This window comes from Sinorhizobium sp. NFACC03, assembly GCF_900103435.1.
Taxonomy (GTDB): domain Bacteria; phylum Pseudomonadota; class Alphaproteobacteria; order Rhizobiales; family Rhizobiaceae; genus Ensifer.
Genome location: NZ_FMXF01000012.1, coordinates 114,538 through 169,575, shown reverse-complemented (window position 1 = coordinate 169,575; position 55,038 = coordinate 114,538). Strand labels below are relative to the sequence as shown.

The following is a 55,038-nucleotide window of genomic DNA, read 5'->3' as shown; positions in this document are numbered from 1 at the left end:
GTCAGCGGCGGGGTCGGGGCGACCATCATGCCACGCGCCATCGCTGAACGGATCATTGCGGAGTCGCCGGAACCTCTCGTCTCGCGTATGGTCACGCCGAAGATCGAAGAGACCCTCTCGCTCTGTGTTTCCGATCAGAGCGAACTGTCGGAGCCGGCACTGGCGGTGAGATCTATCCTCATGGAGCTCACCGCCCGCCTCAAGGTTTAACGGCTGAGCGTTTACTTCATACCGGCGCAGAAATCAGCGATGCGGTCGCAGGCCTCACTCAGCTGTTCCATGCTGGTGGCATAGGAAATGCGGAAGAACGGGCTCATCCCGTAGGCAGCCCCCTGCACGGTCGTCACGTGATGTTCGTCGAGCAGCGCCAATACGAAATCCGTGTCGTTCTCGATCCTGCGACTTTTCTTGCTGGTCCGGCCGATGAGCTCGGCAATGTTCGGGAAAACGTAGAAGGCGCCTTCCGGCTTGTGGCAGCGGATCCCTTCGATCGCGCCCAGCCGCTCAACCACGAAGTCGCGCCGCTTCCTGTAGATCGCCGCCCGCTCCCTAAGGATGTGCTGCGGACCATCGAGCACGGCGGCAACGGCGGCCTGGGTGATCGTCGACGTGCCCCCGCTGTTCTGGCCGTTGACATTGCTGATCGCCTTGATCAGGTCTTTCGGGCCGCCGCAGAAGCCGAGGCGCCAGCCGGTCATAGCATAGGCCTTCGATGCACCGTTGACCGTCAGCACGCGATCCTTAAGGCGCGGTTCGACCTCGGCAATCGTGCAGAACTCGAAGTCGTCATAGATCAGGTGTTCGTACATGTCGTCGGTCATGATCCAGACATCCGGGTGCCTGAGCATCACCTCGGCAATCTCTTTCATCTCGGCGCGTGAGCAGGCAGCACCGGTCGGGTTGTTCGGGAAGTTCAGAAACAGCCACTTGGTGCGCGGCGTGATCGCGGCTTCGAGGTCTTCGGCCCTGAGTTTGAATCCGTTTTGTTGCAGGCAATCGACCGGAGCCGGTATCGCGCCGGCGAATTTCACGATATCCGCATAGCTGATCCATGAGGGCGAAGGGATGACGACCTCGTCGCCGGGATTGCAGGTGGCAAGGACGGCGTTGAAGATGATCTGCTTGCCGCCGCCGGCCACAACGATCTCGGAGGGATCGTAGTCGAGGTTGTTGTCCCGCTTGAACTTGCGGGCGATGGCCTGCCGAAGTGGCGGCGTTCCGTCGAGTGGTGGATACTTCGTGTCGCCTGCAAGAGCTGCGGCATGGGCCGCCTCGACGGCGTTGGCGGGCGTCGGAAAATCCGGCTCGCCGGAGGAGAGGCTGATAACCTTGACGCCGCTTGCCGCAAGGTCGCGGGCGCGCTGGCTCATGGTGGCAGAAGCGGAAACGGAAACGTTCCTCAGGCGGTCGGCAATAGCGGGCATGATCGTTGCTTTCGATAGGGACGGATAAGGTTTTGCAGTGTGCGAGGGCTCAACCCAGAAGCTTGGAGACGGGCGTGACCACGCCGCCAGCCGCCTCGATTTCGTTACGGACGGTACGGGCAAGTTCGAGCGAACCCGGCGTATCGCTGTGCACGAGGATGGAACGAGCCCGCATGGGGATGACGGTCCCGTCGATGGCGGTTACGGTCCCCTCGGTCAGGAACTGCCGCACCCTTGCGCGTAACCGAGGCTCCTCCTTGACGAGGGCACCGGGCTTGCCACGCGGCACGAGTTTGCCTTCGGCGTCATAGGCGCGGTCCGCAAGGAAGAGGGTCAGCGTCTTGAGCCCGGCATCGAGCGCCGCGCGTTCAATGGTGCTGCCGGACGTGCCAAAGACAATCAATTCGGGATCGACCGCACGGATCGCCGCCATCATGGCAGCCGCCAGGGTCGGGTCGCGATTGACCATGTTGCCCATTGCAGCATGAAAACTGACATGGGAGACGCGCACATCTTCCGCGCGGGCGATCGCAATCAGCGCGCCGAGCTGATAGAGCATCTGCTGGCGCAGTTCGTCGGGCCCGAAAGGCAGTTCGCGGCGGCCAAAACCTTGCCGGTCCGGCAAGCCCGGATGCGCACCGACGTCAACTCCCCTCGCCCGTGCGAGACGCACCATCCGGGCCATCGTCTCCGGGTCGCCGGCATGAAAGCCGCAGGCGACGTTGGCAGAGGTCACGACATCCATCATCGCCTCATCATCGCAAAGCGAATAGGGTCCGAAGCCCTCGCCCATGTCGGAATTGAGGTCCACCTTCATGAATGTCTCCTAAGCCATGGCGGCGAGCGCCTTGCTGACGAGGCGCGCGGTATTCCTGATGTCTTCGATATAGGCAGCGAGCGCCTTCTCAGCGGCCTTCGCTTCTGCGTGCGTGGCCGGCACGAAGCGCAGCGTCGAACCGATGCGAGCCTGCCCCATCCGCCAGAGATCCGCCTCGATGACACCGGCGACCTTCGGATAGCCTCCGGCCGTGTTGGCATCGCTCATCTGGACGATCGGTTCGCCTGCAGGCGGCACCTGGATCACACCAGGCACGACGCCGTGCGAACGCATCTCCACCACCTCCACCGGATGGATCGGGTCTCCGCTGAGGCGGTAGCCGGTGCGGTCGCTGCGCGCCGAGATCTTCCACGGCTGGCGCCAGAACCGGTCCGCGTCAGCCCCGAAGAGATCGTGTTCGCCGGCCGGCAGTGCGCGAATGAAAAGCGCACCGCCTTCGTCGACAGGAAACACATCCTTTAAGGCAACCGCCGGCGGCACAACGCCGAAACCGCCTTTCGGCAGGACAGCCGGTTCAACCGGACCGGTTGCAATGCCGTCGCCGACGGCAAGGGTCCTGCCGGAAAGTCCGCCGAAGCTTCCACGCAGCGACGTGCTGCGCGATCCCATCACCTGCGCCACATCGATCCCGCCAGCCAGGCTCACATAGGCCCGTGCATCGCGAAGCGGTGGGAAGAGCTCCAGCATCTGACCGGCCTCAGCTTCCACAGCCCACCAGGGCGGCAAGGCGACGCCGTCGAGCTTCGCCCGGCAATCGGCACCCGTAAGCGCGAATGCGCCACCCTTGGCAAAACATAGCCGGAAGGGGAAAGTCTGGACCTCGATGACGGCGGCACCCTGCGGATTGCTAAGGAGAATGTTGCCTATCTCGAGTGCCAGGGGATCCATTGCTCCCGATGCCGTGACCCCGATATTCCGATAGCCCGGACGCCCCAGGTCCTGGACGGTGTTCAGCGGTCCGGTTTCGACGATCTCGATCACAACTCGATCCTTTCAGGGCGGAAGCGCACGGTATCGCCAGGGGCCATCAAGGCGGGCGCTGCGGCCAGCGGATCGAACATCTGAAGTTCGGCAAAGCCGATCGAATTCCATCCGTTCGGGCCGGTCAGCACGGCGACACCGGTCTGCATGCCGCCGATCGTGACGCAGCCCCGCGCCATTTTGAGCGAGGGCACGGTCTTTCGCGGCATGTGGATGCGTGGATCGAGCCCGTGCAGATACCCGAAGCCCGGCGCACTGCCGAGGGCGAAGACGCGATAGATGCCTTCGTGATGAATACGCACGACTTCCCGGTCGCTGAGACCGCTGAGGTCACAGAGCGCCGGCAGATCCGTGGCATGTTCGCCGCCATAGGTGACGGAGATCTCAATTTGTCGACCGGCCAGATCGATGCCCTGCGAACGCTGCCATTCGTCCCGCAGTTGCCGGACGACCGCTTGCGCATCGTCCGGGGTCTCCTTCAAGATCACGAGCAGGTTGGTCATGCCAGGAACGATCTCGGCGACGTCGTCGTGCGTCTCTAGCGCGCGGGAGAGCGCCCAGATGCGCCTCTGGTTCGGCAGGTCGAAGGCCCCGGGTGCTTCGAGCAGAAAGGCACGCGTGCCGATGAAGGAGATCTTCGCCAGTTCCTCGGTATTCGGGACGGTTAAGGCAGGCGACGGGAACGGGGCCTGTTGCAGGAGGCTCATTGGGCGTGTTCCATGGTCAAAACGGGGTCTCCGTAGCCGATCAACTCTCCGGCACGGGCATGAACGCCAGCGACGATCGCAGTCGCCGGCGCGATCACCGAGAGCAAGATGGGTCCGACCTCCACGAAACCGGCGATGCCGCCCACCTCAAGCGTGCAGCCCTCACCGGCAAGCGGTGAAGCATCCAAGCTACCGGGATGTCGATCACGAAACACCCCGGCGAGCGGCGCCTTGACGGCCCATCCCTCAGTCACCGACGAGGTGGCATCCTGAGCCTCGTCACGACGCTTCACCGGGTTGGCGTCGGGGGCCAGCACAATCTTCAGGGCGTGGCCGTCCTTCGTGCTGATCTCCAACTCGCTCGCGCCCGAAGCGCCAAGCCAGGTGGTCAGAGTGGAGATGAGAGCCGGATCGGAGAAGTCACCGATCCCGGATCTGCCTGACGAGCGGTCACGCCTTGACACCGGCTTCCTCCCTCAAACGTTTTTCAAGATGATGGATATCGACGCAGCCCTGCATGAAGTCAGGATCGGCAAAAATCCTTTCGTGCAGCGGAAGGTTCGTGGAAATGCCCTCGATCCTGGTTTCTGACAGGGCGACCTGCATGCGCCGGATCGCGTCGTCGCGGGTCGGCGCTTGGACGATCAGCTTGGCGATCAGGGAATCATAGTACGGGGAAACCCGGTATCCGGCCGAGACATGGGTATCTACGCGAATGCCCGGTCCGCTTGGAAAACGAACCGCTGAAATGCGACCGGGGGCAGCCACGAAAGTGGTTGGGTCCTCCGCGTTGATACGGCATTCGAAGGCGTGTCCTTGCGCCTCGCCGCGAAAACGGCTCGCGTCGAGCACGTCGCCTTGGGCCGAACGCAGCTGCTCGTGCACGAGATCGACGCCGGCTGTCGCCTCCGTTACGGGATGTTCGACCTGCAGCCGGGTGTTCATTTCGATGAAGTAGAACTCGCCGTGCTCGTAAAGAAACTCGAAGGTCCCGACCCCACGATAGCCGATCTGCCGGCAGGCCTCCGCGCAGCGCGCGCCGATCCTCTCTGCGAGTTCCGGCGCGATACCGGGTGCCGGCGCCTCCTCGACGACCTTCTGGTGCCGTCGCTGAACGGAGCAATCGCGATGACCAATCCACACGGCATTGCCGTGATTGTCGCAGAGCACCTGGAATTCGACATGGCGCGGGTGCTCGAGAAACTTTTCCACGTAGAGCTCGGGCTTGCCGAAGGCCCGGCGCGCCTCCTCGCGCGTGATCGCGACCGCATCGGCCATATCGGCGCCATCGCGCACGACGCGCATGCCCCGCCCGCCGCCGCCGCCGGCCGCCTTGACGATGACCGGGTAACCAATGGCCTCAGCGGTGGCGCGCACGGCATCTATGTTATCAGGTAGAGGCTCGCCCGGTCCCGGCACGCAAGGGACGCCGGCCGCCATCATCGCGCGCTTGGCAGCGATCTTGTCGCCCATGATGCGGATTGCCGAGGCCGGCGGGCCAACGAAAACCAGGCCGGCATTTTCGACCGCTTCGGCGAAATCGGCGTTCTCCGAGAGAAAACCGTAACCGGGATGGATCGCCTCCGCGCCGGTCACACGCGCCGCAAGGAGGATCGCCGCCTGGTTGAGATAGCTCCTTGTTGGTGCCGACGGCCCGATCGAGAGTGGACCACCGTCGCTCGGTGCTGCCGCGCCGGCCCTATCCGCCTCGGATGCAACACGGATCGGGCGAAGGCCGAGTTCCTTGCAGGCCCGTTCGATCCGCACGGCGATTTCTCCGCGATTGGCGATGAGGACGGACTGGAATGGATGGCCGATTTTCCGGGAGGCCTCGAAAAACGCGTCCATCACCCGATCTCCACGAGCGGGTCGCCGAAGGCGACCTCCTGGCCGTCCTCAAAGAAGACGCGCTTGACGATGCCGCCGAACGGAGCCGATATAGTCGTGAAGACCTTCATCGCCTCCACGATGCAAAGAGCTTGCCCCACTTCTACCGGCTCGCCTGCCGCCACCATTGGAGCGGATCCCGGGCTGTTTGACTGATGTACGATGCCTGAAGTCGAAGCACGAACGAGTTGCGTTTGCGGCTGGTCGTCCAACCTTGGCGGCTCGACCGTTGATGGCATTGCCTGCATGGTGGTTGGGATTTCCAGGTTGGCAACACGAGCCGGATTGCGAATGACGACAGTCGTGTCCGCATCGCTGACTGTCAGCTCCGAGACACGCGAACGCCCAACAAAGTCGAGAAGCGTCTTGATCTTTTGCAGATCCATTGTTTTCCCCACGGAACGAAGGTCACCGGGTGCGGTCCTGAGAGCCGTGATCCGTCCGGTGCAGTTGGGGAAATCTTACACAGCATCCTGTTTGATGGGGGCAGACAAACTTTGAATAGAGAGACCATCGCTCCCTCTCCCGCTGCTCCACGAGGACTCTTGGACGAATGGCCGACACGAGTTGGTCTCGAAGATCACAGATAATCCGGGCCGCTGTCACAACATCGTCATGAAACACACGAACAACTCGCTGCGTATAGATGGCGGAGGCTCAGATGGACTACTTCAGGCGCTTCACCTTTTTGTTCGCGACACCCGCCTTCGACAGCGAGGACCTGGAGGGGGCCCGCTACCACCAAATCGTCGAGGAGATCGAACGATCTGGTTTCGAGGTGGTGCGCGCGCGCAATCTCGAAGACGCTGAAATCGCCGTCCAGACGGACGCGGCCATCGGCTGCATGATGGTCGATTGGGGCAAGAAGGGTATGGAGGGCAAGACAGCCTCCCTCATCAATCTGATGCGCCGTCGCGGCCTCGAATTCCCCATCATTCTCTTGATCCGCCGCAAGCGCTTCGAGGATGTACCGGTCGAAGTGCTCGACTTCATCGACGGCTATGTCTTCCTGTCCGAGGAGACCCCTGCCTTCATCGCAAAGAACCTCATCAGCCGCCTCAAGCAGTACGCCGAGACGATGAAGACACCTTTCTTTGGCGCGCTGGTGGATTACGCCGAGGAAGGCAACCAGCTCTGGACATGTCCCGGCCATAATGGCGGCGTGTTCTATAGCCGCAGCCCGGTCGGACGCGTGTTTATGGAGCATCTGGGCGAAGCGGTATTCCGCGACGATCTCGACAATTCCGTGCTCGACCTCGGCGATCTCCTGACCCATGAGGGCCCGGCGCTCGCGGCGCAGAAGGAGGCCGCCAAGATTTTTGGCGCGGAGAAGACTTATTTCGTCCTCAACGGCACCTCGACCTCCAACAAGGTCGCGCTCTCCGCCCTCGTCACCGACGGCGACCTGGTTCTGTTCGACCGCAACAACCACAAGGCAGCGCATCACGGCGCGCTGATGATCTCCGGCGGTATCCCGGTCTATGTGCCGACCGCGCGAAACGCTCATGGCCTCATAGGGCCCATGGATTTTGGCTCTCTGAACGAGGAGACGCTGCGGCAGCGTATCCGCACCCACCCATTGGTCAAAGACCCCAACGCCTGGCAAAAGCCGCGCCCGTTTCGGGTGGCGGTGGTGGAACAGTGCACCTATGACGGCACGATCCACAATGCGGAGATGATCCTGAAGGCCATCGGGCATCTGTGCGACTACATCCTGTTCGATGAGGCCTGGGCGGGCTTCATGAAGTTTCATCCGCTCTATGCCGGACGTTTTGCCATGGGCCTTGCAGAACTCGGACCCGAAGCGCCGGGCATCATCGCCACGCAATCCACGCACAAGCAGCTTGCGAGCTTTTCACAGGCTTCGCAGATCCACATGAAGGATCGGCACATCACCGGCCAGAAGCGGCGGGTCGAACACCGGCGCTTCAATGAGAGCTTCATGCAGCACGCGTCGACATCGCCCTTCTATCCGCTCTTCGCCTCCCTGGACGTCGGTGCGCAGATGATGAAGGGCCGCTCTGGCGAAGTGCTGTGGGACGATACGATCCGCCTCGGCATCGAACTGCGCAAGAAGATACGGGCTGTGCGTCGGGAGTTCGAGGAGAAGGAGCGTCGGCCCGAGCGCCGCTGGTTTTTCGAGCCCTTCGTGCCGGACCGTGTGGCGATGCCGGATGTGGCAAGCCCTGGAGCGGTGCACGACGTGCCCTGGGAGAGTGTTGCCACCGATCAGCTCGCCACCAACCCGGCCTTCTGGCACCTCGCCCCAGGTGCTGCGTGGCACGGCTTTTCCGATATGGCCCCGGGCTTCGCAATGACCGATCCCAACAAACTCACGCTGCTCACGCCCGGGTTCGACAGGGCGACCGGCGCATATGCCGAGCACGGCATTCCGGCGCCGATTGTCGCGCAATACTTGCGTGAAAACCGGATCGTCGCGGAAAAGAACGACCTGAATTCCCTGCTGTTCCTGCTCACGCCCGGCGTCGAGGCAAGCAAGGCGGGCACGTTGATCAGCGGCCTCGTCGCCTTCAAGAGGCTTCATGACGACAATGCGCCCCTGGAAGAGGCAATCCCGGAATTCTATCGCCGCCGACCCGGTCGTTACGCTGGCGCGCGGTTGCGCGACCTGTGCGGCGACATGCATCGCTTCTTCCGCGACGCCAATGTCAGCGCGCTGCAGGCGAAGCAATTTTCCGAAGCGCACCTGCCTGATATTGCCCTATCGCCCCACGACGCGGCGCGCTGCCTCGTGCGCAACGATGTGAACTATCTTCCGATCGACGCCATCGCCGGGCGGATCGCAACGACGCCTTTCGTCGTCTATCCGCCGGGGATCGCCACCATCGTGCCGGGCGAGCGGTTGACCGAGCGAGCGCAGCCGATGATCGACTATCTCAAGATGTTCGAAGCCTGTTTCAACACGTTTCCCGGCTTTGACGTTGAGATCCAAGGTCTCTACCGTGAAACGGACGCATCGGGCCGCGTACGACTTCATACCTACGTCGTCGCCGAATAGGATTTAGGAATTTCGGATCCCTCATGCAGCAGGACAAGTCAATCGTCATTCGCCCGTCGCGGGACGGCGATGTGGACGCGATGCTGGCGATCTATCGCCGCCACATTCGCCGCGGCATCGAGGAGGGTGTGGACGAGGGCGACACGCCGCAGCCGGACGATCTGCGCGAGCGGCGGAAGAACTTGAAGAGCCGCCGCTTCCCGCACCTTGTCGCGATCAAGGAGGGCGCAGTGGTCGGCTACGCCTATGTCGTACTGTTTCGCAAACGACCTGCCTACCGCTACACCGTCAAGCACTCGATTTATGTTCATCACGAGCATCTCGGCCAAGGCATTGGAGGTCTGCTGATGCGCGGCCTGATCGACGCTTGTGTGGCAGCCGGCTTCCGGCAGATGATCGGCTATATCGATGCCGAGAATGTTGCCTCGCTGTCTCTGCACGATCGGTTCAACTTCGTTCGCGTTGGCCTCCTGCAGGGGGTAGCCTATCGCTACGGGCGCTGGGCGGACAGCGTCATGGTCCAACGCTCGCTCGGCACCGGCGCGACGACACCACCGCCTCCCCCGCCCCTCTCGACCCGTTGACGATCGAAGTTCGAAAACCCGGTGGGCTGCGCCCGCTTGAGCCCCCGCCGAGAGGCGGCCGCGACTCCCCGACCTTCATTCAGCACTCGATCTCTGACGCCGGCTAAAAGCCTTTGCGTAAACTGAGGGTGTCTTACCGACATAACCAAAGAACGCACTTGAAAACGCGGAGATCGAAGAGAAACCAACTTCGAAAGCAGTCTCCTTTATGGAACGACCCTCCTTGCGCAGAAGCTCCATCGCCCGGTTCATCCGCTGTTCACGGATGAACTCCCGCCAGCTTTGGCCAAGCTCGGCCTCTAGATGACGACGCAACGTCCGTTCCTACATGCCGGCGTACTCTGCCACTTCAGGCAAGGTAACACCCGTGCGTGACCAGCCTCCGGAGGAGATAGGACTTCATGGTGCGTTGTAACGGATCCGGAAATCGAGAGGACCGCATAGCCGGGTCATGCGCGGCACCGCCCAAACAAGTCTGACTACCGGATTGGCTGTTCCCCGATCGCCAGCTCGCACCTCTCAAAACCTTCGCGTGCGCAAGCTGGTTGGCCTAAGGGGTGCTCAAGGAGGCCGCCCCTTAGTCCCGCCGCTCTGTCGCTCAAAGCATCATATCAAGCCGCTCGCCCTCCGGACCTGGTTCGACGAGTTCGATCAGCACGTTGCCCGGCCCCTCAGATAGACAACCCGCCGCCCGGTCCAGGGGCCCTTCGCCACGACCTGCGGCGCTCCGAAGGCACTCCACCCGTAGGGGGCTGCCCTGCGCAGTATGGCATCGACGTCCCGCACCATGAAACCGACATGCGATCCCCCGCTGTCGCACGCCTGGAAGGCGAGCGCCTTTCGCCCATGCGCCGTCTTGTACTCCAGAAGTTCGATGACATGCGGGCCCCTTGCCAGCATGGCGAGCTCAATGGACCCGTCACGAACTCCCGTCACGTCGCGAACGAAATCACGGTCCTCCAATAAATCCCTTCCGATGAGCTCGAAGCCGAGAATGTTGATCCAGAAGTTCAGCGACGTTTTTAGGGACGAGACCGTAATCCCGAAATGATGGACCGCTATGCCTGATACGTCCTCAGGCATGGCCTCACACTCGCTTGCTTCCCGCAGAAGGCTACACGCCTGAAATTTCGGCAAAAGCGGCAAAGATTCGAGGATTACGGTCGAAGAAATCGAACGGTCGGGCTACCGCATCTCGCGCTATATCGTTCGATTTTCTCGACCGTAACCAATCATTTTATTCGACTATTCCCGCAAGCTATTTGATGCGAGCTTTTTCCCAAGCCGCAAGGGCGACTGCTTCAATCCAACGGAGAACAACAATGGCGAAAGTACTGGTCCTCTATTATTCGACCTACGGACATATCGAGACGATGGCCTATGCCATCGCGGAGGGCGCCCGAAAGGCGGGAGCCCATGTCGACGTCAAGCGCGTTCCGGAGACCGTTCCGGAGGAGATCGCGCGCAACAATCATTTCAAGCTCGATCAGGTAGCTCCGGTCGCCACCATTGCCGAGCTTGCGGGCTATGATGCGATCGTGGTTGGGACCGGCACGCGCTTTGGCCGTATGTCCTCGCAGATGGCTGCGTTTCTCGATCAGGCGGGCGGCCTGTGGGTCAAGGGGGCCTTGCATGGAAAGATTGGTGCGGCCTTTTCTTCCAGCGCAACCCAGCATGGCGGACAGGAAACCACCCTGTTCTCGATCATCACCAACCTCCTACATTTCGGCATGATGATCGTCGGGCTTCCTTACAGCCACCAGGGCCAGATGAGCGTCGACGAAATCGTCGGCGGCGCGCCCTACGGCGCAACCACGGTGGCCGGCGGCGACGGATCGCGCCGGCCGACCGAAATCGACCTCGCCGGTGCCCGCCACCAGGGCGAACTGGTAGCCGCTGCTGCCATCAAGGTCTTCGGCTAGGCCGATCCGTCGGAGGCTAGCGCCTTCGGCTTCCCATCAACCCCGACAATTCCAAGGAAACATCGTCCCGCGCGCGGGCGAGGAGCGAAGCCATGTCAGCGGATTTCGACGGCAAAGTGGTCCTGGTCACTGGCGCAGGCTCGGGGATCGGCCGGGAGGCGGCAAGGCTGTTTGCCGAGCGCGGTGCCCATGTTTTCGCGGCCGACATCAATCAGAGCGGCCTTGAGGAAACGAAGGACATCGCGGCGACGGGAAAGATCGATATCTTCAGCGTAGACGTTTCGAGTGAAGAGGAGGTGAAGGCCTTCCTCGCGCGCGTCGAGAAGGACGCCGGTCGGCTGGATGCGGCGTTCAACAACGCGGGCATCACCGGCGGTACTCACCGGATCGAGGACTACCCGACCGACGATTTCGACCGGGTGCTGACCGTCAACCTGCGCAGCGTGTTCCTTGGCATGAAATACGAGATCCCGCTGATCGCAAAAACAGGTGCGGGCGCGATCACCAACACGGCTTCCGTCGCGGCGCTGACCGGACCGGGCGGCATGAGCGCCTATGCCGCCTCCAAACACGGCATCCATGGTCTGACGCGCGTCGCGGCGATGGAGAACGCCAGCCGCAACATTCGCGTCAACGCGCTTGCCCCCGGCTGGACCGAGACACCGATGGTGGTGGCCAACAGCGCCCAGAACCCGGCTTTTGCCGACCTTGCCCGAAAAGCCATCCCCGCCAAGCGGGGCGGCCAGCCGCGCGAACTCGCCGAAGTGGCCGTGTGGCTCAGTTCCCCGGGCGCAAGCTACGTCTTCGGCCAGATGATCGTCGTCGACGGCGGCATGACCATCGGCGGTTTCGAACTCTAACCCCTGACATCGAAGGATACGACCATGACCAGAAGTGGAGAAAGCGAAGCGGCGATCGCAGTGGTTCGCCGGAACACCGAGGAAGTACAGGGAAAGGGCAATTTCGCCGTCTTCGACGAAGTGTTTTCCGAAGATTTTCTCGACCATACGCCGCAACCGAACATGGTGCCAGACAAGGAGGGTGTGCGCGGCCTCTATGCCGGCCTGCGCAAGGCTTTCCCGGATTTCCATGCGGTCATCCACTGGCAGACGGCCGACGGCAACCTCGTGACGACCTTCAAGACCTATTACGGCACGCATAAGGGAACCTTCCTCGGCATCGAGCCCACCGGCAAGACGATCCAGTTCGAGACGGTCGATGCCATGCGCGTCGTCGACGGCAAGATCACCGAACACTGGGGCGTCGCCAACCTCTATTCGCTTGTCGGCCAACTCGGCCTCCAGCTTCAGCCGAAGAGCTGAGCCATCCCATCTCGCCGAAGGAAACTTGCCATGAGTGACATTCTGAAGAACAAGGTGGTCGTCGTGACCGGCGCTTCGAGCGGCATCGGCCGCGCCATCGCCATCCGCGCCGCCGAACATGGGGCGAAAGCCGTGATCGTCGCCGATATCACCGAGGCGCCGCGCGAAGGCGGCCGACCGACAGTCGCGGAAATCGAGGCAGTCGGATCGGCCGCCCGCTTCGTCAAAACCGACGTCAGCAAACGCGCCGACAATGACGCCCTCATCGAAGCGTCGGCTGAATTCGGCGGCGTCGATGTCATGGTCGCCAATGCCGGGATCACGCTGCGCACCGACGGCGCGGACGTACCTGAGGAAGATTACCACCGGCTGTTGTCGATCAATCTCGATGGCCCGCTGTTCGGCGCGCAGGCCGCCGCCCGCCAGATGAAGGCGAATGGCAAGGGCGGCAGCATCGTGCTGATGGCCAGCATGGGCGGGATATCGGGCGCCGGCATCACGGTTGCCTATTCCACCAGCAAGGGCGGCGTCGTTCTCATGGCGAAATCGCTTGCCGACGCGCTCGGCCCCGACGGCATCCGCGTCAACGCCGTCGCACCGGGGACCATCGACACTGAGCTTTTGCGCACCAGCCCCGGCATTGCCGAGGCATCGGAAGGTTTTCGCAAGCGCACGCCGCTACGCCGCCTCGGCCATCCCTCCGAGGTGGGCGACGCGGTCGCCTATCTCGGCTCGGATCTCTCCAGCTACGTCTCGGGCATCGCGCTGCTCGTGGACGGCGGCCTGCTGGCTGTCCTCTGACCCCTAAAGGAACTCGACAATGAAAGCCCTTCGTTTCGAACAATTCGGCACGCCGGATGTGCTTGTTCACCGGGATATCCCCACCCCCGCCCTCAATGCCGGCGAAGTTCTCGTCAAGATCCACGCTGCGGCGATCAATCCGAGCGACGCCAAGATCGTCAGCGGATTGTTTGGCGGCGCGGTTCCGCGCACACCTGGGCGGGATTTCGCCGGCGTGGTCGTCGAAGGCAACGCACTTGTCGGCAAGCATGTCTGGGGCAGCGGCGCCGGATTCGGGTTTCGGCGCGACGGTGCGCACGCCGACTATGTCGTCCTGCCGGCAAGCTGGTTGTCGGAGAAGCCCGCGAGCCTGTCGATGGCCGAGGCGGCCGCGGTCGGGGCCCCCTTCGTCACCGCCTGGCATGCACTCGTCGATGTCGGCTCGCTGAAGAAGGGCGAGACGCTTCTGATTACCGGCGGTCTCGGAGCCGTCGGTCGGGCCGCCACACAGGTCGCTCGTCATCTTGGCGCCCGCGTCATCGTGGCCGCCAGAAGCGAAGCTCCAAACGACGCCGATGATTTCATCGACCTATCGAAAGCGAACCTGCCAGACGCCGTCCGCAAAGCGACCTGGGGCAAGGGAACCGATCTGGTTCTGGATGCGGTGGGCGGCGCCATGTTCGAGCCGTCGCTCAAATCACTGGCTGTGGGCGGCCGCCATCTCGCCATCACCAGCGTCGGCCAGAAGCGCGTCTCGTTCGATCTCGCCGATTTCTACCACAACCGTTCGGAGCTCTTGGGGGTCGACACCGCAAAGCTGTCGGGTGAAGAGATCGCAGGCATCCTCGACCGGCTAAGGGCCGCGTTCGACGATGGTTCCTTCAAGAAACCAGCCTTGCGGCAATGGGCATTCGACGAGGCGGGCGATGCCTATCGCAGCACCGCTTCGGGTGAAGCCGCAGCCAAGAATGTCCTCATCATGAATTGACCGTGGCGGCCGGTGCGCTCAGCGTAGTCGGTTCGCTTCTCGTCGGCCGATGCCTGACCGCCCGGTTGATTGCCAGGGTCAGCTCTGCGTGAAGAACGCTCGAAGTGCGACGCCTACCAACGGTTGGAATAGACCATGTCGTCGCCTTCGGCTTGGCCTTCGAAATGCGATATCAGGAAGCGGCCGGCGGGACCGGGAGGGACATCCGTGCGGTGGACCGCCTGGAGCCGATAGGGACCGCCCTTGCAGTCCGGTAGGTCGAGATGAACCAGGCGGCCGGTTCGAATGTCTTCTCTGACCATCGGCTCGGGCATGTTTCCCCAACCCATCCCCTCTTTCAAGAGCATATGCTTGGAGCCGAGATCGGCCAGGCGCCAGGTCCTTGCGCCGACAACGCCCAGCTCAAACCCTTCTGTCAATTTCGAACGATCGGTGAGAACGAGCTGGACGTGCTCGCGCCCGGCGCCCGGAAGGTTCCTGCCCGCCTTTGCCAACGGATGGGATGGTGCTGCCACGGGAACAAGCTGGACGAAGCCGGCGCCGATCCGCTCAATGCCATCAATCTCGATATCGAGCGGCCCGCTGACGCCGATCACCGCCTTGCGATCCAGCACCATCTGCGCAACCGCGCCCAACGCTTCCACATAGAGATGGAGCGTGACAGACGGAAACTCTTCGCTGAACGCCTTCAATGCATCGGTAACGCGTGCAGCGGGCAGCATGACGTCCAGCGCCACATGAATCTCGGGCTCAACGCCCTCGAGCATTGCCCTTACCTTCGCCCGCAGACCGCTGACGCCGTTCGACACGATCCTCGCCTCGGCGAGCACCGTGCGTCCTTCGGTCGTCAGCTGCGGCTTCTTCGTCGTGTCGCGATCGAACAGGGAAATTCCGAGCTGTGCCTCAAGGTTCGCGATCGAGTAGCTGATGACCGATGTGGCCCTGCCCAGCTTGCGCGCGGCCCCCGCGAAACTGCCGACATCCACCACGGTGAGAAACACCTTAAGTTGATCAAGGGTCGGCATGCCCGGATTCTGCATATCTATTTCCTCGAACGTTTGCCTTCATTTTATGTCAGTTTTTTCCACAAGCGACCAGCGGTAATTTCGAACTCGACAGCAACGTCCCCCTCGCCTCCCGGCTGAGACTGGATCGTTGAAGGAGCGAAAATGACTTATGCCTCGAATACACGAATAGAACAGATCATCCTCCCGGCGACGCGCGATCTTGGCGGGTTCTCGGTCAAGCGTGCGCTTCCGTCACCGCTGCGACGCACGGTCGGTCCCTTCATATTTCTGGACAGCTTCGGACCCGTGACGTTCGGTCCCGGCGCCGGGATCGACTCGCGACCGCACCCGCATATCGGACTGTCGACGATCAGCTATCTGATCAACGGAGAAATCATCCATCGCGACAGCGAGAATTATGTCCAGAAGATAAGGCCGGGTGAAGTCAACGTGATGACCGCAGGTAGGGGGATTGTCCACTCCGAGCGCAGCAGCGACACGCTACGCCAGAGAGGAGGACGTCTGTTCGGCTTTCAAAGCTGGGTGGCGCTTCCGACCACGCACGAGGAAACGGACCCTGGCTTCCAGCATATTGCGGCGGATGCGCTACCGCGCATCGAGGGGGAAGGCGTCGACATGCGCCTGATCGCAGGCTCGCTTCATGGCGCGCGCGCGCCGGCAAGAATGTTCTCCGACATGTTCAATGCCGACGTGGCCCTGGCGGCCGGCGCGCGCTTCCGCCTCGACGGTGAGCACATCGAGCGGGCCGTCTTCGTCATCAGTGGAACGATCGAAGTCACCGGACAGCAAGAGCGGTTCAGGCAGGATCAACTGGTTGTCTTCAAACCCGGCTCCGAAATCGTCCTCCAGGCGATTGGCCCAGCGCGGCTCATGGTGCTGGGCGGCGAACCGCTCGCCGAGAAACGGCACATTTTCTGGAACTTCGTGTCGAGCCGCCGCGACCGCATCGAGCAGGCGGCCCTCGACTGGCAAGACCGGGTGTTCCCAGGTGTACCGGGAGAAACGGAGTTTACGCCGCTGCCCGACGGGCCCAGAAACATCACCTAGCCCCATCCCAAACAAGGAAACTGAAGGAAATCGAAATGACCTACGCAATCATCGGATCCGGTGCCATTGGCTCGGCGCTCATCGAACATTTCGCGTCAAAGGAAATACCTGTCAAAGTGGCCAACAGCCGAGGGCCCGCATCGCTTGCTGCCGCCAGGAAGTCCGGCGACACGACAATCCCCGTCGAGATCGACGAAGCCGTGGCGCAGGATATCGTCATCCTCGCCCTGCCGTTCACGGCGGTGCCCGACCTGGCAAAGGTTCGCAAGGACTGGACGGGGACGATCGTCATCGACGCCACCAATGCGATCACCTTCCCCGAATTCCGCCCCGCCGACCTTGGCGGCAGGCTATCGAGCGAGATCGTCGCGGAGACGCTTCCAGGCGCAAAAGTGGTCAAGGCCTTCAACACGCTTCCGGCCGCCGTGCTCGCAGCCGACCCCGCCGAGGCGTCGGGACGCCGGGTCGTGTTGTTGTCCGGCGACGATAAAGACGCCAACACCCGCGTCGCAGACCTTGTCGAGAAACTAGGCTTTGCGGCACTCGATCTCGGTGGCCTCAAGGCCGCCGCGCCCATGCAACAGTTCGGCGGTCCGCTGGTGGCGGTCAATCTGATCAAGAAGGGCTGACGGAGCCCTTTCACGGCCCGCCCATACTCAGCGTCAACGCCCTCATCGCGCCAGCGATGGGGGTTTCCGCATGGGAATCCGTGGCTGGAACGCAGCCTAAAACGTTCGAAATTATAGAGCGTTATCGTCTATTTTATTCGGCTTTTGCGATGAGTTCGATCGCGGCATAGTTGTTTCCACAGAGCGGCCATGGTGGCTGCCGATTTCAAAGGAAACCAGCATGTCGCATATCGCAACCGCTCGTCAGATCGAAGACCTGACGTCCTCCGCCGCCGTTCAGGCCGTTCTGCCGGCCATCGGTCGCATCCTCATCAGCCTGATCTTTCTGCTGTCGGGCTTCAGCAAGCTCACCGCCCCGGCGATGACGATCGGCTATATCGAATCCGTCGGGCTGCCGTTCCCGACGCTGGCCTATGGCGCAGCACTCGCTGTGGAACTCATCGGCGGCGCCGCCCTTGTCCTCGGCTACCAGACGCGCCTCGTCGCAGCGGGTCTTGCCGTGTTCTCCGTCGCCACAGCAGTCAGCTTCCACAACGACCTCGCAGACCTGAACCAGTTCGTTCACTTCTTCAAGAACATCGCCATGGCCGGTGGCCTGTTGCATGTCGTCGCTTTCGGCGGCGGCAAGTTCAGCATCGATGGCTGGCGCCGCTAGGCGGAAGGATCGCGCCGGCTTTCGAGCCGGCGCTCCTGTGTCAGCTTCCACTCCAAGCAAGAAAGGCAGATCCCATGCGCGTCCTGAAGATCCTTCCGTTGGTCGCTTCGCTGCTTGCCGGCGGCTGGGCAATGGCAGCACCGCAGAACGAGGAAACGGAAATCGCGGTCAAATGGTACGAAGCCTTCGACAAGAACAAGCCGGAGATCCTTGAAGCCATTCTCGCCGACGGTTGGCGTGACATTCCCGATGCACCCGACGCCCCTCGCGGAGCGCAATCCGCGAAGGGCGTCCTGAGAATGCTTCACACCGCCTTCCCGGACTTTCAGATCACGGTCGAGGACATCATCTCCGACGGAAACAAGGTCGTCGTCCGATCGACAATCTCGGGTACCCACAAGGGTTCATTTGCCGGGTTCCCGGCATCCGGGCGGAAACTGCTCATCCAGGCCGTCGATATTCACCTTGTCGAGGACGGCAGGATCCAAAAGACCTGGCACACCGAGGATTGGATGTCCGGTCTCACCCAGCTCGGTGCGTTCAAGCGCTGACGCTGTAAGCCGAAATACCAGCAAACGCATTTTTGCGATCTCACTCACCCCGAAGTCCGATCAACAGGTCGGCGGGCCCCGCCTGCCCATGGAGAAAGCCATGACCTACGTCGTCAAATACAGCCAGTGGGGCGGTCCATCCGTCCTGCGCGTCGAACAGGAAAATGCCCGCGCACCCGGCGCCGGCGAAGTGGTGATCAGGCAGCAGGCGATCGGCGTGAACTTCGTCGACACCATGTTCCGGGACGGCACGTTCAAGGTCGGTCTGCCCGCTGTGGCCGGCGTGGAGGGCGCCGGTATAGTCGAGACGGTCGGTCCGGGCGTCACGCGCTTCGCCCCCGGCGACCGTGTCGCCTATTTCTTCGCCCCCGGCAGCTACGCCGCAGAGCGCGTTGTGAGCGAGGACGTCCTCGTGAAACTGCCCGACGACGTTTCGGCTGAGACGGCAGCGACCATTCTCACCAAGGGTCTGACCACCTGGATGGCAATCAACGCCATGGCGAAACCCGGCGAAGGCGACCGCGTGCTCGTTCAGGGTGCGACGGGCGGCGTCGGAAACCTGCTTGCCCGCTGGCTGCGGGCGCGCGGGATCACGGTGATCGGAACCGGGTCGCAACGTAAGCTCGCCGGTCTGGAGCAGGCGGTCGACCACGCATTTGCATATGAGACCGTCGCGCTCGACGAGCACATCCGCACCGTCGCCCCCAATGGCGTCGATATCGTCTATGAACTGGTCGGCGCAACGACCTTTGCCACGACGCTCGGCGTGATCCGCGATGGCGGAACGATTGCTGTGATTGGCGCGGCATCGGGTGGCGCCGCCATCGATGAGGCGGGACTCAGCCGTCGCGGCATCCGCCTGGTGCGTGGCAGCACCGGCCAGCATGTGACGAAGGACAACCTTCAGGCCGCCGCCGACGAAGTGTTCGATGCCTGGCGGAGCGGGGTGTTCGGCACGGTCAGCGCCCGGAAATATCCTCTGTCGGAAGCGCAGCGCGCGCATGCCGACATTCTCGAACGCCGCGGCGACGGCCCCATGGTGCTCGTCCCCTGATCGGCTTCGAAGGAAACCGTCATGTCCGGTTGTGACAATCTTCATCCCGCTTTCCGGGATATTGCGGCGGCCGACGATGCCCGCCGCAGGCGCCCCCGCCCGTCGCTGGTCGAAGCTCTCGCCGCAGCGGTCGTCCTGATGCTCGTGTTTGCGGTCAACTTCGATCGATGGATGGGCAATGCCAATGCCGGAGCGCCCTCGGCGCTAACCGCTTTCGACGAGACCAGGCCGGAGCTCGACCATTGCCGAGGGGCTTTCCAGCCCGGCGACTGCTAAGTCGGCGATGGCGTCACCTCGGAAGGTGACGCCATTTCACCATATGCTCGCTGAGATCGAGCACATCGCCATCGGTGGCAAAAAAACCGTCGCCGCGATGATGCAGGGTCCGCCGCTCCTTGCGGTCCGTGTCGATCCACAGCCGCTCGGCCTGCAGGATGAAGAGGTTATAGGCCTCGACGGTATCGACCACCCTGCATTCGATGTTGGCAAGGCACTCGCCGATCAGTGGCGCCGCGACACTGCGTGCCGGCTGCGGCGTCAGGGCGAAACGCTCGAACTTGTGGACCGTGCCGCCCGAGCAATTGCCGATATCGACGACCGCCCTTGCAAGATCGATGGTCGGGACGGCGATGACGCATTCACCGGTCGCTCTCAGAGCGCGGTAGCTATGATCCCAGGGACCGATGACACAGCCGATCAAGGGCGGTGTGTGCTGGATCATCATGTGGAAGCCCATCGTCATGACGTTGGGCGTTCCTTCGTAGCTGGTCGTCACGAGCACAATCGGACCCGGTTCGAGCTGACGAAAGGCCCCGGAGGCTGGTACTTCCTTCATGGGAAAACTCCTTGATCGTCGGCCTCCCCATCTCGGACGGGAAGGCCGATGGTTCACGACTACCAGCCCTGTTCAACCGGCAGGACGAAGAGCTCGGCCACATTGACGTGCGCGGGTGCCTGGGCCGCAAACACGATCGTGTCGGCCACGTCGGCGCTTTGCAGGAAAGTCATCTGCTTGGCGAGATCATCCATCTGCTGGCGGTAGCCCGGATCCGTGATCTGGTCATAAAGTTCGGTCGCGACCGCGCCGGGCTGGATGCAGGTGACGCGGATGTTGTGCTTCTGGCCGACCTCCATGCGCAGACCGTCGGAGAAGGCGGTCACGGCATGCTTCGTGGCGCAATAGACCGACAGTCCCTTGAAGACCTTGCGGCCGGCGATCGAGGAGGTGTTGAAGATGTGGCCGGAATTCTGCTTGATCATCTGCGGCAGCACGGCCGCCGTCGTGTTCAAGAGGCCCTTCACGTTGACGTCGACCATGCGAAGCCATTCGGCCGTCTTGAACTGGTCGATGTCGGAAAGCGGCATCAGGCCGGCATTGTTGAAGAGAATGTCGATCGTGCCATAGGCATCGATCAGCTTCTTCACGCCAGCTTCGACGGAAGCCGGATCGACCACGTCCATCTCGATGACCAGGGCTTCACCACCCTTCTCAGTGATTTCGGCCTTCAGCTCTTCCAGACGATCGGCGCGCCGTGCCGCGATGCCAACCTTTACGCCGGCTCTGGCAAGCGCAAGCGCCGTTGCTGCGCCAATGCCGCTCGAAGCACCGGTGACCAGTGCGACTTTGCCGTTGATATTCGCCATGATGATATCTCCTTGTTGCTTGCAAACCCGCTCCGGAAGCGGAGAGGTGTTTGCTTTCGACAAGGAGAACCCTATGAAATCCGGGATTTTTCCTCTCCCGGTGGCTTGCCGAGGCTATCGGGATTTTGCTCAATTCTGCGCCGAATGAGCCTAGCCCCTGCGATAGTCGCTCGGCGTAAGCCCCGTTTCACGGCGGAAAATCTGGGCGAAGTGGCTGGGACTGGAATAACCGACCGAAAGGCCGATCTCGATGATGCTGGTGTCGGTTTCCTGCAGCAACTGCTGGGCCTTGGCCACCCGCTGCCGGATGAAATAGTGCGAGGGAGGAAGACCCGTCGCCTTCTTGAACAACCGGCTGAAATGGAATTCGCTGATGCCGACCTCCTGTGCCAGGCGGCCGAGATCGAACGGCTCCTCGACATGTTTCTCCATGAAGGCGATCGCTCTCCTGAGTTTTGCGCCGGGCAAGGCGTTCTGCGCACGCATCTCGGTATTGGCGACCGCATAGTGGCGCACGAGATGGACGGCAAGGCTTTGCGCCAACCCTTCGACATAAAGCGGGCTGCCACCGCCATCCGCTGCCAGTTCCTCGTTAAGGAGACTAAGGATATTCGAGAGCGTCGCGTCGCGGCCGCCGGAGACGTCCTTCAAGGTTACGTTCCCGCCGTCCTTGCCGAACATCGCCTCGACCACCCGCTCGAACAGCGGCACGGAAACGTAAAGATGCATGACGCGAAAGGATTGGTTGCCCTCGGCCCGCCAGCGCATTTCATAAGGCACCGGCGAGCATGTCAGGAAGAAATCGCCGACCTCGACGCGGTTTGCCATCCATTCGCCGCCGAGATCCCGCTCCTCGACAACGGCACTGCCAGACATGATCCAGACGATAAGAGGCTCGGCGACGGCGGGCAGCAGGAAGGGATGTTGAGCGCGGTGTCGCGAGAGCACCTGCACGAAGACATCTCTCCACGCCGGTCCGTCGCCGCTTTCCAGCGTGTTTCCGCTGATGTAACTTTCGAGACCGACCGGGGAGGTTCGCTCGGGGATGGGCAGATACGCGGATGGTTCGTCCAAAGCCATGATCGTCTCCCTACCCATGGATCGCTCAAGCAAATGTGGCGCCGGAATCAAGGATATCCGGCGCCAGGGAAAAGGGAAGAACGAAGACTTCGCCGCTTAGTCCGGTTTCTTTCCGTCGCGATAGAGGATCATGCCGGCATGGTGCAGCACTCCGTCGATGAAATCGCCATCGGCGGTAAATCCGGTATCGTCCCAGTAGTCGATGTGATTGCCGCGGACTTCGTATCGTCCCTGATAAGCGCTTTCCCGTCGGCCACGCGCCTCGTCATAGCGGCCGTTCGGCAACAGGTTGTGACGAATGCGGCCATCCGCGGTGATCCACATACCGACATAGGGATGCGCCTGGTCTGGTAGAGTTGTGTTCCGGATCATTGTCATCTGGGAATATCCTTCCTGGGCGGAGGCCATGCAAAACAGCATCGCGGCAAGGTCCGCCGTTGCAAGTCCGGATCGGTTCGGCATCCCGTCCTCCGATCACATGCTTGCAGTGGGGCGGATGACGATTTCGCTGGTATCGACATCCGCGGGTTGGCCGATCACATGCACGATCGCGTCAGCGATGGCCTCCGGCTTCAGAGCTATCTGGCGATAGGCGACCATCGCTTCGGCGGCAGTCGGATCGGTGATGCTATCGGCCAGTTCCGATTCCACGACGCCCGGATACACGCAGGTCACGCGGATCCGGTCGTTTTCCTGCCGCAACCCATCGGAAATAGCCCGCACGGCATATTTGGTGGCGCAGTAGACGGCGGCCGTCGGCGATACCGAAAGGCCTCCGACGGACGAGACGTTGATCACCTGCCCGGCGCCCTGCCGGTTCATGGCGGGCAGCACGGAGGCGATGCCGTAAAGCACGCCCTTGATGTTGACGTCGACCATCCGGTCCCATTCATCCACTTTCAGCGAAGCCATTGGCGAAAGCGGCATGACGCCGGCATTGTTGACGATCACGTCGATGCGCCCAAAGGCATCGAGCGCGGTATCGGCGAAGGCCTGGACATCCGCGCGGGACGTGACGTCGAGGCTCCGGTAGAGTGCCTTGCCGCCTGTGGCAGTGATCTCGGCGGCCAGGGTTTCGAGGCGGTCGATGCGTCGTGCCCCAAGCACGACCACGGCGCCGGCCTTGGCAAGGGCGCGTGCCGTCGCCTCGCCGATGCCGCTGCTGGCGCCGGTGACGAGAACGATCTTGTCTGTGATGTTGCTCATAGGAATGTCCTTTCTTGAGGTGTGATGGTCATGTTGCGGCTTCGCACCAACGATCGTCACGCCGGCTCGAAGCCGCGCAGGGCGATGATCCGCGAGCCCGCCGCAGACTGTCTTTGTCTTGCGAGAGGCGTATAGGCCGGCGACGCGAAAAGATCGCGGATCGCCTGCATGTCGGGGAATTCGATGATCAGCATGTTGCTCGCCTCCCAGCCTTCGAGCTGGAGCGGGGCATCATCAAGGGCAATGAGCCGGCCGCCGGCTTCGGCGACGAGCGGCAGTGCCTTGGAACGGTAATCGGCAATCGCATCATGATCTTGAATGTCGAGATCGACAACGAGGTAGGCTGACATGGGTGGCTCCTGTTTGCTGCGGCCTCATCCAATCCGGATGGGTCGACTGGACCTAGGCCCATCACGGGCAGAACTCTCTTGCCGGCTTGCGCGAGCCGTCGGGATCTTGCGCAAGGCGCTTCTCTGGCTATGCCGCAGGCGCCTGTCTGGCATCGAACAGCGACATGCGCTCCTGCGTGATCAGCAGAGCTTTTTCCTCCAGCGGATAACCGGCATGGCGAATGACGTTGAAAAGCGTTTCGACGATTTCTTTCCGGGAAGCCCCAAGGGACGCTTTGTGGTCATCTTGCGGGTAAGCGGCATCCTGAGCGGCAACCTGGCTGGCAAGTGCGCCGACGATTGCCCCGGTGGCAAACATGATCTTCAAAGAGGTCATCGTACTTCCTTTCATCGCGGGTGCCGTTTCGATCCCCATTCGGCGCCTGCGCCGTGGGATGAAGGAAGAATAGATGCGGTTGATTGTCGTCGGTATTCCGTTGTAACTAATCAGATTGGTTAGCATGGTGCGACAATGATGCTGGATCTGAACCTGCTGCCGCTTTTCCTCGCGGTGGCCGAGGAGGCGAATTTCGTGGCCGCCGCCGCCCGCCTCGGCGTCACGCGCTCGGCCATCAGCCAGGGCATCCGGCGGCTGGAAGACGGCTGCGGGATAGCGCTCGTCACCCGCACCACGCGCAGCGTCCGGCTCACCGAAGCGGGTGAGCGCCTGCGCGATACGCTTTCGCGTCCGATGGCCGAGGTCCTGTCTGCGCTCGAAGATGTTGGCGGTAACGCCAACCCCCACGGTGTGCTTCGCATCGCGGTGACCTCGATTGCCGAAGATTTTCTCTCCGGGCCTCTTGTCGCCTCCTTTGCTGAGGCCTACCCCAATATCATCGTCGACGTGACGGTGACGGACGATACGTTCGATATCGTCGCCGGCGGCTTCGATGCAGGGGTGCGGCTGGGGGATGTCATCGAGCAGGATATGGTGGCCGTTCCACTGTCGGGCGAACAAAAGGAAGTCGTCGTGGCGAGCCCCGCCTATTTCGAAGCCCACGGGTTTCCGACACATCCGAGGGACCTGATCCATCATCGCTGCATCGGATGGCGTCCGTCACCGGACACGGCTCCCTACCGGTGGGAATTCGCCCAGGAAGGGGAAGCCTTCGACGTTTCGGTCGAACCCCAGATCACCACGAATGACCTGCGCCTTATGATACGGGCGGCACTGGCCGGCGGCGGCATTACATTCGCGCTGGAGGAGACCTTTCGCCCCTACCTCGAACGAGGCGAGTTGGTTTCAATCCTGGAAGACTATCTGCCGCCCTTCCCGGGATTTTTTCTCTATTTCCCCAGCCGGCACAATATGGCGCCCAAGTTGCGCGCCCTGGTTGACCACGTCCAACGTTTCAGACGCGAACGCCTCAGGACCAAAACAGGTGCTACGCCCTTGGCGTGAGCCATCCGGTTTCCAGCAAGATCGACAAGTACCCGTGATGCCAAATGGCTGGCCGCAAGCCGGCGAAGCCGAAGGGCCGCTGCCCGAACTTTCGGGCAACGGCAACTTTCCTTACTTGATCTGAACGCTGTAGCCACCGTCAGCCATGACAACGGAACCGACAATGAAGCTCGCGCGGTCGGAGGCAAGGAACGCGACGATTTCCGCGATCTCCGAAGGCTGAGCAGCGCGGCCGATCGGCGCGCCCTTGCCGTGCTCGGTCAAAAAGCCGGGACCGTCTTCCATGAAGCTGTTCAATAGGTTGGTGACGACGTCACCGGAACCGATCGCGTTGACGCGAATGCCGTGTTCGGCAAGCTCCAGTGCCATGGTCCGAGTCAATTGCGCCAACGCCCCCTTTGACGAGGTGTAGGCGGCAATGGTCGGGAAAGCGAAATAGGACGCGTAGGACGCGATGTTGACGATCGCTCCGCTCTTCTGCCTGATCATCACCTTTGCGGCTTCGCGCGAATGAAGGAACGAACCGGTCACGTTCGTTTCCATCACGTAATCCCAATCCTCTCGGGTCATTTCGACGACGGGCTTGTAGACGATGCGAGCGGCATTGTTCACCAACAGATCAAGCTTTCCGAAGTTCTCGATGGCGAGTGCAACCGCTTTCTCAGCGCTGCCGTCCTTGGAAATGTCGGCGACGAATGGCACGATGCCGTCTTTTCTGAGGGCCTCGACCTGGGGGTCAATATCCTCGGCGATGACTTTCGCACCGCGGGACTGGAGCAGTTCGACGGTGGCCTTGCCGATTCCGCTGGCGGCGCCCGTAACGATTGCTACCTTGCCTTCGACTTCGTTTACCTGATTTACAGTCACGCTCTTTCTCCTAGTCCTGATGTTCAGTTGACATGTTCAGACTAGACAACACCCCCCGTGCGCTCTCTCCGAGGCTTGCTGGTATCGTCGGTGATTTGCTAACTTCCGCCTGCTCAGCAAGCTGCAACCGTGTGCTGCCGACCAGAACTCCGTCCCAAACTGAATTGTTCAACCAGGACGATAGGAAGCGACCTGATCTGCGAGGCAGACATGCTTTGCGCCCTGCGCCACAACGGCGAACATCGGTTCGGTAATTCACCGGCCGGCAGCGTCGGCACGCAGTTGCTCACGAGCACAACGCTTGGAAGCATCCGACGGGCATCTCCGCCGTCAGCATGCCGGGCGATCGCGAGAAAAAAGCGCTGTCCACGTGCCACGATAGCACGCCCCGACCATAATCTCGTGGCGACGTCGTTTGCAGGATTGCGCATGGAACTGGCAGTTTCAGCGTTTTGCCTCGACCGCGCAGCCAATCCGCCTCATGGCCAACTCGCAGGTTCCGCGGGGCGTCGAGGCGCTTCAGGGCGAAGTCAGAACCCCGTATCCCTTGGCAGGCACCGGGATCGCACGCCTGTTCGATTACGAAGATACATTATGCGATGCTCAAAGCACAAAACGAGAACGTCGCAGATCAAAGCCGCACAGAATCGATGCCGGGAACCCTCCCCCGTTCCATACGGCGAGTAGCGAGGCGCTCGTCAGTGAGGAATTCGTCCTCCCAAGGCGCAAATTCCCGCGCACGAGACGGATCTGAGGCGGACCAGGCGGGAAACTCGCAAATCCGTATTTGCCTCACCTTTCGCAATGCACCATATACTGGGACCGTTTTTAGCGGTTCGATCCAGGAGACCTCATGCCCACCTCGCATAGCGAAGCTTTCGAGCCTCAAACGGAGACGCGAAACTTCCTTGTTCTCCTGCTTGGATGCGTTGGCGTCGTTTATGGCGACATCGGGACGAGTCCGCTTTACGCATTTCGCGAAGCACTCCGCCCTTTCTCGAGCGACGGTGTACAGGGTGAAGAAGTCATCGGCCTTATTTCCCTTATGGTCTGGACGCTGACGATCATCGTCACGTTCAAGTACGTGCTCTTTCTGCTGCGCGCCGACAATGACGGGGAAGGCGGAACCCTGTCGCTTCTCGCGCTTCTGATGAAAAAGACAGGCAGCTTCATGCCGGTGTTGTTTTTTGCAGGGTTGGTTGGGGCGGCACTGTTCATCGGCGATGCCATGATCACCCCTGCCCTTTCGGTCATGTCGGCGCTTGAAGGCATGAAGCTCGTCACGCCCGCCCTTTCTGAATACGTGCTGCCACTGTCCGCGGCCGTGATGGTCGCGCTCTTTGCGGTCCAGTCAAAGGGCACGCAAGCGGTCGCAAAGTTCTTTGGGCCGATTACGGTGGTCTGGTTCCTCGCGATGGCCTGGGGCGGTCTTATCCACATTGGCGACGACTGGACGATCCTTGAGGCGTTGAACCCTATCAATGCCTTTTGGTTCATCACTCACGCGGGCTGGGCAGGCCTGATCGTGCTCGGCGCCGTCTTCCTGACGGTCACGGGAGCGGAAGCCCTATACGCGGATCTCGGTCACTTCGGGCGCAAGCCGATCAGCACCGCATGGTTTGCGCTTGTGTTCCCCGCATTGGCGGTGAACTACCTCGGACAGGGTGCGCTCGTGCTCAGTCACCCCGAGGCGATGCACAATCCTTTTTACCTTCTCTATCCGGACTGGGCTCTGCTGCCGATGGTCATCCTCGCCACCATGGCCACAATCATTGCCAGCCAGGCGGTTATCACGGGGGCGTTCTCGCTCGCACGGCAGGCGGTTCATTTGGGCTTCCTCCCTCGGCTGCTGATCAAGTTCACCTCCGAGACCAACACCGGCCAGATTTATGTGCCTGCCGTAAACGTGCTCCTGTTTGTTGGCGTCATCGTGCTCATCTTCTCGTTCGGCGACTCGGAGTCCCTTGCCACCGCCTACGGGATCTCGGTGACCGGCGCCATGGTCGTGACAACAGTGATGGCTTTCCAGTTCCTCCGTTCCGTCTGGGGCTACTCCACCCTTCTCGCGGGACTGATACTTGCACCTTTGCTTGTTATCGAGACCGTCTTTTTGCTCGCCAATTTGCTCAAGATCCATGATGGCGGCTGGGTGCCTGTAGCGCTGGCATTGACGATCATGGTCGTGATGTGGACCTGGACGCGCGGATCCCAAATGCTCCGCGAAAAGACCGCGCGCAACGACATCCCTCTCGAAACGTTTATCCGCTCGATCGAAAAATCCACCCATGCGCCCCAGACCGTTCGCGGGACGGCCGTCTTTCTGACCAGCGTGGGCGACAAGACACCCGCCGTCCTCCTCCACAACATAAAGCACAATCACGTCCTCCACGAACAAAACGTCATCCTGACCATCCGGACGACCGAGCACCCGTATGTGGCAGAGGAAGACCGCGTATCACTGACCGAACTTTCGGACAGGTTTGCAAGGCTCGAACTTTGCTTTGGCTTCATGGACGAGCCGAACGTCTCGAAAGCGCTGTCGCTCTGCAAGAAAGCAGGGTTCAAGTTCGAGATCATGCAGACGTCGTTCTATCTGGGGCGCAGGACCCTTATCAGTGATCCAAACTCCGGTCTGCCGGGCTGGCAGGACAAGCTCTACATCGCGCTCGCGGGGCTCGGCATTGATCCATCGTCATACTTCAAGCTGCCCGCCAATCGGGTCGTCGAGATCGGTGAGCAGGTCACGATTTAGTCTCCGCTCCGACGCTGAACGCGCGACCAACGAAATTTCGGAAAGCTTAAATGACAGTCGTCGCCTCCTATCTGTATCGTTTGGGCAAGCGCGCCGAAGAAGTGCCCCTTGCTGCCCAGCCATTCGAGGCGTCAGACGGCGAGTTTGCCTGGATCGGCCTGACGGATCCCTCCACCGAGGAGATGGCGAGCCTTCAGGCAATGTTCGGCCTTCATCCTTTGGCGGTTGAGGACGCCCTCAACGGCAATCAAGTACCGAAGGTGGACATCTACGGAGACCAGTTGTTCGTTGTCGCCAAGACGGCCCATCTTGAGGGTGACAAGATTGCCTACGGCGAAACCTGCATCTTTGTGGGAAAGCACCACCTGATTTCGGTTCGCCATGGTTCAGCCCGCTCCCATAAGGAACTGCGCCTGCAACTCGAGCATTCCCCACGGCTTCTCGAACACGGTCCCGACTACGTCCTCCACGGCATCATTGACTTCGTTGTCGACGGCTACCTGCCGGTGGTCGAGACGCTCGAGGACAAGGTTCTGGAGCTTGAGAAGCATGTTCTCGTGTCGCTGCTGCAGCCGGAGCAAATCCGGCGCATCTTCCGCATGCGTCGCCAAGTGATCCGCTTTCAGCGAGTCCTCGGACCCATGGGGGAAGTGGCAGGAAAGCTCAGCCACCTCGAACTCCCTTGCATCGACGACAATGCGAAACCCTTCTTCAAGGATGTGTATGACCATGTGAGGCGCGTTGAGGGGTTGGTCGGCGGCCTTCGCGAGGTGATGACGTCCGTGTTCGAGGCCTCCAATCTCCTGGAGCAGCAGCGCCAGGGCACCATTACTCGGCAGCTTGCGGCCTGGGCGGCAATCCTCGCCGTGCCGACAGCCATTGCCGGCATCTACGGGATGAACTTCGAAAACATGCCCGAGCTTGCGACGCGCTACGGCTACTTTGCCGTCCTCGGCGTTATCGTCACGCTGTGCGCCATCCTGTATTGGCGTTTCAAAAGGTCTGGCTGGCTTTAGGAAGTCTGCTGGCGATCGAGTGCCAACGCCAAGATGCTGATAACGTCGATCAATGTCTCCGGTATGTCGGGGCGCCGGTCGGGATCGAACGCGCTGTTTTGCGAGGCCTCATCTCGGAGGCCCCTCGTTTCTAGGCCGCTTTCTGGTCGGCCGGCGACCACCCGAGCTCCGGAGCAATGAGAGCAACAAAGTCATGGACGATCTGGCGGTAGTCCTCGTCCTCGAATTCGTAGGGGAGTTCGAGCCTGAGTTCGCGGACATGCGGCAGGATCGGGTCTGCAAACAACCGTGCAAGGATTTCATCCGAAGTTCCGACGAGGTCGCGGGCATAAAGCGTGCGCCGATCGCCCTGCGGCGCCAGCGTTCGCTCGGTGCGTCCGTCCGCGTAGTCAAGATAGCGCTTGCGCGTTTTCGCGTCCGCACCATCCAGCGGAACAATGACCCGGCCAAGCGCGACCCTCCTTTCCGTACCGCCCGCCGCGCGATAGGTCTCGAGCTGGCGCTGCTGCGCGAGGAAGAAATCGTCGGTCCCTTCCCCGGTCGTGACATTGCCGATCAGGAGATTGAGATCATTGCGCCCTGCCCATCCGGCAGACTTCAACGAGCCGCCGCCGTACCAGATCCGCTCCGTCAGTCCCTTGGCGTGGGGCTGGAGCCGGGGCCGCTGCGGGCCAAACGGCGTCTTGATGAAGGTGTTTTCGTCGCCGATCGGGCGACTGCGCAGATTTTGGACGAAGCGTAGCACACGAGCGTGCGTGAAGTCGAAACCTTCCCAGCCATCGTCGAAGACAAGGCGGCCGATCAGATCGGCATGCAGCGGACGTCCGGCGCTGAGGCCGATGTTTAGACGACCGCGTGAGAGCACATCGACGGTCGAGAGATCCTCTGCCAGCCGGTACGGGCTTTCGTAGCCAATCGGGATGACGGCAGTGCCAAGCTCGATGCGGTTCGTCCTTTGCGTCGCCGCCGCGAGAAAGGCGGCGGCCGACGATATCCCGGGTTCGAGGTGTCGCTGGCGCACCCAGGCGCTGGCAAAACCGAGCGCCTCGCCATACTGCAGCAGCGCCAAGGTCTTCTCTAGCCCATCCAACGGGTCCTCCGCCGGGTAGTTGCCCGGGCTCAGGAAGCCAATATGGCTGATCGATATCTTGTTCCGCGTCACGCCAAGGCTCCTTAGAATTTCGGAAGACCGGGTGGGTTGGTCTCGGACTTCGGCAAAGCCTCCTCCCGGAGGTGCCAGCGTTCCAGAACCTTGCCATAGGTGCCATCCGCAATCAGACCGTTGGTGGCGATCGTCAGAGCGTTGGCGAGCCCACTGCCCTTGCGCGTTGTGATCGCCACGTCCGAACGCTCCGGCCAGCCGGCGCTCAGCGTACCGACACGCTTGATGTTGTTGTCTCGCGCGGCGATGAACACGAGCTGCGCATGCGGCTGGACGATGACGTCGGCACGCCCGGAAGCGAGCGCCACGAGGCTCGTCGCCTCGTCGTCGTAATATTGCAGCTCCAGCGGCTTCAGCCCCGCTGCGACGTTCTCGTCGCTCCATTTCAGGAGAATGCGCTCCTGGTTGGTGCCGGCGCCGACGATGATCCTGAGACCCGCCGCATCCTTCGGTTCCTTGATCGAAGTGATGCCGCTATCGGATTTGACGAAGAAGCCGTGCAGCCCCTGCCGATAGGTCGAGAAGTCGAACTTCTCCTTGCGCTGCTCGGTGACCCCGACATTGGAGATCACGGCATCGTACTTGCCGGACGTCAGCCCCAGCGGCCAGTCGATCCAGGCGACCGGGACGAGCTCAAGCTCGAGACCTAAGCTGTTGGCAATCGCGCCGGCATATTCCGGATCGGCCCCAATGACCGTGCGCGCGTCGGTAGCGTAGGTGGCAAGCGGCGGGCCGCCGGGGCTGACGGCGACCGTGAACTTGCCCGGTGTCACGAACTTGAAGTCGGCGGGAATGGCCGCGACTGCCGTTTCGTTTCGAACGGCATGGACGCGGCCGGGTTGTTCGGGGCTGAGATCAAAGCCAGTGTCGGCCTGCGTCGAGCCGACATGAAGGAGGGCCGCCGCGGCGGCGAGAAGAATGCGAAATCGGGTCGTGCCGTTCATGCTGTTGGTCTCCAGGTGAAATGCAGAAGCTGGACCGGCGGCAGCGCCGTCGATCCAGCGAGGCTGGATCAGGAACCGCTCTTCGGCAGGCCTGGCGGGTTGGTCTGGGCCTTGTCGACCGCCTCGGCACCCAGGCTCCAGCGCTTCAGCACCTCGCCATATTTGCCGCTTTTGATGAGTTCGTTGAGCGCGACGGTGACGGCATCGGCGAGGCCACCGCCCTTGCGGGTGGTGACGGCGATCTCGGCCGTCAGCGGCCAGCCGCCGCTGACGATGCCGACGACCTTGGTGTCGTTCTTGATCGACGCTGCATAGGCACGCGTCGCGTTCGGGTTGAACTCGACATCGGCCCGGCCCGACTGCAGCGCCAGATCACCGGCGGCGCGGTCGTCGTAATATTGCACCTCGATCGGCTTCAGCCCGGCTGCGACGTTCTGCCGGTCCCATTCCAGGATGATCTTCTCCTGGTTGGTGCCGGCACCGGTGATCACCTTCAGCCCGGCGACGTCCTTCGGTTCCTTGATCTCATTGATCTTGCTATCGGACTTGACGAAGAAGCCGAGCACGTCCTTGCGATAGGTGGAGAAATCGAACTTCTCCTTGCGCTCCTCGGTCACCGTGACGTTGCTGATCACGGCGTCGTACTTACCGGAGCTGACGCCGAGCGGCCAATCGGCCCAGGCGACGGGCACGAGTTCGAGCTCAAGACCGAAGCTGTCGGCGAGCAGCGAGGCGATATCCGGATCGGCGCCGACAACCGTTTTCGAGTCCGATGCGTAAGTGGCAATCGGCGGATCCCAGGGATTGACGGCGACGGTAAACTTGCCCGGATTGACGAACTTGAAGTCGGGAGCGATCGCCTTGATCGCGGCTTCGTTCTTCTCCGCCCGGACGCGATTGGAGGTGTCGGGGCTGAGATCGAATTTTTCCTGGGCCTGGACGGGGCCCAAACCGAGGGTCACGGCAGTGACGGCACCGGCCAGAAGCAACGTTGCAGTGTCGAGTATTGTCATAGTCCTCTCCATTTCAATCATTGGTGGTTGTCGATGGCAAAGCTTCCCCATCGGGAAATAGCGGACAGCTTTTCAGAGAACGCGCGCGAGGAATTCGCGGGTGCGCGGATGGCTTGCTTCGGCGAAGATCTGCGCCGGCGGTCCGGCCTCGAGCACGCGCCCCGCCTCCATGAAGATCACGGTGTCGGCGACCTCGCGGGCAAAGCCGGTTTCATGGGTGACGATGACAAGCGTCGTGCCGGTGCGGGCCAGTTCCTTGATGACGTCGAGCACTTCGCCGACGAGCTCCGGATCGAGAGCCGACGTCGGCTCATCGAAGAGCAGTACCTTCGGGCGTAGCGCCAGCGCACGGGCAATCGCGACGCGCTGCTGCTGTCCGCCGGAGAGCTGACGCGGATAGGCGTTGATCTTGTCGCTCAATCCGACGCGCTCCAGCAGATCCCGAGCGAGGCGCACCGCGTCATCCCGGCTGAGACCGCGCACGTGAATGGGCGCCTCAATCAGGTTTTCAAGCACGGTCAGGTGCGGGAAAAGATTGAAGTTCTGGAACACCATGCCGATGTCGGCACGCCGCTTCAGAATGTCCTTTTCCTTCAGTTCGTAGAGCGTGTCGCCCTTCTGGCTGTAGCCGACGAGTTCGTCGTCGATCGCTATGAAACCGTCGTCGACGCGCTCGAGATGATTGATGGCGCGCAGGAGCGTGGACTTGCCCGAACCGGACGGTCCGAGGATCGCTGTCACGCTGCCGGCCGGCAGGTTCAGCTCGACCCGGTCGAGCACCTTCAGCGGCCCGAAGCTCTTGGATATGCCGTGCACACGCACCGCGCCGCCTGAGCGCAGGACCTGCGCATCGCGAAAGCCGACCTTTGCCGCTGCGACTGGCTGGACCACGACCTCGGGTAGAGGCCGGCGGAAGCGCGCGGCGAGTGCCTCAAACGGGAGTGGCACCGGATTGCGCACCGCACCTCTCGAATAATAGCGCTCGATGTAGTGCTGGGCGATCGAAAGGCCGGTCATGATCACCAGGTACCAAACGGTCGCGACCATCAGGAGCGGAATGACCTCAAGATTGCGGCGATAGATGACCTGCACTGTATAAAAGAGCTCCGGTAGCGCCAGCACGTAGACCATCGAGGTGCCCTTGGCGAGGCCGATGATCTCGTTGAAGCCGGTCGGCAGGATCGAGCGCATGGCCTGCGGCAGCACGATGCGAAAGGCCTGGCGGCGGCGCGGAAGGCCAAGAGCCGCGGCGGCCTCGTGTTGTCCCTGGTCGACGGCGAGAATGCCGCCGCGCACGATCTCGGCAAAGAAGGCCGATTGATTGAGCGTGAGACCGAGGAAGGCGGCGGCAAAGGGCGTCAGCAGCTGTGTCGTCGGATAGTTCAGCCAGACGGTATCGGTGAACGGCACGCCGATCGCGATCGTCTCGTAGAGGTAACCGAGATTGTTGAGCACCAGCAGCAGAACGATCAGCGGGATGGAGCGCAGCAGCCAGATATAGCCGAAGGAAAGACTGGCAAGCAGCGGCGACTTCGACACGCGGGCAAGCGCCAACGCGGTTCCGAGGAACGAGCCCGAGACGGTGGCGAGCGCCGTCAACAGCAGGGTCCGGCCGAGACCTGCGAGCACCGGCTCGGCGAAGAACCATTCGGCAAAAACCGGCCAGCCCCAGCGCGGATTGGTTAAGACCGAATAGAACACGCCGGCAATCACGAGCGCCGCAAACAGCGTGCCGAGCGCGCGGCCCGGATGGCGTGCCGGGACGATGCGATAGTGCGCATAGCCCGGATTGGGCTCGCTGGTCCGGCTGACACCGGGCGCGCCGGCGAGATCGCTCAGAACTGCCATGTTGGATCCTCTCTTGAAAGTCGGTTGGCGGCCGGACTTGCGACCGGCGCGATCGCTCGGGGTCAGGCGTGGCTTGCGGCCTGGGGATGGGAGGGCGGCACTTCGCCGAGAAACGCAAGCGTCGTGACGAGGTGGGTGACGTCCTTCTCGAAAGGCAGCGTCTTGTAGATCTCCGGATCGGCATCGACGTCAAAGAGCGCGGTATAGCCGTTGGCGAGATAGAGGCCGACCGCTTCGGGTTGGCGAAATCCGGTCGTCAGATAGATGCGCGAATAGCCTTGCCGCGCCGCCTGCGCCTCGAGCTCAAAGAGCACCTTGCGCGCCAGGCCTTGGCGCCGCAGATCGGACCGGGTCCAGATGCGCTTGAACTCGGCGGTGTGGTCGTCATAGTACTTGAAGGCGCCCCCGCCGATGGTTTCGCCGTCGCGGATCAGCAGTACGAAATTGCCGTGCGGCGGGGCAAAGGCCTCTGCCGGATAGCGGTTCATTTCGGCCGCCGCCCCTTCTTCGCTGAAGTAGTTACCGTAGCGGCTGTCATATTCCACGATCAGTTCGTCGATCAGCGGCTTGGCGCGCGGGTCGAGGGGCGTGGTGTAGAGAAACGTGTCGCTCATGTCTTTCGCCATCCCATGGTCGTCATGCGAGAAAGGTTTCCACCAGCCGGATCCAGTAGCGGGCGGCTGGCGCAATGATCGCGTCGTTGAAATCGTATTGAGCGCTGTGAAGGGAGGCGCTGTTGCCGTTGCCGACGAAGGCGTAGTTGCCCGCCTTCTCTTCCAGGAAGAACGCGAAGTCCTCGCTGGCGGTGCGCGGCTTGAAGTCGGTTATGACCGCTTCGGGGCCAAGGGCCTTAAGCGCGACGTTGCGAGCGAAATCCGTTTCGCGCCGGTGGTTGACGAGCGCCGGGAAGCCCAGCCTGTAGTCGACATTTGCGGTGGCGCCAAAGCTTTCGGCCTGCGCCCGTGCCAACGCCTGGACACGTTCGCCGAGCAGACGGCGAACCTCGCCATTGAAGGCACGCAAGGTCAGCCTCAGCGAGACGTTCTCGGGAATGACGTTTGATGCCTGGCCGCCATGAATGGAGCCGACTGTGACGACAGCCATGTCCTGCGGGTCGACATTGCGCGAAACGAGGCTCTGCAGGGCCGTGATCAGCGATGCCGTCGCCAGTACCGGATCAATCGTCAGATGCGGCTCGGCGCCATGGCCGCCCTTGCCGACGACCGTGATATTCGCCTGATCGACGGAGGCCATTGCAGCGCCGGCAACGAAGCCGAAGCGGCCGGCGGGCACGCCCGGCCAATTGTGCAGGCCGAAGACCGCATCGACCGGGAACCGCTCGAACAGCCCTTCCGACAGCATCTTGCGGGCGCCGGCGCCGATTTCCTCAGCCGGCTGGAAGATCAGCCGCAGCGTGCCATCGAAACGGCCCTCGGCCGCCAGAAAGCGCGCGGCGGCGAGCAGGATCGCCGTGTGCCCGTCATGACCGCAGGCGTGCATGACGCCCTTGTGGCGGCTGGCATAGGTTAGCCCGGTCGCCTCCTCGATCGGCAGCGCATCCATGTCGGCGCGAAGACCGATCACCTTCTCGCGGCTTCCGCGCCGAACTGTTGCGACGATGCCCGTGCCGGCGATGCCGCGGCTGACCTCATAACCCCAGGAGGTAAGCAGATCGGCGACGAGGCCGCTGGTGCGCTTCTCCTGAAAGGCAAGCTCCGGATGCTGGTGCAGGTCATGGCGAATGGCGACGATCTCATCGAGAAAGGCGGCAAGGCCTCGCTCGACCGCGGCGGACCTCTGGGTGTCGGTGAGAATGAGGTTCATGTGCGCGCCTCCAGCGATAACATCAGGCTCCGACTGCCCTTCCCCGTTCGATATCCGGGGCCGGCGCGGCGTAGCGGCTCTCGCGGTAGGAGAGCCCGAGGTGGTCGCGCAGCGTTTCGCCTTCGAGCTCGCGCTTGAAGTAGCCGCGGCGCTCAAGCAGCGGCAGCACATGTTCGGCGAAATCGGCGAGCCCTTCGGCGATCACCGGGAAACCGAGAATGAAGCCGTCGGCGGCATCCTCTTCGATCCAGCGGATGATCTCGTCGGCGATATGCTCGGCCGTGCCGATGAAGGCGGTCCTTGGCGTTGCGACATCGAGCGCGATCTCGCGCAGGGTCGCCCCTGTCTCCCGCGCCGTCTTCTTGATGCGGTCGGTCGTTGCCCGGAAACTGTTCTTGCCGATGTCGCCGATGTCGGGGAACGGCGCGTCCAGGTGATAGGCGCTGAAGTCGTGGTGGTCGAAGAAGCGGCCGAGATAGAGAAGCGCCTCCTCGATCGTCACCAGATCGCGAATGGCACGGTACTTCGCCTCGGCTTCCTCGGCAGTCGCCCCCACGATTGGGCCGATACCCGGGAAGATGCCTATCTCGGAGGTGCTGCGCCCTTGAGCCACCGCACTTTGCTTGACCTGCTTGTAGAAGGCCTTCGCGTCCTCGATCGGGCCGCCATTGGTGAACACCGCATCGGCGTGTTTGCCGGCAAGGCGGATACCGGAATCCGAGGCTCCCGCCTGGAACACGACCGGCTGTCCCTGTCTGGAGCGTTCGATATTGAGCGGCCCCTCGATCCGGAAGAACCGCCCCTTGTGGTTGAGCCGGCGCAGCTTCGTCTTGTCCACATAGACGCCGGCTGCCCGGTCGCGTACGAAGGCGTCGTCGTCCCAACTGTCCCAGAGCCCCTTGATGGCATCGAGGTACTCGTCGGCGATCTCGTAGCGCAGCTCGTGCTCCGGATGCTCGCGCCCGTAGTTGCGGCCCGAACCTTCAAGCGGTGAGGTCACCGCATTCCAGCCGGCGCGGCCACCACTGATCAGGTCGAGTGAAGCGAACTGGCGGGCAATGGTGAACGGATCGCTGTAGGAGGTCGAAACCGTGCCGACGAGACCGATCTTCGACGTCGAAGCTGCAAGGGCAGACAGGATCGTCAGCGGTTCAAAGCGATTGAGAAAATGCGGGATCGACTGCTCGTTGATGTAGAGGCCGTCAGCGACGAAGGCGAAGGCGATGCCGGCGGCTTCCGCCTTGCGCGCCGTTTCGACGAAAAAGCCGAAATTGACGCTGGCATCGGCCGGCCCGCTCGGGTGTTTCCAGGCGTTCATGTGCCCGCCCGGCCCCTGCAGCATGATACCGAAAGTCACATTCTTCTTGGTCATGACAGTTCCTTCCCGGAATGATCAGGCGGCGAGAGACAGTCGTTCTCGTGCAATGAGTTCGATCGAGGTGAAGCGTTCGGAAGCAGCAACCGAAGGCGTATCGATGATGAATTCCTGGACGCCGTAGCGACGATGCAAGTCGTCGAGCTCCCGGCGCACCTGCCGCGGCGTGCCGGTGAGCACGCTCGGCGTCTTTTCCTCGATGCGGTAATCGGTGATGCCGGCCTGGCGGGCGTATTCGGCTGCCTGCTCCTTACTGCCGACATTGACGCTCTGGCCGTTTGCAAGCAGCACCTTGAAGATCTTCAGATCGGCAACGCGTTCGCGCGCCCGCTGTTCGCTTTCGGCCGCGAAAGCTGCGAGAGCGAGGAGCGGCCGCTCGCCCTTCGTTGCGCGATCATAGGCGTCGAAGGTTCTTTGCAGATTGTCCGGATCGCCGTTGAGATGGCCGGCAAAGACAAGCTTCCAGCCCTTTTCCGCGGCAAGCAGTGCGCTGTCGACGCTTGCCCCCAGGAGGAACCGTTCCGGCGCATCAGGCGGCAGTGGTGTCGCCAGCAACTCAGCTCCCGGTCCAGCCTGCGAAAGCAGATAGCGATTGAGATCGCTCAATTGCTCGGGGAAGCTCGGTCGCAATGCCGGGTCAACTCCGACCTGCAACGCTTTGGTGGAGAACGGAAAACCACCAGGTGCCTTGCCCACACCGAGATCGACCCGGTTTGGCGCGAGACTGGCAAGCAGGTTGAAGGTCTCGGCGACCTTGTAAGCACTATAGTGCTGCAGCATGACGCCACCGGAACCGATGCGGATCTTCGACGTCTTCGCCAGGAGGTACGCGATCAAGGTTTCCGGCGCGGAGCTCGCGAGGCCGGCTATGTTATGGTGCTCCGCAACCCAGAAGCGGTGATAACCCCACTCCTCCGCCTTCGCAGCAAGACTGGCCGTCGCATGCAGGGCTTCCGTCGACGTCCTTCCCGGATCGACGGGACTCTTGTCGAGAAGGCTAATCAGATAGGACATGGGTTCCGAGTTCCACCGCAGTTACCAAGATAAAGCTATTAAATACATCTTTTTTATAGATTACAGGGATAGCGTTCTCTTTCGCTGACCAAAACAAGAAAAGTTCCCGCTTTCGCTAACGTCCCGAGAGGTGCGTTTCTCCAATCGTGGATCGGGCCTGGATGGCTGCCGAAGTTCGGGGCATTTCAAGCGTCCGTTGTTCGACTAGGCGACACCTTGTAGATTGGAACGCCACCCCGGAGATTGGAAACATCGCTCAAGCGGATGGACAACGTAAGAATCGTCGTCGAAGACATGGCAGCGGCGATTGATTTCTTTCGCGAACTCGGCCTCGAGCTCGAAGGCCAGGCAACGATCGAAGGAGAATGGGCCGGCCGCGTCACCGGACTGGGTGATCAGCGTGTCGAGATTGCCATGATGCGCACACCGGACGGCCACAGCCGGCTCGAGCTCTCCCGCTTCCTCGTGCCACCCGTGGTCGCAGATCACCGGAACGCCCCGGTCAACGCCTTGGGCTACCTCCGCGTCATGTTCGCCGTGGACGACATCGACGACACGCTTGAAAGGCTCCTCAAGCGCGGCGCGCAGCTCGTAGGCGAAGTAGTCCAGTACAAGGACGCGTATCGGCTCTGCTACATCCGTGGACCTGAAGGGCTTCTCATCGGACTCGCCCAAGAACTCAGCTGAGCGCAATACGAAGACAAATGGTAAAAAGTGAACAATGTCAGCGGGCGCGTCTGGGGCCGACCCGCCTGTTCAAAGAGAGAACAAGGGCCATTGCGTACGACCTTCAAATAGCACATGCTCTCATCTTCAGTAGCCATTTTCAGGGCGCTGCTGCTTCGGGGCGTTAGTGTCCTGGCCCCAACGAAAGGAGGACCGCGTGTCTTCCGAGCTTCACCTGCACAGTACCGCGCGTAATCTCGTCAACGTCAGCGGGTTTGGATACCGCGAACGCGGTCGGCTTCAGCAAATTTGTAAAGGTGAAACGACGGCCGCACTCCGTATCAAGCGGTTCAGTTCGGCAGCACGAGGCCCAAGGCTTTCCTGCCTCCGTGGCGGAACGTTCCGTCCTTGCTGAGTGGACACAAAGGCACGCTCATGTCGCAGCATTGAAATACTGCAACCCACAATCAACCGAAAATCCAGGAGGATCAGATGGCCAAAGGCCAAGTAAGAAGCAATCGCGAAGTTCGAAAGCCGAAAAAGGACAAGTCCGTGGCACCGGCCGCCGCCGCCTCCGCGCAGGGCAATCAGGTCAAGTTCGCCACGAGCGCGCCCAGCCTAGGCAAGAAGCAGAAATAGCTCTAGTGGAGCAGAGGCGACTTGCATGCCGCCTCTGCCACAGCTGATGACGCCAAGGTTATCGGCTTATCGACGGCGGGCGGTGGGCAGCTTTGATTAAGGCGGTGGCTCATCTATGGAGCTTCCGTTTTCATCCGTTCGGCTACCTGATCCGGCCGGCACGCGCGGGGGTGCGTGGCGATCCCAGATTTGCTAGCTTTTCGAACGCCGCCCTGCAGGAGATAATTGCGGTCAACGCTATTGCATTGCGCATCCACTTCGTAGGATACGTTCCGGCACGCAGCAAGCTATGGCACCCTCCCGCGACATTCACCTTGCCACCAGAAGCGCACCCATGACGACATTTTGACCGACGAGGCCGAGCGCGATCGCCGTTATGCGGCGCGCATGGCTCGTCGGGCCCGACACTCTCCACCATTGCGCTTGAAACTCCGGCGCAAGCCATAGGCCTGGCAGGTTATTTGCGAGGCGAGGAAATACGGACCAGTTTTGATGAACACACATGTCTACTCACCGGCATCACTTGTAGAAAATGATGCCCGAGCGTGGTTGAAGATCCTCGCGAAATACCGTCAGCCCCACTTTGGGCGCAGCGCCTTGGAGCTTCTTGTCACAGTCGTGCCGTTCGCCGGCTTCTGGGCCATCGCCTATTTTGCCCTCGCGTATGGGTTTTGGTACGGGCTGATCGCAATCATTCCCGCCGCAGCTTTCCTCCTACGCCTTTTCATGATCCAGCACGATTGCGGCCACGGTTCGTTCTTCGCCCGTCGCGGCCCTGACGATTGGACAGGTCGTGTCATCGGTGTGCTTACGTTGACGCCTTACGACTACTGGCGCCGGGCGCACGCCGCTCATCACGCCTCGGCTGGAAATCTGGACGAGCGGGGTACCGGCGACATCACCACGCTCACGATCTCGGAATACCGTGCACTTTCACCCATGAAACGCCTGGGCTATCGCCTGTACCGGCACCCGCTTGTGATGTTCGGCATCGGCCCTGCCTGGCTCTTTCTCCTTAAGCAGCGTGTGCCTTTCGGGATGATGAAGGGAGGTGCCCTGCCCTGGGTCTCCACCATGGCGACGAACGCTGCGATCCTGGTGTGCGCCGCCTTCGTGGCTTGGATGGTTGGGTTCCTGCCTTTCCTCTTGATCCACCTGCCGATCGTGCTCTTGGCGGGCGCCGCCGGCATCTGGCTCTTCTATGTGCAGCACCAGTTTGAGGAGACACACTGGTCGGCCGGCGAGGATTGGCAGTTTCCCCAGGCAGCCCTCCACGGCGCATCCCACTATGACCTGCCGCTGGTGCTGAGATGGCTGACCGGCAATATCGGCATTCATCACGTGCATCACCTGTCGAGCAGGATCCCTTACTACAGATTGCCGGAAGTTCTGCGCGACCACCCCCAACTCGCGGATATCGGCCGTATCACTCTTTGGGAAAGCTTGCGCTGCGTCAGGCTCGTCCTGTGGGATGACAGACGCCAGAGACTCGTTTCATTCCGCGATGCCGCCAATAAGGCCATTCACCCTTAACAGGTGGGTTCCGGCTTCGTCTGGGTGTTGTTCACCCGCAAAGGGTCCCGCGAGGATCTCGGCATTCGCCGTCAAGCACAGAGCTGGAAGGAGCAGCTTGTCCACAGCCGCCGTTTCGTGAGAGAATCGAGAAATCGGAAGTACCGAAGCGCTCAACGGGTAAGCTCGGCCAAGTGCAGTCGTGTTTCAGCCTGTTGACTAGTTGGCCGCGGAACATGGAACTTCTCTTCGCTCTTGGCCTGATCGCCATCAAGATCGCGTTGCTGATCGCAATGCTGCTTCTTTTGCCTTTGCCGCTGACCTGGCTGGAACGCAAGATTGCCGGCCATATGCAGCAGCGGATGGGTCCCATGCGCGTGGGGTGGCACGGGCTGCTGCAGCCGGTGGCGGACGGTATCAAGCTTCTGACGAAGGAAGACCACATCCCTGCAGAGGCTGACCGCTTCCTGTTTAAGCTCGCGCCGATCCTGGCGCTCGCTCCGCCCTTTGTTGTATTCATCGCGATCCCCTTCGGGGAGACAGTTTCAGTGCTCAATGCTGAGATCACACTCTACGTTTCCAACCTGAACGTGGCGCTGCTTTTCGTCTTCGCGGTGATCGGGTTGGAGGTCTATGGCGTCATCTTCGGCGGCTGGGCCGCCAACAGCAAATACGCGGTTCTAGGCAGTCTCAGGACCTGCGCGCAGATGATCAGCTACGAAATCCCCATGGGTTTCGCGGTCATCGGCGTCGTCATGCTGGCACAGTCGATGAGCCTCGTGGACATCGTGCGCGCCCAGAGCGATCTCTGGAACATCGTCTATCAGCCGATCGGGTTCTTCGTCTTCTTCGTCGCGGGCTTGGCCGAAGCGCAGCGCATTCCCTTCGACCTGGCCGAGGCGGAAGGGGATCTTGGCGCCGGGTTCCACACCGAGTACAGCGGTATCCGCTTCGCGCTCTTCATGGTCAGCGAATACGTCATCGTGCTCTTGGTATCGGTCCTCTCCGTCATCCTGTTTTTCGGCGGCTGGAACGGTATCCTGCTTCCGCTGCCACCGCTTCTCTGGTTTGGGCTCAAGGTGGCATTCTTCATTTATGTTTTTATGTGGTTCCGCTTCACTTTGCCTCGCTATCGCTATGACCAACTGATGGCGATCGGATGGAAGGTCTTGCTTCCTTTGTCGATGGCGAACATAATTATCACTGGTATTGCTTTCACTTAGGGGCCATGGCGGCTCCTCCGCGTGCGTTCCTGGATCGGTGTCGATCCGAGGAAGGTACGTGCAGCGATCGAAGGGACTACAGCGACCCTCCTGCGTTAGAATAGACGCACGCCGCTGTAGAACGGCGCGACGATGTCACGCGTAGTCGACAGAGCTGGAACATGGATTGGCTGGGCGCTTTTTGCCGATCTGGCAAGCGCCTTTACGCTGACCTTTGGCTATATGTTCTCCAAACCGGTGACCATGCAGTATCCGGACAAGGAGAAATGGCTCCCCTACTCGCGCTATCGCGGGCATCACTTCCTGAAACGGGACGAAGAGGGCGAAATCAAATGCGTCGCGTGCGAACTTTGCGCTCGCATCTGCCCCTGCGATTGCATCGAAGTCGTTCCTTATGAGGACGAAAAGGGCAACCGCCACCCAGCAAAATTCGAGATCGACACCGCCCGGTGCCTGTTCTGCGGCCTGTGCGAGGACGCCTGCCCTGCGGACGCTATCGCACTTGGCCAGCAGTATGAGTTCTCGAGTTTCTCGTCACGTGACCTGGTGATCGGACGTGACGATCTGCTTGGTAAACCTGGAAAGGCAATGACCGGCGGTGGCGTCGTCACCGCACGCCTGAATACAGAACAGGACGTGCTGGTCGAGACGAGCGAGCCGCATGGCTATAACTGGTGGCGCAACATCCGGCGAACGTGAGGAGCAACGATCAAACCGGCGCGCGCAGATAGGAGGCTCAGATGCTTGTCGGTGAAATCGTGAAAGACAAGGGCGCTGGAGTGATCGCGGTCGCTCCCGACCAGACGATGGTGGAGATCCTGCGGCTCTTTCGTGACAACAATATCGGCTTCGTGATCGTCAGCCACGCGCCCGGAAGGTATCTGGGCACGCTGTCGGAACGGGACTGCTGCAACGCACTTGCGGAATACGGGCCCGAGGCGGCGCTGATGCCGGTCGCCGATATCATGAACCGCAACGTGGCGATTTGCTCGGCTGTCGACGGGTTACCCCTGGTGATGTCGATCATGACCCAGAGACGGACACGTCACGTGCTGGTCATGGAGGAGGAGGCCATTGTGGGCGTCGTCAGCATCGGCGATGTGGTCAAGCATCGGCTTGACGAAGCGCAGCGCACGGAGCGGCACCTACACGATTACATTGCCGGGGCCGGTTACCACTGATGAGGTTTCGTGCCGGCCGAATGGCGAGAATGGAGGGAACAGTGCCTCGCGCCCAACCTCACGCTCCACGCCAGATCCGGTTCGTGCCCTTGATTTCGTGGGCGGCTTGCACCTTTTGAACCTCGACCGGACACGGGTATTCACCCCGCTGCATCAAGCTGTTGAGACGAAGAGACCGATAGTTTTCGGGAATAAAGACGAGCCCCTTGGGAAACGGCTTTTCGACCTTAAGCTGCGCGCTCAGTTCGCCACGGGTTGACCGAACGACAACCTGATCACCATCCGCAAGGCCAAGCTGCGCAGCTTCCTCAGCGCTCATCGCGACATAGGGGTCGTTGGCAACCGTATTCAGAATCTCCGAGCGCTCCGAAAGATAGCCATTGTGAAATAGGCAGTTGCCGGTGACGAGCATGAGCCCGTCGCTCGCCTGGAAAACAGCTGGCGGTGCGTGAAAAGCGCCCAAGGGTGGTGTCGGACCCGCCTTGGTGAAGGCACCGTCGGCGCCAAGCCCGGCCCAAGTCAACGCCTGATAGGCCGGAAGCAGCCGGGCGATCTCATCGAAAATCTCGACGTGTGTCGAATGCTGCAATGTTTGGCCGCGCAAAGCTGCAACAAGATCGAAGATAGCGAGATTGCCCCGCGCCTCGAAAACCGGTTCCCGGAACTTGCGGACCTGCTGGATGCGACCCTCGTTGTTGGTAAAGCTACCGGGCTCTTCACCGTAACCCGCCGCTGGCAAAACAACCTCGGCCAGTGCGGCTGTCTCCGTAAGGAAACTGTCCTGCACGATCAGCAGATCAGCGGCGCCAAGAGCCCGCGCCACGAACTCCCTGTCGGGATAGGCGATCAGCGGGTCGGTCCCGACAAGGTAGAGGGCGCCCATCTGCCCAGCGACGCACAGATCCAGCATTGCGTCGAGATCAGAACCAGGCTCCTGAGGGATTTCGGTGCCCCAGTTCCGGGCAAGAGCGCTGCGCACCGTATCGTCGGCGACCGTCTGCAGGCCCGGGAAGGCGCCCGCCAAAGCCCCCATATCCCACGCGCCCATCTGGTTGGCGCGGTCGAAAAGGATCTGCAATGCTGGGGGCTTGCCGAGGAGGCGGAGCAGTTGCAAGAGGTTGTTGAGCTGGTGCAACACCACCCGCGCTTCGGACGATCTCAGGAGGTCGACACCGACGAGCACGGTGACGGTGCAGTCTTCGTTGAGCGCGGCGGCCAGGCGATCCGGTCCGTCGCCGCCAATGCGAGCTGCCGGGCCGCCGATCGTTGCCCCGATCTCTGCAAGAACGTCACTCGATAGTTTCTCGCCTGCTGCCACCGCAAGTGCAGCGACAACGGACGCAAGGCTCGTTGCCTCGCCACCGGGCGGTACGCGAACCACAGCCTCCGCATCGGCGTCGAGACGGGACGGCCGCGTTGTGAGCATGAGCAGTTGGGTGCCGCGCCGCCGGGCGGCATCCCGCAGCAGATACTCGGTAACCGGGTTTTCCTCGGTCACGTTGCCCCCGATGACAAGCACGCGGTCGACGCCGATCACTTCCTGCAGCGGCGCACGCGTGTAGTTCGCCATCAAAGGGGCGAGCGCATCGAAGGGCGTAGACCAGCGCGACGAGCAGTCGATGTTGTTGGTCCGGAAGACCGTACGCATGAGCTTCTGGAACTGATAGAGCACCTCATTGGGCAGGCGCGGCGAGACAACGCCGCCAGAAGCCTTGCTTTCGACCGCCGCCAGCCGCCGGCGCAGATAGTCTCCTGCTTCGTCCCAGGAAACCGGAACCAGCGCGCCATCGCGGCGGATCATTGGTCGTTTGATCCGGTCGTGGCCTTCGATGAAGTCAAGGCCGAACCGGCCGCGTGCGCAGAGCGTTTCGCGGTTGACGCCGTGTTCCTCCTTGGATCGGACCCGCATGAACTCGCCCTTGCGCGCGCCGACCGTCAATTGACATCCGGTGCCGCAATGCGGGCAGATCGTGTCGACCTCGGCGAGGTCCCAGGGCCGCGCCTTGTAGCGATAGGGGAAACTCATCAGCGCGCCGACCGGACAGACTTCGATGCAGTTGCCGCACTGGTCGCAACTGGCGAGACTGCCCTCGAAGCCGGTGACGGCCGTATCCATGCCTTTCTCGACGGTGCCGAGGGCGACCGCGCCGACGACCTCCTCACACATCCGCACGCAGCGCTGGCACTGGATGCAGCGGTTGACGTTCATGATGACGACGGGACTGAGGCGAATATCGCGAGAATGGAAGACGCGCTTGGGATCATGAAAGCGGCTTTTCCCCGGACCATAGGCCATCACCATGTCCTGAAGCTCACATTCGCCACCCTTGTCGCAGATCGGACAGTCGAGCGGGTGGTTGGCGAGCAGCATGTCCAGCATGGAAGAACGCGTTTCATCAATCAGCGGCGTGTCCGTTCGCACGACCATGCCTTCAGTGACGGCCGTGGCGCAGGACGGCTGTAGCCGCCGCAGCCCCTCGATCTCGATGAGACACATGCGGCAGGAGGCAAGCGGCGGCAGGCGCTTCAGGTAGCAGAAGGTCGGAATTTCGATGCCCAATCGCTGGGCCGCCTGCAACACAGTCGAGCCGGCCTCGACTTCCAGTGTTTGCCCATTGATCGTAACGCTAACCATGGCCTACTCGCCCGCGCTAGAGCGCTCCTCAGTGGAACGGACACTTCCGCTCCTCGATATGGGCGACGAACTCCTCGCGGAAATACGCCAGCGAGGCCCGCAATCCCATCGCCGCGCCGTCACCCAAAGCACAAAACGTATTGCCGAAAATGCCCTTGCAGAGCATATCCAGCTGCTCCATGTCGCCGGGGGCGCCCTCGCCCGCTTCGATCCGGCGCAGCACTTTCACCATCCAGTTCAGCCCCTCGCGGCAGGGTGTGCACTTGCCACAGGACTCGTGGTGAAAGAACTCGATGATGCGGGTGGCGACCTTGACCATGCAGGTCGTGTCGTCGACGACGATCACCCCGGCCGAGCCCAGCATCGTGCCGGCGGCAGCAAGCGAGTCAAAGTCCATCCCGACGTCCAGGCCCGGCTCCGGGATCACCGGCGCGGAAACACCACCTGGGATCACCGCCTTGATCTTGCGACCGGCCGGCGGCCCGCCGGCATGGTCCTCGACGAGTTCGCGAAGCGGAATTCCCATCGGCAGTTCGTAAAGCCCGGGTTTGCGCACCTGCCCGCTGACGCAATAGAGCTTCGGTCCGGGGCTCTTCTCCGGTCCGATGCTGCGGAACCAATCGGCACCCCGCGCCACGATATGCGGCACGCAGACCAGCGTCTCGACATTGTTGATGACGGTCGGGCTGGAATAAAGCCCTGCAACCGCCGGGAATGGCGGCTTCAGGCGCGGCTGCGCCCTCTTGCCCTCCAGCGAGTCGAGCATCGCGGTCTCCTCGCCACAGATATAGGCACCCGCGCCGCAATGGACGTGCACGACGAAATTGAAATCCGAGCCTAGTATCCGGGTTCCGAGATACCCTTTGGCCTTGGCCTCCGCGATCGCCTGTTCCAGCCTTCGGATCGCCAGCACATACTCTCCGCGAATATAGACATAGGCGACCTCAGCCCCGATCGCGTAGGCACTGATCGCCATGCCCTCGATCAGCTGGTGCGGGTCGCGCTCCATGACGATACGGTCCTTGAAGGTGCCGGGCTCCCCTTCGTCGGCGTTGCAGCAGAGATATTTCGGCTTGTCGGCCCGCTTCGGCACGAAACTCCACTTCATGCCGGTCGGAAACCCGGCTCCGCCACGGCCGCGCAGGTTCGATCGCTTGACGAGCTCGACGATCTCGTCGGGCGTGTATTCCTTGAGGGCTTTGGCAAGCCCTCGATAGCCACCGCCGGACTCATAGGTGGAGAGGAGATGTCCATCCGGCACGTGCACGTTCTTCAGAAGAACCGGTTCGTACATGGCGCTATTCCCCCGGTGGTTCGGCGGCAGCAAGATCGGCGCCGATCGTCTCGGGCACCGTCGCGCGCAGCCGGGCGAGGAGCGCATCGATCCGCTCGATGTCGAGATTGCCGTGATAGTCGTCGCCGACCTGCATCACCGGGGCCATCTCGCAGGCGCCCAGGCATTCGACAGTCGACAGCGTGAACAGCCCGTCGGGGGTCGTGCCGCCCTTCTTGATCCTAAGGACCTCCTCCAGATGCGTCAGCAGGTCCTCGGAGCGCCGCAGCATGCAGGAGACATTGTCGCAAAGCTGCAGATGGAACGTCCCCACCGGCTCGGTATGGAAAAGCGTATAGAAGGTCGCCAGCTCGTAGACCCAGATCCGCTCGACACCGAGGATTTCGGCGACCTCTTCCAGCACCGGCCCGGGCAGATGGCCATGTTCCGTTTGCGCGATCAGAAGCGCGGGCATGATCGCCGAGCGCTGGTCGGGGTACCGCGCCGCCGCCTGTTCGATCTTTTCGCGCATCGTCATCACGTCCAAATCCCTGCTACTTGTCCACCTCCGCCATCACAGGATCGAGGCTGCCGAGCACGGCGATCATGTCCGCCAGATAGCGAGCGTTCGTCACTCCGAAGACCGCCTGGAGGTTGACGAACGAGGGTGCCCTGACCTTCATGCGAAACGGTTTCGGCGACCCGTCGCTGATGATGTAGAAGCCCAGCTCACCCTTGGGTGCCTCGATTGCCGAATAGACCTCGCCCTTCGGCACGTTGAAGCCATAGGCCGACAGGTCGAAATGCTGGATCAACGCCTCCATCGAGCAATGCACGCGCTCCTTGTCGACGGGGAAGGCGATCGTCGGCATGTCGACCTGGAACGGCCCCTCGGGCATCTGGTCGATGCATTGTTCGATGATCCGCATGCTTTCGCGCATCTCGTCGACCCGGCACCGCCAACGTGCATAACAATCGCCCTCGGTGCGGGTGATGACATTGAAATCGAGCCGGTCGTAGATCTCGTAAGGCTCGTCACGGCGGATGTCCCAGTCGACGCCGGAAGCCCGCAGGTTAGGACCGCTCAGTCCAAGATCAATGGAGTCCTCGGCAGAGATGACGCCAATGCCCTGGGTGCGTTTCAGGAACACCCGGTTGTCTTCGAGCAACCGCTCATAGTCGCGGATCCGGTTCGGGAAGATGTCGCAGAACTCCCGGATCTTCGGGAAGAATTCGTCAGGAAGGTCCTCGCGCACGCCACCAACCCGGCAGAAGGAGGTGTGCATGCGCGCGCCGGTGACCATTTCCATGAGATCCATGATCATTTCACGTTCGCGCATCACGTAAAGCAGCGCGGTCATGGCGCCGAGATCCATCGGTAGTGCGCCGGTGATCAGCAGATGACCGGAGATGCGCGCGAGTTCCGCCATCATCACGCGGATATATTGCGCCCGCACCGGGGCCTCGATGCCAAGGAGTTTCTCCACCGCGAGCGCGAAGGCCAGGTTGTTCGAAGGTGGGCAGAGATAGTCGAGCCGGTCGGTCAGCGGGAAGATCTGCGTATAGGTGAAACTTTCCGCCAGTTTTTCGGTGCCGCGATGCAGGTAGCCGATGTGGGGGTCCACCCGCTTGACATATTCGCCGTCCAGTTCGAGGACGAGCCGGAGAACCCCATGGGTGCTGGGGTGCTGGGGCCCGAGATTGAGAAGCACTTCCTTGCTGTTGAGCGCTTCTCCTTCCGGCCTCGTGAGCTCGGTGACTTCGGTCATCTCAACTCTCCGGCGTCGATCGGTCTCCGTAGTTCATGATGATGTCGGATCGGTCCCAGCGGAAAACCGCCCGCACCAGTCCTTCTCCCTCCCTATGGAATCTCCCGCGTGGCGAGGTCTGGCTGTGTCGGCGGCGGACCTTCGGCACCAAACGGGTTCAGCTTGTCCTTGTAACCCCTGAGCGGGAAATCCTTGCGCTGAGGAAAGCCCTCGAAGCCCTCCCACATATAGATCCGGCGCAAATCGGGATGCCCCTGGAATCGGATGCCATACATGTCCCAAGCTTCGCGCTCATGCCAGTTGGCGGTGCGCCAGACCGCGGTGACCGAGGGGACCTCAGGCGGGTCGCCAAGCCGACACTTGATGCGGACCCGCCAGCGGTTGGGCAGCGAATAGAGATGATAGACCGCCTCGAAGCGCGGCGTTTCGGGATAGTGGTCGACGCCGCAGATGTCGGAAAGGAAATTGAACCTGAGCTCCGGATCGTCTTTCAGGAACCGGCAGAACTCGACGATCTTTTCGGGCGGAACCATAAAGACATCGATGCCATGTGCAGTGCCGAGATCCTCGATCGTTTCCCCGAAGCGCTCCAGGATCGGAGCGCGATTGAGAGACGGCTCGACACTCATGATGCCGCAGCCCGATCGAGAGGCGTTCCGGCCAGCGCGCGGGACCTCTTGATCTTTTCTTGCAGCAGCAGGAAGCCATGCATCAGCGCCTCGGGGCGCGGTGGGCATCCGGGGACGTGCACGTCAACCGGAACGAAAGTTTCAGACCCTTGCACCACGGCATAGGTGTTGTAGACGCCGCCCGATATAGCGCAGGTACCCATGGCGATCACCCAGCGCGGCTCCGGCATCTGGTCGTAGAGCCGGCGCACGACGGGCGCGAATTTACGGGTCACAGTGCCAGCGATGATCATCACATCGGACTGCCGCGGCGAAGGGCGGAACACCACACCGAACCGGTCGAGGTCGTAGCGCGCGCAACCGGCCGAGATCATTTCGATGGCACAACAGGCGATACCGAAGGTCTCGGGCCACAAGGCCGACCTTCGGCTCCAATTGATGACGCTCTCGGCCGTGGTGAACAGCACGCTGTCCTGGATTGCGTTTCCTACTCCTCCCATTCCAGCGCTCCCTTCAGCCAGGCGTAGGCGAAGCCCACGAGAAGCAGGACGATAAAGACGAACATCTCAAGATAGCCGACGATACCGATCTCTTTGAGGACGACCGCCCAGGGAAAGAGAAACATCGCCTCGACATCGAAGACGACCAGGAGGATCGCGAGGATGAAGAACTGCACCCTGAAGCGCCCCCCGGCCGCCTCGCCTGCCGGGTCCATGCCGCATTCATAGGGCATGTTCTTTTCGGGATAAGGATTGGACGGCCGCAAGAGCGAGGAAACAAAAAGCGTCGCCCCCACCACCAGAACAATTCCGGCGATCATGATAAGAACCGGGAGGAATTCCGCTGCAGACATATTGCGCAGCCCGGTCACCCATCGGGGACGTTGCTCAAGCCGCGATCGGCTCATTCCGGCCGGTAACGCGGTCGCCCCGGGAAGCGACTAAGGGCATTCCTTTCCTAAACCGCTAGTTTATTCCGTCGCATGGGCCAATGCAAATCCGATCGCTCAGCCGCCGAAGGCCGACTGCTGAGCGAGCTTCAGAAACCACGCAGGAAACAGTCCGATGCCGACCGTGCCGGCGGCGGTGACGGCGAGAGCGGCGCCGACCAGAGGCGTCAGCGCCGGCTCGAACACCCGTTCCGGCTCGCGCATGAACATCACCATGACGATGCGGATGTAGAAATAGGCGGCGACAGCGCTCAAGAGCACTGCGATCACGGCCAGCAGGACGAAACCACGCTCGACGAGCGCAACCAGCACGTAGAACTTGGCGAAGAAGCCTGCCGTCGGCGGAATGCCCGCGAGCGAGAACAGATAGAGCAACATCAGTAGAGCCAGCCCCGGATGCAGCTTGGCGAAACCGGCATAGTCCTCGATAACCTCGCCCGAGAAATTGCCATTTCGCATCATGATGACGGCGCCGAAGATGCCGAGATTCATGAAGGTGTAGATCAAGAGGTAGAGCATCACACTGGCGACCCCGTCGGCACCGCCGGCCACGATGCCGAAAATGGCAAAGCCGGCATGGGCGATGCTGGAATAGGCGAGCAGACGCTTGAAATTGTCCTGCACCAGCGCCACGAAACTGCCGAGCGCCATCGTCACCACCGCGATTACGGCTAATATGATCCAGACGTTGGAGCCTGCGACCAATGGATTGAGAAACACCCTGAGGATCACCGCGAAACCCGCCGCCTTGGGCCCGACGGACATGAAGGCGGTTATCGTCGTCGGTGCACCCTCGTAGACATCCGGCACCCACATGTGGAACGGCACCGCGCCAATCTTGAAGACCAGTCCGGCGACAATGAAGACCACCGCCAGAAGCAAGCCCGGATCGAGCGGATCACCGGTGACTGCTGCCGCCATCCGATCCAGTTGCGTCGTGCCGGTGAGGCCGTAGAGCAGCGAGACGCCATAAAGGAATATCCCGGTCGAGACTGCGCCGAGGATCACATATTTCAGTGCCGCCTCGTTTGACCGTTGCTCACGCCGCAGGAAGCCGGTCAGCACGTAGGTGCAGAGCACCATCAGTTCGAGACCGACATAGATCGACAGGAGATCGGTTGCCGAGGCCATGATCATCATGCCGGAAAGCGCAAGCAGCAGCAGGACGTAGTATTCGCTGCCGCCGATCCCTTCGATATCGGCATAGTTGCGCGAGAGCAGGAACGTCAGGACGATCGCCAGGTAAAACAGGGACTTGAAGAAGACAGAGAACGGGTCGGCGACGAACATGCCTGCATAGGCCGGCTGCGCTCCACCCGACAGTGTGAATGTCCCCAGGGCGGCAAGCAGCACGACTGCGACCGAGGCCCAGACAAGGACAGCGTCCCGTCCCTTCGGCACGAACTGTCCGGCGATCAGCAGGATGCAGGCCCCCGTAACCACGATGATTTCGGGCAGGCTCGCGACGATCGACGGAAGGAGCGCCACGGCAGTCATGGGCCGTTCCCCTTGTCGTGCACCTGCTGCAAGAGATGCGTGACCGAGCTATCGATGATGGCGAGAAAGGGCTTTGGGTAGAGCCCGACCCAAAACACGAAAACGGCGAGCGGCAGGATCGCCGCCATCTCGCGGCCGTTGACATCGCGGACCTTGAAGCGCGTACCGACACTCGCCGGACCAAGCGCGACCTTCCGGTACATGCCGAGCAGATAGGCTGCGCCCAGCAATGCGCCCAAAACTGCGACCGCGCCGAGGGCCAGGTTGGCCGCAAACCCGCCCGACAGCACCAGCAACTCACCCACGAACGCGTTCGTTCCCGGCAGCGCCATCGAGGACAGCACGAACAGCGCCAGAAACCCGGTGTAGACAGGCGCGACCTTCATCAAGCCGCCATAGTCGGCGATGCTGCGAGTGTGGGTCCGCTCGTAGATCAGGCCGACGAACAGAAACAGGGCGCCGGTCGTCACGCCATGATTGAACATCTGCAGGATGCTGCCTTGGAGCCCGAGCGGGTTGAGGGCAAATATCCCAAGCGTCACGAAACCCATATGGCTGATGCTGGAATAGGCCACCAGCTTCTTCAGGTCGTCCTGCGCCAGCGCCAGCAGGCCGCCATAGACGATCGCGAGCGCCGAAAGCGCCATCATCAGGGTCGAATAATGGACCGAGGCCTCCGGCAGCATCGGCAGCGAGAACCTTAAGAACCCATAGGCGCCCATCTTCAGGAGCACGCCGGCAAGGATGATGCTGCCTGCCGTTGGAGCCTGCACATGGGCGTCCGGCAGCCAGGTATGGAGCGGGACCATCGGCACCTTGACCGCGAATGCGACAAGGAAGGCAAAGAACAGCCAGGACTGAACCTCGAACGGCAGGTCGAGTTCCATCAAAGCAAGGATGTCGAAGGTCCTGCCGCCCTCGAAATAGAGCACGATGATGCCGATCAGGAACAGGAGGCTGCCCGCCAGGGTGTAAAGGAAGAACTTGAACGCCGCATAGACCCGGCCGTCGGCGCCCCAGATACCGATGATCAGATACATCGGGATCAGCATCGCCTCCCAGCAGACGTAGAACAGAAACAGGTCGAGGGCCGAGAACACACCCAACATCAGGGCCTGCATGACGAGCAGGCTGATCATGAACTGCTTCACCTTGCGGTCGATGGCGATCCATGAGGCGAGCACCGAGATCCAGCCCAACAGCGCAGTCAGGAACACGAAGAGCGCACTGATTCCGTCGACACCGAGCGCAAAGGTAATGCCGAGCGCCGGCACCCACGGGCGCTTCTCGACGAACTGCATCTCGGAGGTCCCGGTGTCAAAACTGGCGAGCATCGCGATGGCGAGCGCCAAGTCGAGCACGGTGAAGCCGAGCGCCGCCCACCGCACGAGATCGTCGCTGCGCAGGAACATCACGACCGCTGCCCCGGCGGCAGGTACGAAGACGATGAGGCTGAGCAGCGGGAACGCCATCACACCCCCTGCTGCCACGCGACGGCAAAAACGGCGATCGCCGCGATCACACCGGCGATCATCGCCAGCGCGTAGTGAGTGACGACGCCGGTCTGCAGACGCCGCAGCGCACCGCCGCCAACAAGGATCGCACGCGCGAAGCCATTCACGGCGGCATCGACGCCGTTGAGATCGACCCGCAGCCCGGCGCGCGCCGTCCCGTGCAGAAGCGGCAACGCTAAGGTGTCGGACACGTTGCTCACCGCCTTTTCATAGCGCGCCAGCGGCTTCTCGGCGAGCCACAGGAAGGCACGCGCACCCTTGCGGTAGAACCAGTCCGTGTCGATGCTGATTGTGTTTTCCGGATCGAGCGCTTTCAGGAACAGGACGAAGCCCAGCGCGGTAAACATCAGCAAGCCCAGGCTCTCGGTGACATGGACGCCCGTATAGGGCTCAAAGGCGACCGGATAGGGAAGCAGCGCGTAAAGCGGTTCCGGGAACACGCCGATCACGATGCACAACACCGCCGCTATCCCCATGGCAACCAGCATGTTGCGGGGCGGCTCCCGCGCCTCCAGCTTTCGGTCCGTGCCGAAAAACATGTAGTAGGGCAGCTTGAGTCCGGTGTGCAGGAACGTGCCCGAAGAAGCCATCGTCAGCGC

General features: G+C 61.7%; 60 protein-coding genes (2 of these 60 cut by a window edge). 23 read left to right on the top strand and 37 right to left on the bottom strand.

What is annotated here, in order from left to right; genetic code table 11:
- A protein-coding gene (gene nac / locus BLU35_RS17180) for a nitrogen assimilation transcriptional regulator NAC (RefSeq protein WP_093233866.1) crosses the window boundary here: on the top strand, positions 1–210 show its 3' portion. Its footprint begins 696 nt before the window's first position; only the last 210 of its 906 coding nucleotides appear in the window; its start codon lies off the left edge, out of view; the stop codon is at positions 208–210.
- Positions 211–221: 11 nt separating this feature from the next.
- Here the strand turns inward: nac and BLU35_RS17175 are convergent, their stop codons facing one another.
- The 7 genes from BLU35_RS17175 to BLU35_RS17145 are packed head-to-tail and all read right to left on the bottom strand — an operon-like array spanning position 222 to position 6,223.
- Positions 222–1,424, bottom strand: coding sequence for a pyridoxal phosphate-dependent aminotransferase (locus BLU35_RS17175; RefSeq protein WP_093233865.1), 1,203 nt, complete (start codon positions 1,422–1,424; stop codon positions 222–224).
- A gap of 49 nt (positions 1,425–1,473) precedes the next feature.
- Positions 1,474–2,241 (bottom strand): LamB/YcsF family protein, encoded by a 768-nt coding sequence (locus tag BLU35_RS17170; RefSeq protein ID WP_093233864.1) that lies wholly within the window; start codon positions 2,239–2,241, stop codon positions 1,474–1,476.
- Between the two features lie 9 nt (positions 2,242–2,250).
- Entirely contained in the window at positions 2,251–3,243 is a 993-nt protein-coding gene (locus BLU35_RS17165) for a 5-oxoprolinase subunit C family protein (protein WP_093233863.1), read from the bottom strand.
- Positions 3,240–3,950, bottom strand: coding sequence for a 5-oxoprolinase subunit PxpB (gene pxpB / locus BLU35_RS17160; protein WP_093233862.1), 711 nt, complete (start codon positions 3,948–3,950; stop codon positions 3,240–3,242). Before pxpB ends, BLU35_RS17165 begins: the two co-directional genes overlap by 4 nt.
- Positions 3,947–4,414: a biotin/lipoyl attachment domain-containing protein gene (locus BLU35_RS17155; protein WP_093233861.1), complete on the bottom strand. Its 468-nt coding sequence runs from the start codon at positions 4,412–4,414 to the stop codon at positions 3,947–3,949. The genes pxpB and BLU35_RS17155 overlap by 4 nt, the downstream gene beginning before the upstream one ends.
- On the bottom strand, positions 4,401–5,798 hold the full coding sequence (locus BLU35_RS17150) for an acetyl-CoA carboxylase biotin carboxylase subunit (RefSeq protein ID WP_093233860.1): 1,398 nt from the start codon (positions 5,796–5,798) through the stop codon (positions 4,401–4,403). Before BLU35_RS17150 ends, BLU35_RS17155 begins: the two co-directional genes overlap by 14 nt.
- Positions 5,798–6,223 (bottom strand): acetyl-CoA carboxylase biotin carboxyl carrier protein, encoded by a 426-nt coding sequence (locus tag BLU35_RS17145; RefSeq protein WP_093233859.1) that lies wholly within the window; start codon positions 6,221–6,223, stop codon positions 5,798–5,800. Before BLU35_RS17145 ends, BLU35_RS17150 begins: the two co-directional genes overlap by 1 nt.
- Positions 6,224–6,498: 275 nt before the next feature.
- Between BLU35_RS17145 and BLU35_RS17140 the strand changes: the two genes are divergently transcribed.
- Positions 6,499–8,856, top strand: coding sequence for an Orn/Lys/Arg family decarboxylase (locus BLU35_RS17140; RefSeq protein WP_093233858.1), 2,358 nt, complete (start codon positions 6,499–6,501; stop codon positions 8,854–8,856).
- Positions 8,857–8,879: 23 nt separating this feature from the next.
- Complete coding sequence (locus BLU35_RS17135; RefSeq protein WP_093233857.1) at positions 8,880–9,440, top strand: GNAT family N-acetyltransferase; 561 nt, start codon at positions 8,880–8,882, stop codon at positions 9,438–9,440.
- Positions 9,441–9,515: 75 nt separating this feature from the next.
- On the opposite strand, the gene BLU35_RS36680 is transcribed toward BLU35_RS17135, so the two are convergent.
- Positions 9,516–9,755, bottom strand: coding sequence for a helix-turn-helix domain-containing protein (locus BLU35_RS36680; RefSeq protein WP_093233856.1), 240 nt, complete (start codon positions 9,753–9,755; stop codon positions 9,516–9,518).
- Between the two features lie 336 nt (positions 9,756–10,091).
- Positions 10,092–10,523 (bottom strand): VOC family protein, encoded by a 432-nt coding sequence (locus BLU35_RS17125; protein ID WP_093233855.1) that lies wholly within the window; start codon positions 10,521–10,523, stop codon positions 10,092–10,094.
- Between the two features lie 239 nt (positions 10,524–10,762).
- Between BLU35_RS17125 and wrbA the strand changes: the two genes are divergently transcribed.
- The 5 genes from wrbA to BLU35_RS17100 all read left to right on the top strand — a co-directional run bounded on the left by wrbA (position 10,763) and on the right by BLU35_RS17100 (position 14,452).
- Positions 10,763–11,362, top strand: coding sequence for an NAD(P)H:quinone oxidoreductase (gene wrbA / locus BLU35_RS17120; RefSeq protein ID WP_093233854.1), 600 nt, complete (start codon positions 10,763–10,765; stop codon positions 11,360–11,362).
- Between the two features lie 92 nt (positions 11,363–11,454).
- Positions 11,455–12,222 (top strand): SDR family NAD(P)-dependent oxidoreductase, encoded by a 768-nt coding sequence (locus BLU35_RS17115; RefSeq protein ID WP_093233853.1) that lies wholly within the window; start codon positions 11,455–11,457, stop codon positions 12,220–12,222.
- A gap of 24 nt (positions 12,223–12,246) precedes the next feature.
- Entirely contained in the window at positions 12,247–12,684 is a 438-nt protein-coding gene (locus BLU35_RS17110; protein WP_093233852.1) for an ester cyclase, read from the top strand.
- Between the two features lie 30 nt (positions 12,685–12,714).
- A complete protein-coding gene (locus BLU35_RS17105) occupies positions 12,715–13,485 on the top strand; it encodes an SDR family oxidoreductase (protein ID WP_093233851.1) in 771 nt (256 codons plus the stop codon).
- Positions 13,486–13,504: 19 nt separating this feature from the next.
- Positions 13,505–14,452: a quinone oxidoreductase family protein gene (locus BLU35_RS17100; RefSeq protein WP_093233850.1), complete on the top strand. Its 948-nt coding sequence runs from the start codon at positions 13,505–13,507 to the stop codon at positions 14,450–14,452.
- A gap of 113 nt (positions 14,453–14,565) precedes the next feature.
- Here the strand turns inward: BLU35_RS17100 and BLU35_RS17095 are convergent, their stop codons facing one another.
- Entirely contained in the window at positions 14,566–15,492 is a 927-nt protein-coding gene (locus BLU35_RS17095; protein ID WP_093233849.1) for a LysR family transcriptional regulator, read from the bottom strand.
- Between the two features lie 129 nt (positions 15,493–15,621).
- Here BLU35_RS17095 and BLU35_RS17090 point away from each other — a divergent pair, with 129 nt between their 5' ends.
- The 6 genes from BLU35_RS17090 (at position 15,622) to BLU35_RS17065 (ending at position 19,692) form a co-directional block, all read left to right on the top strand.
- Positions 15,622–16,527, top strand: coding sequence for a pirin family protein (locus tag BLU35_RS17090; protein ID WP_093233848.1), 906 nt, complete (start codon positions 15,622–15,624; stop codon positions 16,525–16,527).
- A 35-nt stretch (positions 16,528–16,562) separates the two neighbouring features.
- Positions 16,563–17,156, top strand: coding sequence for an NADPH-dependent F420 reductase (locus BLU35_RS17085; protein ID WP_093233847.1), 594 nt, complete (start codon positions 16,563–16,565; stop codon positions 17,154–17,156).
- Positions 17,157–17,376: 220 nt separating this feature from the next.
- Complete coding sequence (locus BLU35_RS17080) at positions 17,377–17,811, top strand: DoxX family protein (RefSeq protein WP_093233846.1); 435 nt, start codon at positions 17,377–17,379, stop codon at positions 17,809–17,811.
- 74 nt (positions 17,812–17,885) lie between these two features.
- A complete protein-coding gene (locus tag BLU35_RS17075; RefSeq protein ID WP_093233845.1) occupies positions 17,886–18,362 on the top strand; it encodes an ester cyclase in 477 nt (158 codons plus the stop codon).
- 100 nt (positions 18,363–18,462) lie between these two features.
- The gene (locus BLU35_RS17070) at positions 18,463–19,416 is read left to right on the top strand and encodes an alcohol dehydrogenase catalytic domain-containing protein (protein ID WP_162765156.1); all 954 of its coding nucleotides are present in this window, start codon (positions 18,463–18,465) and stop codon (positions 19,414–19,416) included.
- Between the two features lie 21 nt (positions 19,417–19,437).
- Positions 19,438–19,692 (top strand): hypothetical protein, encoded by a 255-nt coding sequence (locus tag BLU35_RS17065; protein ID WP_093233843.1) that lies wholly within the window; start codon positions 19,438–19,440, stop codon positions 19,690–19,692.
- A 13-nt stretch (positions 19,693–19,705) separates the two neighbouring features.
- Here the strand turns inward: BLU35_RS17065 and BLU35_RS17060 are convergent, their stop codons facing one another.
- The 7 genes from BLU35_RS17060 to BLU35_RS17030 all read right to left on the bottom strand — a co-directional run bounded on the left by BLU35_RS17060 (position 19,706) and on the right by BLU35_RS17030 (position 24,111).
- A complete protein-coding gene (locus BLU35_RS17060; protein ID WP_093233842.1) occupies positions 19,706–20,251 on the bottom strand; it encodes a flavin reductase family protein in 546 nt (181 codons plus the stop codon).
- A 59-nt stretch (positions 20,252–20,310) separates the two neighbouring features.
- Positions 20,311–21,060, bottom strand: a complete 750-nt coding sequence (locus BLU35_RS17055; protein WP_093233841.1) for an SDR family oxidoreductase — start codon at positions 21,058–21,060, stop codon at positions 20,311–20,313.
- 150 nt (positions 21,061–21,210) lie between these two features.
- Positions 21,211–22,140 (bottom strand): helix-turn-helix domain-containing protein, encoded by a 930-nt coding sequence (locus tag BLU35_RS17050; protein ID WP_353615036.1) that lies wholly within the window; start codon positions 22,138–22,140, stop codon positions 21,211–21,213.
- A 96-nt stretch (positions 22,141–22,236) separates the two neighbouring features.
- Entirely contained in the window at positions 22,237–22,518 is a 282-nt protein-coding gene (locus tag BLU35_RS17045) for an Atu4866 domain-containing protein (RefSeq protein WP_502688158.1), read from the bottom strand.
- 96 nt (positions 22,519–22,614) lie between these two features.
- Entirely contained in the window at positions 22,615–23,346 is a 732-nt protein-coding gene (locus BLU35_RS17040) for an SDR family oxidoreductase (RefSeq protein ID WP_093233839.1), read from the bottom strand.
- A gap of 56 nt (positions 23,347–23,402) precedes the next feature.
- A complete protein-coding gene (locus BLU35_RS17035) occupies positions 23,403–23,696 on the bottom strand; it encodes a DUF1330 domain-containing protein (RefSeq protein WP_093233838.1) in 294 nt (97 codons plus the stop codon).
- A gap of 127 nt (positions 23,697–23,823) precedes the next feature.
- Positions 23,824–24,111 (bottom strand): hypothetical protein, encoded by a 288-nt coding sequence (locus tag BLU35_RS17030; protein WP_143032945.1) that lies wholly within the window; start codon positions 24,109–24,111, stop codon positions 23,824–23,826.
- 96 nt (positions 24,112–24,207) lie between these two features.
- Here BLU35_RS17030 and BLU35_RS17025 point away from each other — a divergent pair, with 96 nt between their 5' ends.
- Positions 24,208–25,137 carry a LysR family transcriptional regulator gene (locus tag BLU35_RS17025; protein ID WP_093233836.1) on the top strand — a complete coding sequence of 310 codons (930 nt, stop codon included), beginning with the start codon at positions 24,208–24,210 and terminating at the stop codon, positions 25,135–25,137.
- 111 nt (positions 25,138–25,248) lie between these two features.
- On the opposite strand, the gene BLU35_RS17020 is transcribed toward BLU35_RS17025, so the two are convergent.
- Together BLU35_RS17020 and BLU35_RS36675 are read right to left on the bottom strand one after the other, a co-directional pair.
- Positions 25,249–26,004, bottom strand: a complete 756-nt coding sequence (locus BLU35_RS17020) for an SDR family NAD(P)-dependent oxidoreductase (protein WP_093233835.1) — start codon at positions 26,002–26,004, stop codon at positions 25,249–25,251.
- A 168-nt stretch (positions 26,005–26,172) separates the two neighbouring features.
- Positions 26,173–26,247: a hypothetical protein gene (locus tag BLU35_RS36675; protein WP_353615037.1), complete on the bottom strand. Its 75-nt coding sequence runs from the start codon at positions 26,245–26,247 to the stop codon at positions 26,173–26,175.
- 610 nt (positions 26,248–26,857) lie between these two features.
- Between BLU35_RS36675 and BLU35_RS17015 the strand changes: the two genes are divergently transcribed.
- Complete coding sequence (locus BLU35_RS17015) at positions 26,858–28,756, top strand: potassium transporter Kup (RefSeq protein ID WP_093233834.1); 1,899 nt, start codon at positions 26,858–26,860, stop codon at positions 28,754–28,756.
- Positions 28,757–28,806: 50 nt separating this feature from the next.
- Positions 28,807–29,772 (top strand): magnesium and cobalt transport protein CorA, encoded by a 966-nt coding sequence (locus BLU35_RS17010; protein ID WP_093233833.1) that lies wholly within the window; start codon positions 28,807–28,809, stop codon positions 29,770–29,772.
- A gap of 130 nt (positions 29,773–29,902) precedes the next feature.
- On the opposite strand, the gene BLU35_RS17005 is transcribed toward BLU35_RS17010, so the two are convergent.
- From BLU35_RS17005 to BLU35_RS16970, 8 genes are all read right to left on the bottom strand, one after another.
- Positions 29,903–30,934, bottom strand: coding sequence for an LLM class flavin-dependent oxidoreductase (locus BLU35_RS17005; RefSeq protein ID WP_093233832.1), 1,032 nt, complete (start codon positions 30,932–30,934; stop codon positions 29,903–29,905).
- A gap of 11 nt (positions 30,935–30,945) precedes the next feature.
- Entirely contained in the window at positions 30,946–31,878 is a 933-nt protein-coding gene (locus BLU35_RS17000) for an ABC transporter substrate-binding protein (RefSeq protein ID WP_093233831.1), read from the bottom strand.
- Between the two features lie 68 nt (positions 31,879–31,946).
- Complete coding sequence (locus BLU35_RS16995; RefSeq protein WP_093233830.1) at positions 31,947–32,891, bottom strand: ABC transporter substrate-binding protein; 945 nt, start codon at positions 32,889–32,891, stop codon at positions 31,947–31,949.
- A gap of 72 nt (positions 32,892–32,963) precedes the next feature.
- Complete coding sequence (locus tag BLU35_RS16990; RefSeq protein WP_093233829.1) at positions 32,964–34,739, bottom strand: amino acid ABC transporter permease/ATP-binding protein; 1,776 nt, start codon at positions 34,737–34,739, stop codon at positions 32,964–32,966.
- Positions 34,740–34,801: 62 nt separating this feature from the next.
- Entirely contained in the window at positions 34,802–35,365 is a 564-nt protein-coding gene (locus tag BLU35_RS16985; protein WP_093233828.1) for a GNAT family N-acetyltransferase, read from the bottom strand.
- A gap of 10 nt (positions 35,366–35,375) precedes the next feature.
- Complete coding sequence (locus BLU35_RS16980) at positions 35,376–36,563, bottom strand: M20 aminoacylase family protein (RefSeq protein WP_093233827.1); 1,188 nt, start codon at positions 36,561–36,563, stop codon at positions 35,376–35,378.
- A gap of 22 nt (positions 36,564–36,585) precedes the next feature.
- Positions 36,586–37,935 carry an LLM class flavin-dependent oxidoreductase gene (locus BLU35_RS16975; RefSeq protein WP_093233826.1) on the bottom strand — a complete coding sequence of 450 codons (1,350 nt, stop codon included), beginning with the start codon at positions 37,933–37,935 and terminating at the stop codon, positions 36,586–36,588.
- 21 nt (positions 37,936–37,956) lie between these two features.
- Entirely contained in the window at positions 37,957–38,952 is a 996-nt protein-coding gene (locus tag BLU35_RS16970; RefSeq protein WP_093233825.1) for an MsnO8 family LLM class oxidoreductase, read from the bottom strand.
- A 264-nt stretch (positions 38,953–39,216) separates the two neighbouring features.
- On the opposite strand from BLU35_RS16970, the gene BLU35_RS16965 reads away from it, so the two are divergent.
- The 6 genes from BLU35_RS16965 (at position 39,217) to BLU35_RS16945 (ending at position 44,173) form a co-directional block, all read left to right on the top strand.
- Positions 39,217–39,639, top strand: a complete 423-nt coding sequence (locus BLU35_RS16965; RefSeq protein ID WP_093233824.1) for a VOC family protein — start codon at positions 39,217–39,219, stop codon at positions 39,637–39,639.
- Between the two features lie 471 nt (positions 39,640–40,110).
- Complete coding sequence (locus tag BLU35_RS35660; RefSeq protein WP_176907297.1) at positions 40,111–40,257, top strand: hypothetical protein; 147 nt, start codon at positions 40,111–40,113, stop codon at positions 40,255–40,257.
- A 492-nt stretch (positions 40,258–40,749) separates the two neighbouring features.
- Positions 40,750–41,790: a fatty acid desaturase gene (locus BLU35_RS16960; protein ID WP_093233823.1), complete on the top strand. Its 1,041-nt coding sequence runs from the start codon at positions 40,750–40,752 to the stop codon at positions 41,788–41,790.
- 215 nt (positions 41,791–42,005) lie between these two features.
- Positions 42,006–42,992, top strand: coding sequence for an NADH-quinone oxidoreductase subunit NuoH (gene nuoH, locus BLU35_RS16955; protein WP_093233822.1), 987 nt, complete (start codon positions 42,006–42,008; stop codon positions 42,990–42,992).
- Positions 42,993–43,124: 132 nt separating this feature from the next.
- A complete protein-coding gene (locus tag BLU35_RS16950) occupies positions 43,125–43,691 on the top strand; it encodes an NADH-quinone oxidoreductase subunit I (RefSeq protein ID WP_093233821.1) in 567 nt (188 codons plus the stop codon).
- Between the two features lie 41 nt (positions 43,692–43,732).
- Positions 43,733–44,173: a CBS domain-containing protein gene (locus BLU35_RS16945; RefSeq protein ID WP_093233820.1), complete on the top strand. Its 441-nt coding sequence runs from the start codon at positions 43,733–43,735 to the stop codon at positions 44,171–44,173.
- 58 nt (positions 44,174–44,231) lie between these two features.
- On the opposite strand, the gene nuoG is transcribed toward BLU35_RS16945, so the two are convergent.
- The 10 genes from nuoG to BLU35_RS16895 all read right to left on the bottom strand — a co-directional run.
- Positions 44,232–46,808, bottom strand: a complete 2,577-nt coding sequence (gene nuoG, locus BLU35_RS16940; RefSeq protein WP_093233819.1) for an NADH-quinone oxidoreductase subunit NuoG — start codon at positions 46,806–46,808, stop codon at positions 44,232–44,234.
- A 28-nt stretch (positions 46,809–46,836) separates the two neighbouring features.
- Complete coding sequence (nuoF, locus tag BLU35_RS16935; RefSeq protein WP_093233818.1) at positions 46,837–48,102, bottom strand: NADH-quinone oxidoreductase subunit NuoF; 1,266 nt, start codon at positions 48,100–48,102, stop codon at positions 46,837–46,839.
- 4 nt (positions 48,103–48,106) lie between these two features.
- Positions 48,107–48,619 carry an NADH-quinone oxidoreductase subunit NuoE gene (nuoE, locus tag BLU35_RS16930; protein ID WP_093233817.1) on the bottom strand — a complete coding sequence of 171 codons (513 nt, stop codon included), beginning with the start codon at positions 48,617–48,619 and terminating at the stop codon, positions 48,107–48,109.
- Between the two features lie 16 nt (positions 48,620–48,635).
- Positions 48,636–49,850, bottom strand: coding sequence for an NADH dehydrogenase (quinone) subunit D (gene nuoD / locus BLU35_RS16925; protein ID WP_093233816.1), 1,215 nt, complete (start codon positions 49,848–49,850; stop codon positions 48,636–48,638).
- A 92-nt stretch (positions 49,851–49,942) separates the two neighbouring features.
- On the bottom strand, positions 49,943–50,479 hold the full coding sequence (locus BLU35_RS16920; protein ID WP_093233815.1) for an NADH-quinone oxidoreductase subunit C: 537 nt from the start codon (positions 50,477–50,479) through the stop codon (positions 49,943–49,945).
- The gene (locus BLU35_RS16915; protein WP_093233814.1) at positions 50,476–50,979 is read right to left on the bottom strand and encodes a NuoB/complex I 20 kDa subunit family protein; all 504 of its coding nucleotides are present in this window, start codon (positions 50,977–50,979) and stop codon (positions 50,476–50,478) included. Before BLU35_RS16915 ends, BLU35_RS16920 begins: the two co-directional genes overlap by 4 nt.
- Positions 50,967–51,332 carry an NADH-quinone oxidoreductase subunit A gene (locus BLU35_RS16910; protein WP_093233813.1) on the bottom strand — a complete coding sequence of 122 codons (366 nt, stop codon included), beginning with the start codon at positions 51,330–51,332 and terminating at the stop codon, positions 50,967–50,969. The genes BLU35_RS16915 and BLU35_RS16910 overlap by 13 nt, the downstream gene beginning before the upstream one ends.
- Before the next feature lie 153 nt (positions 51,333–51,485).
- Positions 51,486–52,925 (bottom strand): NADH-quinone oxidoreductase subunit N, encoded by a 1,440-nt coding sequence (locus BLU35_RS16905; RefSeq protein ID WP_093233812.1) that lies wholly within the window; start codon positions 52,923–52,925, stop codon positions 51,486–51,488.
- Positions 52,922–54,397, bottom strand: coding sequence for a complex I subunit 4 family protein (locus BLU35_RS16900; protein WP_093233811.1), 1,476 nt, complete (start codon positions 54,395–54,397; stop codon positions 52,922–52,924). The genes BLU35_RS16905 and BLU35_RS16900 overlap by 4 nt, the downstream gene beginning before the upstream one ends.
- Positions 54,397–55,038, bottom strand: partial view of a Na(+)/H(+) antiporter subunit D gene (locus BLU35_RS16895; protein WP_093233810.1) — the 3' end only. It continues 1,143 nt past the right edge of the window; the window shows 642 of its 1,785 coding nt (coding positions 1,144–1,785); its start codon lies off the right edge, out of view — the gene reads right to left on this strand; the stop codon is at positions 54,397–54,399. Before BLU35_RS16895 ends, BLU35_RS16900 begins: the two co-directional genes overlap by 1 nt.

Excerpts from the sequence above, each read along its gene's own strand:
- nuoE (WP_093233817.1), bottom strand. The coding sequence starts at position 48,619 with ATGACGATGCGCGAAAAGATCGAACAGGCGGCGGCGCGGTACCCCGAC.
- BLU35_RS16950 (WP_093233821.1), top strand. The coding sequence starts at position 43,125 with ATGTCACGCGTAGTCGACAGAGCTGGAACATGGATTGGCTGGGCGCTT.
- BLU35_RS16960 (WP_093233823.1), top strand. The coding sequence starts at position 40,750 with ATGAACACACATGTCTACTCACCGGCATCACTTGTAGAAAATGATGCC.
- BLU35_RS16975 (WP_093233826.1), bottom strand. The coding sequence starts at position 37,935 with ATGACCAAGAAGAATGTGACTTTCGGTATCATGCTGCAGGGGCCGGGC.
- BLU35_RS17090 (WP_093233848.1), top strand. The coding sequence starts at position 15,622 with ATGACTTATGCCTCGAATACACGAATAGAACAGATCATCCTCCCGGCG.
- BLU35_RS17040 (WP_093233839.1), bottom strand. The coding sequence starts at position 23,346 with ATGAGCAACATCACAGACAAGATCGTTCTCGTCACCGGCGCCAGCAGC.
- BLU35_RS17000 (WP_093233831.1), bottom strand. The coding sequence starts at position 31,878 with ATGAACGGCACGACCCGATTTCGCATTCTTCTCGCCGCCGCGGCGGCC.
- BLU35_RS17145 (WP_093233859.1), bottom strand. The coding sequence starts at position 6,223 with ATGGATCTGCAAAAGATCAAGACGCTTCTCGACTTTGTTGGGCGTTCG.
- BLU35_RS17125 (WP_093233855.1), bottom strand. The coding sequence starts at position 10,523 with ATGCCTGAGGACGTATCAGGCATAGCGGTCCATCATTTCGGGATTACG.
- BLU35_RS16985 (WP_093233828.1), bottom strand. The coding sequence starts at position 35,365 with ATGGCGAAAGACATGAGCGACACGTTTCTCTACACCACGCCCCTCGAC.
- BLU35_RS17115 (WP_093233853.1), top strand. The coding sequence starts at position 11,455 with ATGTCAGCGGATTTCGACGGCAAAGTGGTCCTGGTCACTGGCGCAGGC.
- BLU35_RS16945 (WP_093233820.1), top strand. The coding sequence starts at position 43,733 with ATGCTTGTCGGTGAAATCGTGAAAGACAAGGGCGCTGGAGTGATCGCG.
- BLU35_RS16990 (WP_093233829.1), bottom strand. The coding sequence starts at position 34,739 with ATGGCAGTTCTGAGCGATCTCGCCGGCGCGCCCGGTGTCAGCCGGACC.
- nuoG (WP_093233819.1), bottom strand. The coding sequence starts at position 46,808 with ATGGTTAGCGTTACGATCAATGGGCAAACACTGGAAGTCGAGGCCGGC.
- BLU35_RS16910 (WP_093233813.1), bottom strand. The coding sequence starts at position 51,332 with ATGTCTGCAGCGGAATTCCTCCCGGTTCTTATCATGATCGCCGGAATT.
- BLU35_RS17095 (WP_093233849.1), bottom strand. The coding sequence starts at position 15,492 with ATGCAGAATCCGGGCATGCCGACCCTTGATCAACTTAAGGTGTTTCTC.
- BLU35_RS16965 (WP_093233824.1), top strand. The coding sequence starts at position 39,217 with ATGGACAACGTAAGAATCGTCGTCGAAGACATGGCAGCGGCGATTGAT.
- BLU35_RS16970 (WP_093233825.1), bottom strand. The coding sequence starts at position 38,952 with ATGTCCTATCTGATTAGCCTTCTCGACAAGAGTCCCGTCGATCCGGGA.
- BLU35_RS16920 (WP_093233815.1), bottom strand. The coding sequence starts at position 50,479 with ATGAGTGTCGAGCCGTCTCTCAATCGCGCTCCGATCCTGGAGCGCTTC.
- BLU35_RS17025 (WP_093233836.1), top strand. The coding sequence starts at position 24,208 with ATGATGCTGGATCTGAACCTGCTGCCGCTTTTCCTCGCGGTGGCCGAG.
- BLU35_RS17045 (WP_502688158.1), bottom strand. The coding sequence starts at position 22,518 with ATGACAATGATCCGGAACACAACTCTACCAGACCAGGCGCATCCCTAT.
- pxpB (WP_093233862.1), bottom strand. The coding sequence starts at position 3,950 with ATGAGCCTCCTGCAACAGGCCCCGTTCCCGTCGCCTGCCTTAACCGTC.
- BLU35_RS16900 (WP_093233811.1), bottom strand. The coding sequence starts at position 54,397 with ATGGCGTTCCCGCTGCTCAGCCTCATCGTCTTCGTACCTGCCGCCGGG.
- BLU35_RS17080 (WP_093233846.1), top strand. The coding sequence starts at position 17,377 with ATGTCGCATATCGCAACCGCTCGTCAGATCGAAGACCTGACGTCCTCC.
- BLU35_RS17050 (WP_353615036.1), bottom strand. The coding sequence starts at position 22,140 with ATGGCTTTGGACGAACCATCCGCGTATCTGCCCATCCCCGAGCGAACC.
- BLU35_RS17085 (WP_093233847.1), top strand. The coding sequence starts at position 16,563 with ATGACCTACGCAATCATCGGATCCGGTGCCATTGGCTCGGCGCTCATC.
- BLU35_RS17035 (WP_093233838.1), bottom strand. The coding sequence starts at position 23,696 with ATGTCAGCCTACCTCGTTGTCGATCTCGACATTCAAGATCATGATGCG.
- BLU35_RS16905 (WP_093233812.1), bottom strand. The coding sequence starts at position 52,925 with ATGACTGCCGTGGCGCTCCTTCCGTCGATCGTCGCGAGCCTGCCCGAA.
- BLU35_RS17015 (WP_093233834.1), top strand. The coding sequence starts at position 26,858 with ATGCCCACCTCGCATAGCGAAGCTTTCGAGCCTCAAACGGAGACGCGA.
- BLU35_RS17110 (WP_093233852.1), top strand. The coding sequence starts at position 12,247 with ATGACCAGAAGTGGAGAAAGCGAAGCGGCGATCGCAGTGGTTCGCCGG.
- BLU35_RS17075 (WP_093233845.1), top strand. The coding sequence starts at position 17,886 with ATGCGCGTCCTGAAGATCCTTCCGTTGGTCGCTTCGCTGCTTGCCGGC.
- BLU35_RS16995 (WP_093233830.1), bottom strand. The coding sequence starts at position 32,891 with ATGACAATACTCGACACTGCAACGTTGCTTCTGGCCGGTGCCGTCACT.
- nuoH (WP_093233822.1), top strand. The coding sequence starts at position 42,006 with ATGGAACTTCTCTTCGCTCTTGGCCTGATCGCCATCAAGATCGCGTTG.
- BLU35_RS17030 (WP_143032945.1), bottom strand. The coding sequence starts at position 24,111 with ATGGGGATCGAAACGGCACCCGCGATGAAAGGAAGTACGATGACCTCT.
- nuoD (WP_093233816.1), bottom strand. The coding sequence starts at position 49,850 with ATGACCGAAGTCACCGAGCTCACGAGGCCGGAAGGAGAAGCGCTCAAC.
- wrbA (WP_093233854.1), top strand. The coding sequence starts at position 10,763 with ATGGCGAAAGTACTGGTCCTCTATTATTCGACCTACGGACATATCGAG.
- nuoF (WP_093233818.1), bottom strand. The coding sequence starts at position 48,102 with ATGTACGAACCGGTTCTTCTGAAGAACGTGCACGTGCCGGATGGACAT.
- BLU35_RS17055 (WP_093233841.1), bottom strand. The coding sequence starts at position 21,060 with ATGGCGAATATCAACGGCAAAGTCGCACTGGTCACCGGTGCTTCGAGC.
- BLU35_RS17100 (WP_093233850.1), top strand. The coding sequence starts at position 13,505 with ATGAAAGCCCTTCGTTTCGAACAATTCGGCACGCCGGATGTGCTTGTT.
- BLU35_RS17135 (WP_093233857.1), top strand. The coding sequence starts at position 8,880 with ATGCAGCAGGACAAGTCAATCGTCATTCGCCCGTCGCGGGACGGCGAT.
- BLU35_RS17170 (WP_093233864.1), bottom strand. The coding sequence starts at position 2,241 with ATGAAGGTGGACCTCAATTCCGACATGGGCGAGGGCTTCGGACCCTAT.
- BLU35_RS17070 (WP_162765156.1), top strand. The coding sequence starts at position 18,463 with ATGACCTACGTCGTCAAATACAGCCAGTGGGGCGGTCCATCCGTCCTG.
- BLU35_RS16915 (WP_093233814.1), bottom strand. The coding sequence starts at position 50,979 with ATGGGAGGAGTAGGAAACGCAATCCAGGACAGCGTGCTGTTCACCACG.
- BLU35_RS17150 (WP_093233860.1), bottom strand. The coding sequence starts at position 5,798 with ATGGACGCGTTTTTCGAGGCCTCCCGGAAAATCGGCCATCCATTCCAG.
- BLU35_RS17105 (WP_093233851.1), top strand. The coding sequence starts at position 12,715 with ATGAGTGACATTCTGAAGAACAAGGTGGTCGTCGTGACCGGCGCTTCG.
- BLU35_RS17060 (WP_093233842.1), bottom strand. The coding sequence starts at position 20,251 with ATGAAGGAAGTACCAGCCTCCGGGGCCTTTCGTCAGCTCGAACCGGGT.
- BLU35_RS17065 (WP_093233843.1), top strand. The coding sequence starts at position 19,438 with ATGTCCGGTTGTGACAATCTTCATCCCGCTTTCCGGGATATTGCGGCG.
- BLU35_RS16980 (WP_093233827.1), bottom strand. The coding sequence starts at position 36,563 with ATGAACCTCATTCTCACCGACACCCAGAGGTCCGCCGCGGTCGAGCGA.
- BLU35_RS35660 (WP_176907297.1), top strand. The coding sequence starts at position 40,111 with ATGGCCAAAGGCCAAGTAAGAAGCAATCGCGAAGTTCGAAAGCCGAAA.
- BLU35_RS17010 (WP_093233833.1), top strand. The coding sequence starts at position 28,807 with ATGACAGTCGTCGCCTCCTATCTGTATCGTTTGGGCAAGCGCGCCGAA.
- BLU35_RS17140 (WP_093233858.1), top strand. The coding sequence starts at position 6,499 with ATGGACTACTTCAGGCGCTTCACCTTTTTGTTCGCGACACCCGCCTTC.
- BLU35_RS17175 (WP_093233865.1), bottom strand. The coding sequence starts at position 1,424 with ATGCCCGCTATTGCCGACCGCCTGAGGAACGTTTCCGTTTCCGCTTCT.